Source organism: Streptomyces hundungensis (assembly GCF_003627815.1).
Classification (GTDB): domain Bacteria; phylum Actinomycetota; class Actinomycetes; order Streptomycetales; family Streptomycetaceae; genus Streptomyces; species Streptomyces hundungensis_A.
Genome location: NZ_CP032698.1, coordinates 4,744,812 through 4,802,482, shown reverse-complemented (window position 1 = coordinate 4,802,482; position 57,671 = coordinate 4,744,812). Strand labels below are relative to the sequence as shown.

Genomic DNA, 57,671 nt, shown 5'->3' with positions numbered 1-57,671 from the left:
CGGCCGAGAACAGCACGCCCTGGGCGTTGGCGAGGATGCCGACGGGGTAGCCGTGCAGTTCGGCCCACCCCGTCACCAGGCTCGTCCCGTACAACGGCTTGAACTCGTCGAACTCCGAACCGTCGACGACGCGGGCGATGACCTCGCGGGGGTCGAAGGGCGTCTTGAGGTCCTCCGGCACGATGCCGAGCAGCTCCTCCTCGTCGTACTTGGGCGGCTCGACGGGCCGTACCGGATCGGGGTGCGCCTTGCGGTGGTTGAGGCGGGCCACGATGCGCCGGGCCTGACGGATCGCGTCCTGCTCGTCGACGGCGAAGTGGTCGGCGAGCCCGGAGGTTCGGGCGTGCATCTCCGCACCGCCGAGCGACTCGTCGTCGCTCTCCTCGCCGGTCGCCATCTTGACCAGCGGCGGCCCCCCGAGGAACACCTTCGAACGCTCCTTGATCATCACGGTGTGGTCCGACATGCCCGGGACGTACGCCCCGCCGGCCGTGGAGTTGCCGAAGACCACGGCGATGGTGGGGATGCCGGCGGCGGACAGCCGGGTGATGTCCCGGAAGATCGCGCCACCCGGAATGAAGATCTCCTTCTGGGAGGGCAGATCGGCGCCGCCCGACTCGACGAGGCTGATGCACGGGAGGCGGTTGGTGTACGCGATCTCGTTGGCGCGCAGGGCCTTCTTGAGCGTCCAGGGGTTGGAGGCGCCGCCGCGCACGGTGGGGTCGTTGGCGGTGACCAGGCACTCGACGCCCTCCACGGTGCCGATGCCGGTGACCATCGAGGCGCCCACGGGGTAGTCGCTGCCCCAGGCCGCCAGCGGGGACAGCTCCAGGAAGGGGGTGTCCGGGTCGAGCAGCAGCTCGATGCGCTCGCGGGGGAGCAGTTTGCCTCGTCGCCGGTGGCGGGCGGTGTACTTCTCCCCGCCCCCGGCGAGAGCCTTGGCGTGCTCGGCCTCCAGATCGGCGAGTTTGCTGCGCATGGCGGTGGAGGCGGTGCGGTGTTCGGGGGTGGTGGGGTCGAGGGTGGTGCGGAGGGTGGGCATGGGGCTCCTGTTTCTGCCTGGGGGTGGGTGGGCGGGGGCGCCTGCGGCGGGCGGCTTCCCCACCCCGCCCCTTCCCGAGACCCTCCGGGGGTGTGAGTGGGCTGAGGTGACGTCCTCCTGGGGCTCCGCCCCAGACCCCGTTCGCGCCTAAAGGGCGCTCGTCCCTCGCGAGAAGCGACCACGACCCGCAGGATCGAGAGGGTTTAGGGGCGCGGGGAACTGCGCGCCCAGCCACCCACGGCCCGCAGCCGAAAGCGGGTTTCTTGGGGGCGCGGGGAACTGCGCAGGGCCGGGTGCGTGGGCTGGGGGGTGGCGATCCCCCGGAGGGTCTCGGGAAGGGGCGGGGTGGGGAAAACTCACCCCAACAAATCCACCGGCACCGCCACCACCCGACTCCGCAACCACTCCCCCACCCCCTTCCCCTGAGGATCGAACCGCGCCCGCGAAGCCACCCCCTCCCCCAACAACCCCTCCACCACGAAATTCAGCGCCCAAAGGTTGGGCAGAACATGCCGGACAACAACCAACCCCCCCACCTCCGGCAGCAGTTGACGAAAACAGTCGACGGTCACCGCATGCACCAGCCACGCCCACACCCCCTCCGACCGCGCCCAAACCCCCACATTCACATCCCCCCCTTTGTCCCCACTCCGCGCCCCCACCACGGCCCCCAACGGCACCTGCCGCGTCGGCCCCGAGGCAACAACGGGGGGCAGCGGGGGCAGCGAGGCCGCAGAAGACACAGAAGCCACAGAAGACAGATCGGGTTCCGAAAGGGGCCCGACACCCTTCCGGACCCCCCCGCGCGGCGCCGCCGGGATCGACTGCCGCGCGCCGGACGGAAGCACCGCCACCTGCTCAACCGCCCCCGCATCGACATACGCCGCCGAGAACACCCCGTACGGCGCCCCCTTCGACGGCGGCGCCGTCACATGGAAACCGGGGTAGCTGGAGAGGGCGAGCTCGACGGCCGCGCCACTCACCACCCGCCCCACCGCCTCGGGATCCGCATCCCGTACGACCAGCCGCAGCAGCGCACTCGCGCACTCCTCGGTCGACGCGTCGGCCCGGTCGGTGCGGGACAGTTCCCAACTGACGTGCGCCGGGCGGCACTTGGCGCGTGCGAAGGCGTCCGCGACCTGCTCCCGCACCAGCTCCGCCTTCTCCTCCACATCGAGCCCGGTCAGCACGAACACGACCTCGTTGCGCCACCCCCCGATGCGGCTGATCCCCACCTTGAGCGTCGGCGGCGGCGCCTCGCCCCGCACCCCGCTGATGCGCACCCGGTCCGGCCCGTCCGGGTCGAGCCGTACCGTGTCGAGCCGCGCGGTGACGTCGGGCCCGGCGTACCGCGCCCCGGACGTCTCGTACAGGAGCTGCGCGGTGACCGTCCCGGTGTCGACCACCCCGCCGGTGCCGGGATGCTTGGTGATGACGCTGGTGCCGTCGGCGTGGATCTCGGCGAGGGGGAAGCCGGGCCGGACGAGGTCGCGGCGCGCGAACTCGGTGAAGAAGGAGTAGTTCCCGCCGGTGGCCTGGGCGCCGCACTCCAGCACGTGCCCCGCGACCACCGCGCCCGCGAGCGCGTCGTACTCCTCGGGCCCCCAGTCGAACCACCACGCCGCGGGCCCGGTGACCAGGGCGGCGTCCGTGACCCGCCCCGTGACGACGATGTCCGCGCCGGCGCGCAGACAGGCCGCGATCCCGGCGCCGCCGAGGTAGGCGTTGGCGGTGAGCGCGCCCTCGGGCAGGGGCAGGGCGTCCCCCTCCACATGGGCGACCCGTACGGGAACGTCCAGCCGTGCGCTCAACTCCCTTACAGCGTCCGCCAGTCCGGCCGGGTTGAGGCCGCCGGCGTTGGCGACGATCCGCACCCCGCGCTCCCGGGCAAGCCCGAGGCACTCCTCCAATTGCCGCAGGAACGTCTTGGCGTACCCGAGCCGCGGGTCGCGCAGCCGGTCGCGGCCGAGGATGAGCAGGGTGAGTTCGGCGAGGTAGTCGCCGGTGAGGACGTCGAGGGGGCCGCCGGTGAGCATCTCCCGCATGGCGTCGAACCGGTCACCGTAGAACCCGGAGGCGTTCCCGATCCGCAGAGGACGTACGACCCGCGCCTCCCTCTCCCTCCCCCGCTCCCCCTCGTCACCTATGCGCCCGCCCCGGTCCATCAGGCGTCGCCGCCGTCGGATACGGGGTTCGAGGACGAGCGGGGCGGGCGACCGGGGCCCGCGGGGCCGGCGAAGGCCTGGGCGATGTCGAGCCAGCGGTCGGCGTCGGCGCCCTCGGCCGTCACGGCCGTGTCGTCGCGGTGCAGCCGCTGGGTGACCAACAGACAGAAGTCCAACGCGGGCCCGGTAACGCGCTGTTGCGCATCAGCGGGCCCAAAAGCCCAGGTCCCGGGGCCACCCTCACCATCCTCGCCCTCACCGCCGGGCGCGGTCAACTCCACCCGGAACTCCTCGGCTGGCGGCTCCAACCCCCGTACCGCGAAAGCGTAGTTACGGGCTCGGATGCCGATGCGGGCGACATGGCGGAGCCGGTCGGTCGGCTTGCGGGTACGGCCCAGCGCGTCGAAGACGTCCTGGCCGTGCGCCCAGGTCTCCATCAGGCGCCCGGTGGCCATGGACGCGGCGGACATGGGCGGCCCGTACCAGGGAAACCGCGCCCCGGCGGGCGCGGCCCGCAGCGCCTCTTGGAGTTGTACGCGGCTGTCCCGCCACCACGAGAGCAGCTCGGCGGGCGGGAGCAGGGCCCCCGCCTCGGCGCCGTCGTCCACGAAGGTGTCCGGCGACGCGGCGGCCTTGTCGACCTCCGCCGCGAAGGCGTCGGGGTCGGTGACGGAGAGCAGGGCCGCGGTGTCGGTCCACGCGAGGTGGGCGACCTGGTGGGCGATGGTCCAGCCGGGCGCGGCGGTCGGCGTGGCCCACTGGGCCGGGCTCAACTCACCGATGAGGACGTCCAGTTCGCCGCCTTCGGCGAGCAGATCATCAAGGACAACGAGAACGGCGTCGGTAGGACCGGCCGGTTCAGACACGGTGCGCTCCCCTCCGGGACAGCGGGCGTGCCCCGGAGCATGGCAGCCCGCCCCGAAACAAGCAAGCGTGCTTGCATTTATTGTCGCGGGTTACCTATGCAACAGCCTTGGTTTGGACGGAGGTTGGCCGGAACGGTGCCCGGGCCGGGGCGCCCTTGCCGGGTCCGAGGGGGCGAGGGGCGCAGCCCCCAGGGGGGTCCGAGGGGCGCAGCCCCCCAGCGGGTCTGGGGCGCAGCCCCAGGGGGGTCCGAGGGGCGCAGCCCCTCAGCGGGTCTGGGGCGCAGCCCCAGAGGGGTCCGAGGGGCGCAGCCCCTCAGCGGGTCTGGGCGCAGCCCCAGGGAGCCGAGCCCTCCAACCCCCCGCACGGGCGGGCGGTTGGGCAAGCGCCCTCGGGGTCTGGGGCGCAGCCCCAGGGAGCCGAGCCCTCCAACCCCCCGCACGGGCGGGCGGTTGGGCAAGCGCCCTCGGGGTCTGGGGCGCAGCCCCAGGGGCCGGGCCTTCCAACCCCTTTTACGGGCGGGCGGGTGGGCAAGCGCCCTCGGGGTCTGGGGCGGAGCCCCAGGGGTCGAGCCCTCCAACCCCTTTTACGGGCGGGCGGGTGGGCAAGCACGCTGGGGGTCTGGGGCGCAGCCCCAGGGAGCCGAACCCTCCCACCCCCGCACGGGATGGCGGGTGGGCAAACACCCTCCGCCCAGGGAGCCACCCCGCCCCACCCCCACGACCTACCCGATCCCCCCCACCTGAGTCCGCACCGCCCCCATACTCGCCCCGATCACCAACCCGATCGCCACCGCCTGGAACCAGGACAGCGCCTGGCCCAGGACGAGGAACCCGGCCGTCGCCGCGATCGCCGGCTCCAGGCTCATCAGGATCGCGAAGGTGGACGCGGGCAGGCGGCGCAGGGCCAGGAGCTCCAGGGTGTAGGGCAGGACGGAGGACAGCAGCGCCACGGCCGCGCCCAGCGCCATCGTGGAGGGGACCACCAGCGTGGCGCCCGCCTGCGCGATGCCGATCGGCAGGAACAGCACCGCCGCCACCGCCATCGCGAGGGCCAGCCCGTCGGCCTGGGGGAACCTGCGCCCCGTACGCGCGCTGAACAGGATGTACACCGCCCAGCACGCCCCCGCCCCCAGCGCATACGCCACCCCGACCAGGTCGATGCCGCCGAACCCGCCCCCGCCGAGGAGGGCGACTCCCGCGAGGGCGAGCGTGGCCCACAACGCGTTGACCAGGCGCCGGGACGCGAGCACGGAGAGCGCCAGCGGGCCGAGCACCTCAAGGGTGACGGCGACGCCGAGCGGGATGCGGTCGACGGCCTGGTAGAACAGCCCGTTCATGCCGGCCATGGCCACGCCGAACGCGACCACCGTTCCCCAGTCCGCCCGCGAGTGCCCGCGCAGTTTCGGCCGGCAGATCAGCAGGAGCACGAGCGCCGCCGCGACGAGCCGCAGCGTGACGACCCCGGCCGCCCCCGCCCTCGGCATCAGCGTCACCGCCACGGCGGCCCCGAACTGCACCGACATGCCGGCCGTCACCACCAGCGCCACCGGACCGAACGCCGCCCGACGCCCGCCGCGGCCCGGGCCGCCGCCCAGCGCGCCGACGGCCTCCGGTACGGCGACGGCGGCCGCCGCGACCGGCTCCGCCGCGCCCGCGCCCTTGACCGAATTCACCGGCGTTCACCTCAATCAGCCCGTCGGACCAGTGGCCCCGACAGCCCTCGCAACGTTCAATAGATTGGACTTACACATCCAGCATTGTGCACCAAACCCCACTCCGCAAGGCATTTCCCAGGAAGCGGCGACAGACAGCGCGCCAGGCCGCGCCAGGCGGGCCATGGACGCCGACCAGCCGCCACAAGCGGAAGGGCGCACTCCGAACACTCCCTCCAATGTAAGCGGCCACGACCCCCCTTACTCCTCACCGCTTACTCCTCACCGCCCAGGCCCTCCGCCAGCACCTCCGCCAGATGCCTGGCCCGGCGGCCCGCCAGCTGCGCCAGCTGCGTACGACAGGAGTAGCCGTCGGCCAGGACTTCCGTGCCGGGTGCGGCGGCCCGTACCGCAGGGAGCAGCTGGTCCTCCGCGCAGGCCAGCGACACCTCCCAGTGGCCGCGCTCGAAGCCGAAGTTCCCGGCGAGACCGCAGCACCCGCCGCTGAGCTCACCCGTCAGACCGGCCTTCTCGCGCAGCCGGCGCTCGGCGGCGTCACCGAGCACCGCATGCTGGTGGCAGTGGGTCTGTCCGACCACGGGACGGTCCAGGCGCGGCGGGGTCCAGTCCGGGGCGCACTCCTCCAGCGCCTCGGCGAAGGTACGGACCGACGCGGCGAGGCGCGCCGCGCGCGGGTCGTCCGGGAGCAGCTCCGGCAGATCCGTGCGCAGGGTGGCCGCGCAGCTCGGTTCGAGTACGACCACGGGACGGTCCGCCTCGGCCAGACAGGGCTCCATCACCTCCAGGGTGTGGCGCAGCACCACCTTCGCGCGGTCCAACTGTCCGGTGGACACATAGGTGAGAGCGCAGCAGACCCGGCCCGCCGGAAGCCCGACCTCGATCCCGGCGTCCGCCAGCACCTTCAGCGCGTCCCAACCCACCTGCGGGGAAAGGTGGTTGGTGAAGGTGTCCGGCCAGAGGATCACCGCCGCCCCGTCCAGCTCCCCCCGCCCGCGCCCCCCTCCAAGCCCGCGCACCCCTCCCGGCCCGCGCACCCCCTCCAGCCCTCCCCGCCCGCGCACCGCGCGCACCCCGCGCAGAAACGTCGTCGGCGCCAGCGGCGGAATCGTGCGTTCCGGGGCGATGCCCGCGAGCCGCTTCGCGAGGGCCGCTAGGAGGCGCAGCCGGGTCGCCGCGTTCAGCGGGCGGGCCAGCGGCGCGGTCGCCCGCAGCCACTCGGGGAGCCGGCCCAGGGCGTAGTGGGAGGCGGGACGGCGGCGTCCCCGGTAGTGGTGGTGCAGGAACTCCGCCTTGTACGTGGCCATGTCCACGCCGACCGGGCAGTCACTGCGACAGCCCTTGCAGGACAGACACAGATCGAGCGCGTCCCGCACCTCGCGCGAGCGCCACCCGTCCGTGACCACCTCGCCCGCCAGCATCTCGTGCAACAGCCGCGCCCGTCCCCGCGTGGAGTGCTCCTCCTCTCCGGTGACCCGGAAGGACGGACACATGACAGATGACGAACTTCCTTCTGCCGTACGGCATTTGGCGACGCCCACGCATCGGCGTACCGCCGCCGAGAAGTCGCCGCCGTCCTGCGGGTAGCCGAACTCCACGTCCACCGGCCGCTTCGGCAGCACCTCGAAGCGCAGGTTCTCGTCGAGCCGGGCCGGCCGGGCCAGGATGGCGGGGTTGAGCAGACCGTCCGGGTCCCACACGTCCTTGAACTCCCCGAAGAGCGCCACCAGTTCGGGCCCGTACATCTTCGGGAGCAGTTCCGCGCGGGCCTGCCCGTCGCCGTGTTCACCGCTGAGCGAGCCGCCGTGGGCGACCACCAGCTCGGCGAGCTCCTCGGAGAACGAGCGGAAACGTCCCACCCCGGCGGGGGTGAGCAGGTCGAAGTCGATGCGGACATGGATGCACCCGTCGCCGAAGTGTCCGTACGGGGTGCCGCGCAGGCCGTGCGAGGTGAGGAGCGAGCGGAACTCCCGCAGGTACGCGCCGAGCCGGACGGGCGGCACGGCGCAGTCCTCCCAGCCGGGCCACGCCTCGGTGCCGTCGGGAATCCGGGTCGCGGTGCCCGCCGCGTCCTCGCGGATCCGCCACAGCGCGCGCATCGCGCCCGGCTCGGTCACCACGCGGGTGTCGAGCGCGCCGCCCGCCCGCGCCAACTCGCCCGCCCGCGACCGGGCTTCGCCCTCCGTCGCCCCGCCGGCCTCGACGAACAGCCAGGCCCCGCCGCGCGGCAACCCGGCCGCTCCCGCTCCTCGTACCCTTACGAGATCGGCGGCCATGCCCTCGACGGTCAGCGGGCGGTACGGGAGCAGGCCCGCCGCCGCCTCGGCCGCCTCGCTCTCGTCGACATAGCCGAGGACGGCCAGGGCGCGTGCCGCCGGCGACTCCACCAGGCGTACGGTCGCCTCGGTGACCACCCCCAGCGTGCCCTCGCTGCCGCAGAACGCCCGTGCCAGATCGGCGCCGCGCTCGGGGAGCAGGGCGTCCATCGCATAGCCGGAGATGCGGCGCGGAAGGTCCTGGGGGTAACCGGTGCGCAGCGCTGACAGATGACGGATGACGAAATCGCGTAGACCAACAGGCGATGTCGAGTTCTGCCATCCCTGTGACAGACGGTGACGTTCGCCCCGCGCGCTGACGACCGTCAGATCACGGATGTTGTCCGCCGTCGTCCCCCAGGCCACCGAATGCGCCCCGCACGCGTTGTTGCCGATCATCCCGCCGAGCGTGCAACGACTGTGGGTCGAGGGGTCCGGGCCGAAGGTCAGCCTATGCGGGGCGACCGCCTCCCGCAGGACATCGAGGACAACTCCCGGCTGCACCACGGCGGTTCGGGCCTCCGCGTCCACCGACACGAGGGAGCGCATGAAGCGGGTCAAGTCGAGCACGATCCCGGTGCCGGTGGCCTGGCCCGCGATCGAGGTGCCTCCGCCGCGCGGCACCACCGGCACCCCGTACGTCCGGCAGACGGCGAGGACCGCCGCCACGTCGTCGGCGTCGCGCGGGGCGACCACCCCCAGCGGCACCCGGCGGTAGTTGGAGGCGTCCATCGTCGTCAGGGCGCGTGCGGTGACCCCGAGATCCACCCGCCCCCGCACCACTCGCGTCAGAGCGTGCGCCAGCTCCGGCACCAACTCCCGTACGGGCTCGCCCTTCCGGTCGCTCTCCCGCTCTCGTCCCGCTCCCGAGCCCCGCGCGCCATCTGCCATGGGCTCAGGATGCCCTGGTCCCGGCGGCCCGTGGGCTCGATGGGGCACCCTTCGGCGCGTGTCCTGAAACAGCGGGGATGACCTGAATGTGATGCGTCAACGGTCCCAATGTGCAGGAATGTTCACCAAGAACTATCCAAATCGATCACCAACTCTCCTATAGTTGCCCCTCGTTCCCCGCGAACAGGAACACGACCTTCCACCCCCGCGCACGACCCTCCCTTCGCCCGCCATAAGCGCTGTAAGGCATTGATCATGACGGCGTCGCCCTCCCCTATCCGCCCCTCCGCTCTGGCCCTGTTGATCACCGCGGTGGTCACCGGCGCGTTCTGCACGGTGGCGGTGGTCTCGGCCGCGCCCGGCTCCCGTGCCGTACTCGGCTGGAGCCTCGGCATCGCGGCGGTGCTGCTCAGCGCCGGCGCGTACGCCATGACCCACACCGTGCTGCGCAATCGCGTCCTGCGCGCCCGGCTCACCGCCCTCACCGCGCAGATCGACGCCCAGGAGGCCAACGCCGCCCGGCGCAGCGCCGACGCGGTACGCCTCGACGCGGCCCACGCCGCCGAGCGCAAGGCGCTGATCGCCGCCCACGCCGCCGAACTGCGCCGCGCCGAGTCGGCCCGTGCGGCGGCGCTCGCGGCCACCGCCAACGCGGCCGGCCGGATGCAGGCGCTCGCCACCGGCATGCTCGCCGACCTGCGCGAGATGGAGCACCGGCACGCCGACGAGGACGTGCTCGGCGATCTGCTCCACCTCGACCACCGCACCGCGCAGGCGGGCCGCCTCGCGGACTCCATCGCCGTGCTGACCGGGGCGCGTTCGGGCCGCCGCTGGGCCAGGCCCATCGTCATGGAGTCCATCCTGCGCGGCGCCATGGGACGCATCGGCGGCTACCAGCGGGTGCGGCTCCACTCCACCAGTGACGCGGCCGTCGCCGGGCACGCCGCCGAGGGCGTCATGCACGCCCTGGCCGAACTCCTCGACAACGCGGCGAACTTCTCGCCGCCGACCGCCGAGGTCCATGTGTACGTGGAGGAAGTCCCCGCCGGGGTCATCATCACGGTCGAGGACAGCGGGCTGGTCATGAGCGAGGTGCAGCAGCGCCGCGCCGAGCAGGCCGTGTCCGGACGCTCCTCGGACCTCGCCGGGCTCTCCGGTACCCGGCTCGGCCTCGCGGTCGTCGGCCGGCTGGCCCGCAAGCACGGTCTGATGGTGTCGTTCCGGCCCTCCGCGCGCGGCGGCACCGGCGCGCTGATGCTGCTCCCGCACGAGCTCATCACCCACGTCACCCCGACGAACACCGTGGACCCGGTCACGCCCGCCGCCCTCGATCTGCCGCAGGACCTGGCACAGGACTTGGCGCAGGACTTGGCGCAGAACCCGAAGGCCGCCCCCGAACCGGAGGCCGCCCCCAAACCAGTGGCCGCCCCCGAACCGGAGGCCGTCCCCAAACCGAAGGCCGTCCCCGAACCGGAGGCCGCCCACGCGACGGCCGCCGAGCCCGCCAGTGAAACCAGTGGCGAGTTCCCGCAGTTCGGCGAGAGCGGGCTGCCCAAGCGCAAGCGCGGCCGGGCCCTTGCCGCCGCCCATCCCGAGGGTCCCGACGCCCCGGCGGCCCCGGCCCGCGCCTCGACCGCGGCATCGGACGCGGCCGCCCGCTTCAGCAGCTTCCGCCAGGCCGTACGCGCGAACTCCCCCACCCCGGAAGGCAACTCCGAATGACCGGCACCACCACCGACGAGAAGCTCAACTGGCTCCTGGAGAACCTGCTCCAGCGCACCCCGGGGGCCCGCCACGCCCTCGTGCTGTCCCGCGACGGCCTCAAGCTGTGCCGTACGCCGGAGCTCTCCGTCGACCAGGCCGACCAGCTGGCCGCGATCGCCGCGGGCATCCAGAGCCTGTCGCACGGGGCGTCCATGGAGTTCGGCGACGGAAGCGGCGGGGTGCGCTCCGCGATGGCCGAGTTCTACGGCGGCATCCTGTTCATCGTGGAGGCCGGTGAGGGCGCCCACCTCGCGGTGGTCGCCGCCGAGGACGCGGACGCGGGTCTGGTGGGCCACAACATGTCCGAGCTGGTGGAGCAGCTCGGCGAATACCTCAGCGCCGAGCCGCGGGCATGAGCAGGCCGGGCCGGGACGACTCGCCGGACCGGCTCTACACCCTCACCGGCGGCCGCAGCCGCTCCGGTTCGGACGCCTTCGACCTGGTCACCCTGGTGGTCACGGAGTCGGACCCGACGCCCGGCATGCAGTCCGAGCACGTCGCGATCCTGCGCATGTGCCGCTTCCCGACCGCGGTCGTGGAGATCGCCGCCGAGCTGGCGCTGCCCGTCACGGTGGTCCGCATCCTCCTCGCCGACCTGCACGACACCGGCCGCATCAGCGCCCGCCACCCGCGCTCCGCCCACCGCCTTCCCGACCCCGACATCCTGGAGCAGGTGCTCGTTGGCCTCCGAAATCTCTGAACGGCCCGCCCTCGCGGGGACCGCGGACAACGGCCTGAAAATCGTCGTCGTCGGTGGTTTCGGCGTCGGAAAGACGACCATGGTGCGCTCGGTCAGCGAGATACGTCCGCTGAACACCGAGGAGACCATGACCAAGGCGGGCGAGGCGGTGGACGACCTCGACGGCGTCCGCACGAAGACGGCCACCACGGTCGCCTTCGACTTCGGCCGCATCACCCTGGACGCGCGCAACGTCCTGTACCTGTTCGGGGCGCCCGGCCAGGAGCGGTTCTGGTTCCTGTGGGACCGGTTGTTCGCGGGCACGCTGGGCGCGGTCGTCCTGGTCGACACCCGGCGGCTCGCGGACTCCTGGTACGCCATCGACCGCCTGGAGCACCACGGCACGCCCTTCGTCGTGGCCTGCAACGACTTCGGCGGGCCCCCGCACACCGAGGCGCAGGTCCGCGAGGCGCTCGACCTGCCGCCCGAGGTGCCGCTGCTGCGCTGCGACGCCCGCTCCCGTGAGTCCAGCAAGTCCGTCCTGATCGCCCTCGTGGAACATCTCGCACGCCTTCAGAAGGCCCCGGAGCTCATACCGTGACGTGCCCCATCCCAGCCCCCGTCCCGCTGAGCGGCCCCCGGTTCCAGACCGAGCCGAACGAGCTGTACCGCGACATGCGGCGCGACCACGGTGCCGTGGCGCCCGTCGTCCTGGACGGCGACGTACCGGCCTGGCTGGTGCTCGGCTACCGCGAACTGCACCAGGTCACCAGTGATCCGGCGCTGTTCTCGCGCGATTCCGACCTGTGGAACCAGTGGGACCGCATCCCCGCCGACTGGCCGCTGCTGCCGATGATCGGCCGCAAGCAGCCGTCGATCCTGTACACGGTCGGCGAGCGCCACCGCGAGCGGGCCGCGATGGTCTCGGACGCCCTGGAGGCGGTCGACCCCTTCGAACTGCGCCGCCACGCCGAGCGGTTCGCGGACGAGCTGATCGACGCGGTGTGCGGCGCGGGCAGCGCCGACATCGTCGGCCAGTACGCGATGCTCCTGCCGGTACGCGTCCTGGCCCGGCTCTACGGGTTCGCCGACGAGCAGGGTCCCGGCCTGGTCACCGCCATGAACGACATGATCAACGGCCGTGAGGGCGCCCTGGAGGGGCAGCGTCATCTCGCCGAGTCGATGTACGCGCTGCTCACCGCCAAGCAGGTCGAGCCCGGTGAGGACGTGGCGTCCCGGATGCTCGCCAACCCGTACGGCTTCACCGTCGAGGAGGTCGGCCAGGACCTGATGGTGATGATGGCCGCCGGCCACCAGCCCACCGCGGACTGGATCGGCAACTCGCTGCGCCTGATGCTGACCGACGACCGGTTCGCGGCCTCGCTCGCGGGCGGCCGGCACAGCGTCGGCGAGGCCATGAACGAGGTGCTGTGGGAGGACACCCCCACCCAGAACGTGGCGGGCCGCTGGGCCTCCCGCGACACCCACCTCGGCGGCCGGCACATCCGCTCCGGCGACCTGCTCCTGCTCGGCCTGGCCGCGGCCAACGCCGACCCCCAGATACGTACCGACGTGGGCGCGTTGACCGGCGGCAACAGTGCCTTCTTCTCGTTCGGGCACGGCGAGCACCGCTGCCCTTTCCCCGCCCAGGAAGTCGCCGAGGTCATCGCGCGCACCGGGATCGAGGTGCTGCTCGACCGGCTGCCCGACGTCGATCTCGCGGCGTCCGCCGGGCAGTTGACGCGCCGCCCCTCGCCGTGGCTGCGCGGTCTGTCCGAGCTTCCCGTGACCTTCACTCCCACTCCCGCCCTTGGAGCAGCCAGATGAGCAGCCGGCCGAGCAACCCGACGCACCCGACGAGCAGACCGTCGCAGTGCCCCGTGGACCACAGCGGTGCCATCACCCTCGACCCGTTCGTGTCCGACCTCGACGCCGAGAGCGCGGCGCTGCGCGCGGCCGGACCGCTGGCGCGCGTCGTGCTGCCCGGCGGGGTGGCGTGCTACGCGGTGACGCACCACGCGGAGGCCCGTCAGCTCCTGACCGACCCGCGTCTGGTCAAGGACATCGACGTGTGGGGCGCCTGGCGGCGCGGTGAGATCCCGCTGGACTGGCCGCTGATCGGGCTCGCCAACCCGGGGCGCTCGATGCTGACCGTCGACGGCGAGGAGCACCGCCGCCTTCGCACCCTGGTCGCGCAGGCGCTCACCGTGCGCCGGGTGGAGCGGCTGCGGGCGGGCATCGAGGCGCTGACGGAGTCGATGCTTGACCGGCTCGCCGCGCTCCCCGCGGGTGAAGTGGTGGACCTGAAGGCCGAGTTCGCCTACCCGCTGCCCATGAACGTGGTCAGCGAGCTGATGGGTGTGGACGCGGCCGACCACCCGCGTCTGAAGGCCCTGTTCGAGAAGTTCTTCTCCACCCAGACGCCGCCGGAGGAGGTGCCGCGGATGATGGCGGACCTGGGCGAGCTGTTCGGGCGGATCGTCGAGTCCAAGCGGCGCGAGCCGGGCGACGACCTGACGAGCGCGCTGCTGGCCGCGTCCGAGGACGGCGACCACCTCACCACGGAGGAGATCACCAACACCCTCCAGCTGATGATCGCGGCGGGCCACGAGACCACGATCAGCCTCATCGTGAACGCGGTGGTGGCCCTGGAGACCCATCCCGAGCAGCGCGAGCTGGTGCTGGAGGGGGCGGTGCCGTGGGAGAACGTGATCGAGGAGACCCTGCGCTGGTCGACGCCCACCTCGCACGTCCTGTTCCGGTTCGCGACGGAAGACGTGCCGGTGGGCGACCGCGTCCTTCCGGCGGGCGAGGCGCTCATCGTGTCCTTCGGCGCGATCGGCCGCGATGCGGGGCAGCACGGGGACACGGCGGGTGCCTTCGACGTCACCCGCGCGCCGAACCGGCACATCTCCTTCGGGCACGGGCCGCACGTCTGCCCCGGGGCGGCGCTGTCCCGCCTGGAGGCGGGGGTGGCGCTTCCCGCGCTGTACGCCCGGTTCCCCTCCCTGACCCTGGCCGTCCCGGCGGACGCCCTCCACAACAAGCCGATCGTCACCCAGAACGACCTCTTCGACCTCCCGGTCCACCTGACCTAACCCCCGCCCGGGCCGCGGGGAACCACCCACGCAGTTCCCCGCGCCCCCGAAAACCCGCTTTCGCCTGCGGGCCGTGCGTGGCTGGTCGCGCAGTTCCCCGCGCCCCTAAACCCTCTCGACCCTGCGGACCGTGCCCGCTTCTCGCGCAGTTCCCCGCGCCCCTGAAAACCCGCTTTCGCCTGCGGGCCGTGCGTGGCTGGTCGCGCAGTTCCCCGCGCCCCTAAACCCTCTCGACCCTGCGGACCGTGCCCGCTTCTCGCGCAGTTCCCCGCGCCCCTTAAATGCTCGGCGCTGGCCAGCACCTCAGCCCGTCCGGCGATTGAGGACGAGCGCCCTTAAGGCGCGAACGGGGTCTGGGGCAGAGCCCCAGGAAGGCCCGGGCCAACCAACCCCCTGCACGGGCGGGCGGGTGGGCAAGAGGCCTCGGGGTCTGGGGCGGAGCCCCAGGAAGGCCCGGGCCATCCAACCCGCTGCACGGGCGGGTGGGTGGGCAAAGGGGCTCGGGGGCTGGGGCGGAGCCCCGGGGGGTAGCTGGGGGCCGGGGCGTCTCACCCGGCGGACCCGGGAGCCCGGGTGGGCCAGGACCGGATACGCTCGCGCCGTGGCTGAAATCCAGATTCCCGCTGACATGAAGCCCGCCGACGGCCGTTTCGGCGCGGGCCCCTCCAAGGTGCGTACGGAGGCGCTGGACGCCCTGGCGGCCACCGGCACCTCCCTCCTCGGTACCTCCCACCGCCAGGCCCCGGTCAAGAACCTGGTCGGCGAGGTGCGCCAGGGCGTGGCCGACCTCTTCTCGCTGCCCGAGGGCTACGAGGTGATCCTGGGCAACGGTGGCTCCACCGCGTTCTGGGACGTCGCGACGCACGGCCTGATCGAGAACAAGTCGCAGCACCTGAACTTCGGCGAGTTCTCGTCGAAGTTCGCGAAGGCCGCGAAGCTCGCCCCCTGGCTGGCCGAGCCGACCGTCATCAGCAGCGACCCGGGCACCCACCCGGACCCGCGCGCCGAGGCGGGCGTGGACGTGTACGCGTTCACGCACAACGAGACCTCCACGGGTGTCGCCGCCCCGATCAAGCGGGTGGCCGGCGCCGACGAGGGCTCCCTCGTCCTGGTGGACGCGACCTCCGGCGCCGGCGGTCTGCCCGTCGACATCACCGAGAGCGACGTCTACTACTTCGCCCCGCAGAAGTCGTTCGCCTCGGACGGCGGCCTGTGGATCGCCGCGTTCTCGCCCGCCGCCCTGGAGCGCGCCCAGCGCGTCCACGCGAGCGGCCGCCATGTGCCCGAGTTCTTCTCGCTGCCGACGGCGATCGACAACTCGCTGAAGAACCAGACGTACAACACCCCGGCCCTGTCCACCCTGTTCCTGCTCAACGAGCAGCTGAAGTGGATCAACGGTCAGGGCGGTCTGGCCTGGTCGACGGCGCGTACGGCGGCCTCCTCGAAGGCCCTGTACGGCTGGGCCGAGGACTCCAAGCACGCCTCCCCGTTCGTCACCGACCCGGCCAAGCGCTCGCAGGTCATCGGCACGATCGACTTCGCGGACGACATCGACGCCGCCGCGGTCGCCAAGGTGCTGCGCGCCAACGGCATCGTCGACACCGAGCCGTACCGCAAGCTGGGCCGCAACCAGCTGCGCATCGCCATGTTCCCGGCGATCGACCCGGCGGACGTCCAGGCCCTGACGGTCTGCGTCGACTACGTCATCGAGCAGCTCTGAGCGAGTAGTTCGGGCGCCCCGCGAACCGGAGCGTTCAGGCGTTCCGCAAACCGGGGCGTTCGGCGCCCCGCGAACCGGAGCGTTCAGGCGTTCCGCGAACGCGGTCGAGGGCCCGGCACCCCGGTGGTGCCGGGCCCTCGCGCGTCCCCGGGCGATCGGCGGCCCCGGCGCGGCCGATAACCGCCCTATCTCGTGCGGGCCCTGGTCCCTACCATCCAAAGCGATCCGGCGCGCTCCGCACCACGGCCGGACCGGCCCGCAGGTTTGACATGTTCATGTCTCAACTAGACATGGGCGCTCGGCTGGACTCCCCACATCCACGCAAGGCCACCGACAACCGATCGGAGCATCATGCCCGGTGCATTTCTCGCAGGCGGCGCGACCGCGGCGTTAGTCGTCTCCTCGCTCCTCACCCAGGCGGCCCCGGCCGCGCCCTCCGGCATCGTCGCGCCGCCCGACAAGATCGTGATCGAGGTCGCGACCGTCAACGGCTCCGGCTGTCCCCTCGGCACCGCGGCGGTCGCCGTCGCGCCGGACAACACCGCCTTCACCGTCACGTACAGCCAGTACATGGCGCAGGTGGGGGCCGGCTCCAAGCCCACCGACTTCCGCAAGAACTGCCAGCTCAACCTGATCGTGCACGTCCCCTCGGGCTTCACCTACGCCGTCGCCAGCGCCGACTACCGCGGCTACGCCCACCTGGAGCGCGGCTCGAACGCCACCCAGAAGGCCTCGTACTACTTCCAGGGCTCACCCGACACGGCGAGCAGAACGCACCCGTTCAACGGCCCCTACGACGACGACTGGCAGGCCACCGACTCCACCGACTGGGGTCAACTGGTGTGGGCCCCCTGCGGGGTGAAGCGCAACTTCAACATCAACACCGAGCTCCGCGTGAACGCCGGCACCTCGGATCCGAAGACCAACAGCTTCATGGCGATGGACTCCACCGACGGGGACATCCAGACCATCTACCACCTGGCCTGGAAGGAGTGCCCGCAGCAGCGCTGACCCGCACCCCGCCCCACCCGTCCGCACCCGGCGCGGGCCCGCACCCGGCGGTCCCGCGCCGAGGTCAGGCGCGCCGCCCGCGTCCCAGCATCCGCTTCGCGCCCACGCCGAGCGCGGCGGCGCCCGCCACAACCATCGCGCCGAGCACGAAGTTCCCGTTGCCGCCGGCGTCACCCGAACCGGTGGAACTCCCGCCCCCGTGGGGCGACTTGGCCCCGCCCTCCGTAAGAGGGACGCGGGCCACCTCGCTGTCCGCGCCCTCGGAGCCGACCATCAGGGCGGTGCCGTCCGTGGTGTACGTCACCGATTCGGACTGGCCCTGCACGGGCGTGCCCGGTACCGCGTGCCAGTCGCCCAGCGGTTCGGCCCCGCCCTTCCAGGCGTATTCGGCCAGCGCGAAATAGCCCCGCAGCGCCAGTTTCGTACCGTCGGGCGAGAAGGCGCCGTCGGTCACCCACGGCACCTCGCCGACCCGCCGGAAGACGTTCGGGCCGGCGGTGGACAGCGTCGCCGGTCCCTCGTAGAGGCCGCCGCCGCTCTCCCGTTTGGAGGCGATGTAGACCCGGCCGGTCTTGGGATGGACCATCAGCGCCTCGGCGTTGCGCGGCCCGTCGGCGTACCGCACGTCGTACTGCGTCGCCTTGACGGTCTGGTCCTCGAGCCGGGCCGGTTCGGGGAAGCGGTAGATCCAGACGTGGCTCCAGGAGCCGTCCAGGTTGTCGCCGATGTCGCCGACGTAGAGGTCGCCGTCGGGTCCGAGCGAGATCGCCTCCACATCGCGCGGCCGCCCCACTCCCGTCAGCGTGATCCGCGCGAGGGTGCGCCCCGTCTTCCCGTCGACGGCGTAGACGTAGGCGCCGTCGCCGCTGTCGTTGTGCGTCCAGTAGACGCCCGGGTGGGCACGGCTGGCGGCGAGGCCGCTGGACTCCTTGATCCGGGGATCCTTGATGGTGAACCCGCCGTCATCGGCGGCGGCCGGCCCCGCCGCACACACCAGGACGAGCCCGGCGGCCCCGCACACCCTCAGAAGCGAACGCATGCCCCCAGTGTCCACGGCCCGGTTCGCGACGCCGGGGTGTCCACCGTCACGTCGCCGTCGGCCTACCGATCGGTAATGATGGCCTCCATGCGTTTTCTCTTCGTCGGCGACTCGATGACCATCGGATGCCCCGGCGACTTCACCTGGCGCTACCGCATGTGGCGCCACCTCGAAGCCTCCTTCGACGGCCCGTACGAAATCGTCGGCCCGCGCACCGCGCTGTACGACCCGGCGGCCGGGGCGCCCGTGTCGCACGCGTACGCGTCCCCCGACTTCCCGCCCGCCGCCCGCCGCCACCTCGCGGGCTGGGGCGAGGGCTGGCTGCACATGGCGCCGCTGATCGGCCCCGCGGTCGCCGAGAGCCGGGCGGACGTGCTGCTCGTCTCGCTCGGCCTGATAGACCTCGGCTTCTACACGGACGCCGCCCAGACCGCCGCGAACGTGCGCGCGTTCGTCGAGGCCGCCCGCGAGGCCAACCCGCGCGTCCACATCGTGGCGCTGCCCGTCATCCCGAACATACGGGCCGAGCAGGACGCTCCGTTCGCCGCCGAGGTGGACCGCTTCAACGTGCTGCTCGCCAAGGCGTTCGCCGATCTCGACACGGCCCTCTCGCCGCTGCTGCTCGCCTCGGTCCCGGAGTCCTACGACATCCATCAGGACACCTACGACGGTACGCACCCGGGCCCGAGCGGCGAGCACAAGCTGGCGGCCGCCTTCGCCGACGCGCTGCACGGCGCCTGGGAGCTGGGCGCCCGCTACGCGCTGTAGGAGGCCCAGTCCCGGACCGCGAACCGGCTTCCCTCGCGCCGCACTTCGAAGGCGCCGGGGCCGCCGAAGTGGGCGGGCACGACGAGTTCGCGTTCGTCGGCGGCGCGCTCCAGGACGCGGCGTCGGGTGGCCGCGGCCTGCTCCTCGTCCTCGCAGAAGCAGCTGTTGCAGGACGGCTCGACGATCTGTACGGGGCTGTGCAGCAGATCGCCGACGAACACCGCCCGCTCGCCGCCGGAGGAGAGCCGCAGCACGGAGGAGCCCGGCGTGTGCCCGGGCGCGGCCTCCAGGACGAGGTTCTCGTCGATGCGGTACGCGCCCTCCCACAGCACGGCCTGCCCGGCTTCGACGACCGGCGCGACGCTGTCCTCGAAGAGGGCGATGTCGTCCACGCGCAGATCGCGCCCGTTCGCCGGGTCGAAGTGGGCGTGGTCGGCGGCCGGCATCAGATAGGTGGCCCGGGGGAACGCGGGCTCCCATGCGCCGGGGCCCCGGCCCACCGTGTTCCAGCCGACGTGGTCCGCGTGCAGATGTGTGTTGACGACGACGTCGACGTCCTGCGGCCGGACCCCCGCAGCCGCCAACCGGGCCAGGAAATCGGTGTTCCGGTGGTGGAACATCGGCATGCTGGGCCGCTCGCGGCCGTTGCCGACGCCGGTGTCCACGAGCACGGTCCGCCCGGCGCTGCGCAGCACCCATGTCTGGAGCGCCCCGATCCACCGGTCGGCGTCCGGCTCCCAGAAGTGGGGGGTGAGCAGTTCCTCGTTCGCCTTCCACGTCTCGATCCCGGCGTCCGGCACGATGGCGCGCGCCGGCCCGAACGCGCCCTCCCACTCCATGATCCGGGTGATCTCGACCTCGCCCAGGGTGATGCTCCGCATGGCCCCGCCGCCTCTCGCTCGTTCGCCGTCGCCACGACTCTAGGCAGCCGGGAATGAGCCGCTCAATGCGTCTTCTTCTCATCCGGATACGCGAGCGTCTCACCAAGGTGTGGGACAGGCGTGGGGCTTCCTTAGGCTGGGCCCATGGATCTGCTGAGCGACGCGATCGTGGCGGTGCGGGTGGGCCGCCCGTCCTCCACCAGGCTGCGGGTGGGCGGCCGTTGGTGTGCGCGGCTCGACCCGTACGAGGGCGCGGGCTTCCACGTCGTCCTGGAGGGAAGCTGCTGGATGCTGACCGAGGGAGGCGCGGCCATCGCCCTGAACACGGGCGACGCCGTGCTGCTCCCGCACGGCAGCGGGCACGTCATCGCCGACCGTCCCGCAGACGGACCCACCATCGAGCGCGCCGTCGACTTCGCGCACTTCTCGCGCACGGCATCCTTCGACTCCGGCGCCGATACGGAGCTGCTGTGCGGCAAGTACCGGCTCGACCGGCGCCACACCCACCCGCTCATGGCCGACCTTCCGGACGTCGTCCACATCCCCCGCCAGGCGGGCCGCCATGACGAACTCCGGGCCGCCATCGCCCTGTTGGGGCACGAGGCCGCCTCCTCGCGGCCGGGTGGCGCCATCGCCCTGCCGAGCCTGCTGGACCTGCTGCTCGTCCATCTCGTACGGGCCTGGATGGCGGACAGCACCACCGCGCGCTGGCCGGCCGCGCTGCACGATCCGGTGGTCGCCGCGGCCCTGCACGCCCTGCACGAGGACCCCGCCCGCGGCTGGAGCAACGAGCGCCTCGCCGCCCATGTGGGGGTGTCCCGGGCCACGTTGGCCCGCCGGTTCACGGCGCTGGTCGGGCGCGCCCCGATGGGATATCTGACGTGGTGGCGGCTGACCCGGGCCGCCGCCCTGCTCCGCGCGACCCCGGACGGCCTGGACGCCATCGCCCGGCACGTCGGCTACAGCACCCCGTACGCCCTGTCGCACGCCTTCAGCCGGCAGTACGGCACGACGCCGGGGCGCTACCGCGCAGGCCTCACGGCTGGATGACGAGCTTGCCCCGGGTGTGGCCGCCCTCGCTCAGCTCCAGGGCCTTGACCGCGTCGGCGAGCGGGAACGTCTCCGCGTGGCGGATCCGCAGCCGGCCCTCGACGGCCAGCCGGGCGTGGGCCTCGTAGTACGGCTTGGGGTCGGGGGTGCCGTCACCGCTGAAGACGACCCCGAGCTCGGCGGCGCCCGTGTCGGCGATGGTGACGATGCGGGAGGTGGTGCCGCCGCGCAGCGTGATCGAGTCGGGCAGCGCACCCTTGCCGGCCGCGTCGTACACCGCGTCGATGCCCTGCGGGGCGACCTCGCGCACCCGCTCGACCAGGCCTTCTCCGTACGCGAGCGGGATGGCGCCCAGCTCGCGCAGGAAGGCGTGGTTCTCGGGGGAGGCGGTGCCGATGACCGTGGCGCCCCGGGCCACGGCGAGCTGCACGCCGACCGAGCCGACCACGCCGGCGGCGCCGTGGATCAACAGGGTTTCCCCCTCGGCCAGTTCGAGCTGGTTCAGGACCCGCTCGGAGGTCTCGCCGGCCACGGGCAGCGCCACGACCTGCTCCCAGGAGAGCCCGGCGGGCTTGGCGACGATCTGGGTGGCCAGGGCGTACTCGGCGTAGGCGCCGGTGTCGGCGTGCCCGAACACCTCGTCGCCCACCGCGAACCCGGTGACGCCCTCGCCGAGTTCGTCGACGGTGCCGGCGACCTCAAGGCCCGGGATCGCGGGGAAGGTCACCGGGAACTGGTGGCGCATCCAGCCGTTGCGGATCCGGTAGTCGACCGGGTTCACGCCCGCCGCGGCCACCTTCACCCGCACCTGGCCGGGGCCCGGTCGCGGCTTGTCGGCCTCGCCCAGGGCCAGCACCTCGGGTCCGCCGAACCGCTCGTACAGAATCGCTTCCATCACCACTCCTCGTCTCGCTCACCACGCCGTCCTCGGCGCCGTGGACCAAGCCTCCGCCGCCACCGGCCCCAATCCGGCCCGCCTTACGGCCAGTTCGACCTGGCCGCACGGCGGGGCGGCGGACAGCGGGGCCGACCGTACGCTGGAGCGATGGAGCCCCGCACGAGCCGCATCGCCCCCCGCGCCGGTACCGCGACGACGCCCGCCGTCTTCGCCCTCGCCCGCGCCGCGGAGCTGGTGCGCGGACCGATGAACGAGATCCTGCCGACCCTGTCCGAGGCGCTCGCCCCGCTCGTCGCGCACACGGTCGCCGCCGAACTGTCGGGGCAGTGCGCGCACTCGCCGTTCAAGGTGCACGGCGAGGACGGGACCGCCCGGCGGGTCACCGTCGCCGACCTCCAGGAACTCGGGCCGCGCGTCACGCCCGGCCACCCCTGGCAGGGCACGGCCGTGGTCGGTGGCGAGGAGCGGGCCGTGGTGGCGGTCGCCAGCGAGGCCGCCCCGATGGCCGCGCGGCCACCCCTGCTCGTTCTCCTGCGCACCTCGCCCTCGGGCGTGCTGACACCGTCCGAGGCGGAGATCGTCCAGCATCTGTGGGACCTGGTGACCGGGCACCGCCACCGCCTCACCCTCGAGGCGGTGCCGGGCGCGGTCGCCCAGTCGCGTTCCACCGCCGCCGAACGGGCCCGGGTGATCGCCGAGTTGGGCGAGGCCCACGAGGCCGCGCTCACCGCCCTGCTCGGGGTGTTGCGCAGCAAGGCCCTGGAGGACCGGGCGGCCCGCTCGCGCGCCGTCGACCTCGCGGTGTCGGCGCTGGTCGCGCTGCGCGCCGAGGCCGACCGGAACCAGGAGCTCACGGAGGAGCCGGCCGCGGAGGCCTTCGCCCGGCTCGCCGACTCCCTGAAGCCGCTCCTTCGCCACAGCGAGGTGTCCCTGGAGTTCGCGCCGCCGGAGGCGGAGACCGCCGAGACGTCGGTCGCGGCGGACGTCGCCCACCTCGCCCGCGCCGCCGTCCGCGCGCTCGTCCTCGCCATGGCCGGCCAGCGAGGGGTGCGCCGCATCCACGTCCGCTGGCAGCTGTCCGGCTGCCAACTGGTCGCGTCCGTACGGGACGACGGGCCGGGCGAGCTGTCGCGTTCCGCGCTCGACACCCACCGGGTGGCCCAGCGCCTGGCCGCCCTGGGCGGCACCCTCGCCGTGGACGCGCTGCCCGGCTGGGGCACCACGGTCACCGCGACCCTGCCGCTGGGCACCGCGCCGAGCCCGCGCGCCGACCCGCTGGCCGGGCTGCATCCGCGGGAGGCGGAGGTGCTGGGCCATCTCGCCCAGGGGCACCGCAACCGGACGATCGCCGAGGAACTGCACATCAGCGAGTCGACGGTGAAGTTCCACGTGGCGAACATCCTGGCCAAGCTGGGGGTGAGCTCGCGCGGCGAGGCGGCGGCGATGCTGCACTCGGTGGCGTGAGCGCCTGACACCCGAGGAGTGGCGTGACCCCTTGACGCCCTGACGCCCTGACGCCCGAAGAAGGGTGCCGTCCCCGCCGGTCGTGGTTCGGGGCCGTTGTCAGTGGCGGGTGCCAGACTCGATCGCGTGAACGAACGGTGGGCGATCGAGGCGACCGAGGGCGGCGGGGCACGGCTCGCCCCCCTCGGCGACGACGGGCTGCCCGCCGGCCCGGTCCGCGAGGAGGCCGACCTGGCAGCGGCCGTCCGCAGCCGCCCCGACGTGGGCCGCTGGGTGTGGCGCTCCACCACCGCGATCTACCCCAGGCTGCTCGCCGCCGGCGCCCGGGTCGAGCGGTGTTACGACATCGAGGACGCGGAGCTGCTGCTCCTCGGCCACGAGGGCCGGCACGGCGAACCCCGCTCGGCGGCCGCCGCCTGGGCCCGGCTGCACGACAGACCCGTACCGGCCGATCCCGCGCCCAGGGCGGCCGAGCCGGGCTCGCAGTCCTCCCTCTTCGAGCCCCGGGAGGCCGCGGGGCTGCCCCTTGAGGCGCTGCTCGAGGTGTACGCGGATCAGCAGCGCCGGCACGACCTCGCCGAACACCCGGGGCGGATGCGGCTGCTCACCGCGTCCCAGTCGGCGGGGATGCTGGTCGCCGCCGAGATGAACCGGGCGGGGCTGCCCTGGCGCGCCGATGTGCACCGCGCCGTGCTGCACGGTCTGCTCGGCGAGCGCTATGCGAGCGGTTCGCCCCGCACCGGTGGCGGGGGCGAGCCGCGCCGACTGGCCGAGCTGGCCGACCAGGTGTCGGCGGCGTTCGGGCGTCGGGTCCGACCGGACCTGCCGGCCGATGTGGTCAAGGCGTTCGGCGAGGCCGGCTTCCGGATCAAGTCGACCCGGCGCTGGGAGCTGGCCGCGCTCGACCACCCGGCGGTGGAGCCCCTGATCGAGTACAAGAAGCTGTACCGGATCTGGACCGCGCACGGCTGGAGCTGGTTGCAGGACTGGGTGCGCGAGGGCCGCTTCCGCGCCGAGTACACCCCGGGCGGCACGGTCAGTGGCCGCTGGACGACCAACGGCGGCGGCGCGCTCCAGATCCCCAAGGTGATACGGCAGGCCGTCGTCGCCGACGCGGGCTGGCGCCTGGTGGTCGCCGACGCCGACCAGATGGAGCCCCGGGTGCTCGCGGCGATCTCCCGCGACCCGGGTCTGATGGAGGTCGCGGGCCATGACGGCGACCTCTACACCTCGCTGTCCGACCGGGCCTTCTCCGGCGACCGTAACCACGCCAAACTGGCGCTGCTCGGCGCGATCTACGGCCAGACCTCGGGCGACGGCCTGAAGAACCTGGCCGCACTGCGCAGACGCTTCCCGCTGGCGGTGGCGTACGTGGACGACGCGGCGAAGGCGGGCGAGGAGGGCCGGCTCGTGCGCACCTGGCTGGGCCGTACCAGCCCGCCGGCCGCCGGCGCGGGCGAGGCCGACGAGGCGGGCATCCCGCAGGACCAGGATGCCCAACTGCCGGGATCCGGCGGGGAGTTCACTTCCGGTTACGCGTCCAGCGACGCCCGGGCGCGCGGCCGGTTCACCCGGAACTTCGTGGTGCAGGGCAGCGCCGCGGACTGGGCGCTGCTGCTGCTCGCCGCGCTGCGCCAGGCGCTGACCTCGGGCGGGCTCCGGGCCGAGCTGGTCTTCTTCCAGCACGACGAGGTGATCGTGCACTGCCCGGCGGAGGAGGCGGACGTCGTGGCGAAGGCGATCCGCGAGGCGGGCGAGCTGGCGGGACGCGTCGCCTTCGGGGAGACCCCGGTGCGGTTTCCGTTCACGACGGCGGTGGTGGAGCGCTACTCAGACGCGAAGTAGCCGTGCGGCGCGGTCAGGCTGAGGTGGCCGATGCGGGCCGGCACCGGTACCGCCAGGGGCGCAAGGAACTGCGCGCCCAGCCCGCCACGGTCCGCAGCCAAGGCCCCTGGGGCTCCGCCCCAGACCCCGTTCGCGCCTAAAGGGCGCTCGTCCTCAATCGCCGGACAGGCTGAGGCGCCGGCCAGCACCGAGCAGTTAGGGGCGCGAGGAACTGCGCGAGAAGCGACCACGGCCCGCAGCCAAAAGCCCCTGGGGCTCCGCCCCAGACCCCGATCGCGCCTGAACGGCGCTCGTCCTCAATCGCCGGACAGGCTGAGGCGCCGGCCAGCACCGAGCAGTTAGGGGCGCGAGGAACTGCGCGAGAAGCGAGCACGGTCCGCAGGTTCGAGAGGGTTTCAGGGGCGCGGGGAACTGCGCAAAAAGCGACCACGGCCCGCACATGACCGGGGGTTTCAGGGGCGCGGGGAACTGCGCGAAGAGCGAGGCGGGCCGTACGGTTGAGGCCCGCGCACAAGCGCCCCGCGCCGCCCCGCGCCCCCGGCTCACTCCCCCCCACCCCACCCCGCATCAAGCGCAATCCCCCTCAACTCGTCCAGGCTGACCGCCGGCTCCGCCCGAGTCGCCGCCTTGTTCTCGTTCCCGGTGTTGCTCGCGAAGACCACCACCCGGAACCCGTCGGGACGTACGGTGTCCGCCGTCCACGTGACGACCCCCGCACCCCCCTTCTCACCCGGCGCCTTCTCCAGGCCGACAATCGTGCCGTCCGGCAGCGTCGAGGTCTCGCCCCTCGGGGAGACGTCGGACATCCCGCGCTGCACATTGATCTGCACGAGGCTCTTGCCCCGGCCATCGTCGACCACGGCGAAGGCATACCCGTCCTGGTTGCCCTTCTCGACGACCTTGAGGTGCTTGCTCGCGGGGAGCAGGGCCAGGAACCGCTTCTGGATCACGTCGCCGGAGAGCGAGCCCGCGCTCGTCCTGCCCGTCTTCACGGGTACGTCCAGCGCGTCCGCCACCGACAGCCACCGGTCCGAGGTGACCAGCGCCTTCATCTGTTCGGCCGTGAGCGGCGGGGTGTCCCGGGTGGTCGCACCCCCCTTCTCGGCGGCGGCGTTCCATTCGCTCGCATCGATCAGAGCGCCCTTGGGGGTGAGCAGGACGGCCCGCCACAGCTTGGTCGGCTCGTGCCGGTCGGGGTACTCGTAGCCCCGCAGCAGCATGTACCGGGAGCCGTCGGCCAGCTTCTCGGCCGTGCAGGAGTCGTAGTCCACGAACGCCTTGGCGGGGCAGCTCACCTGCTCCCCGCTGGACGGGTCGGCCGGATCGACCCTGCTCACGCCCAGTGCGATGCGTCCGGCGCCCTTGCCGTCGTCGAAGACCGCGGACACCGAGGCCATGGACGCGGCGCCCGGCTTGCCGACGCCACTCGGGTCCCCGGGACCGCTCCCCCGCTCCTTGGACACCGTGCCCGGCGGCAGCAACGACTTGAAAAGCGTGACCAGTTGCTCGCCCCGGACGTCCGCGCCCGCGAGCCGCGTCGGCTCGGCCGGCTCCGTCGGCTTCGACGAGGCGGCCACGGCGGCTCCCCCGCCGCCGTCGCCGAACGCCCCCACGGCATACCCGCCGCCGAGCCCCACCGTGGCGAGCGCGAGCACGCTGCCGGTGACGGCGGCCGTGCGGCGCCGGGCCAGCCGTCGCCGGCCCCGGACCAGGCCGACCTCCACGATCTCGCGACGGTCACCGAGTTCGAAGCTGTCCCCGGTGTGGCGCATGGCCTCGCCGAGCCGATCCTCAAAGGGCATGGGGAACCACACCTTCCTGTTCTGGTAGCTGGACACACGGCGTGCGATGTGCGGCAGGTGGAGCGAGCTGTTCGGCGTCGCGGCCGCCAAGTGCCGCCCCCCGCGCGGCACTTGGCGTACACCGTCAGGGCGAGGCGTACTCGGGGAGTGATCCGCCGAGCCGCTCGCGCAGCTTGGCGAGGGCGCGCACCGAGCGGGTGCGGACCGCGGCCGAGCTGACGTTCATGGCGTCGGCCGTCTCCTCGATGCTGCGGTCCTCCCAGTAGCGCAGCACGATGACCGCCCGGTCCTTGGGCGAGAGCTGTCCGAGCGCGTCGAGCAGGGCGACCCGCAGGGCCGGGTCCGCGCCGGTGGCGGTCGCGTGGTCGGGGAGGTCACCGAGCGGCCGTTCGGTGGCCGAGCGGCGTCGCCGGTGGGTGAGGAAGGTCCGTACGAGCACGGTCTGCGCATAGGCCGCGGGGTTGTCGATGGTGGCGACGCGCCCCCACAGCGTGTACATCCGCCCCAGCGTCTCCTGCACCAGATCCTCGGCGAGATGGGTGTCCCCGCTGGTCAGCAGGCATGCGGAACGGAAGAGCTGTCCCGCGCGCCCGGACGCGAACTCGATGAACTCCTCCGCGCGGGGCGACCGGCCCACCCCTTCCGGTCCCCCCTGCACCCCCCGCCACGGCTGTCTCACGAACCGCCCCGCCCCCGCCCGCTCATTCGCTCTCCCCCCTACACCCCTATGACGCGTCGGGCCCTCCATGATGTTTCACCCGACTTCGCCGAGTCGACCGCGGGGGCCAAACATGAAACTTGTTCACTTTCCATTGACAGGAGCCGCCCCCGAGCCCAAAAGTTCCCCCATGACGCCGCTGCCGCCGCTGCCCGCCTTCCCGCCCGGTTTCCTGTGGGGCGTGTCCGCCTCCGCGTTCCAGATCGAGGGCGCGGTGCACGCCGGGGGCCGGGGGCCCACCACCTGGGACGCGTTCACCCGGGAGCCGGGCCGGATCAAGGACGGCTCCGACGCGGACGTGGCCACCGACCACTACCACCGCTACCGCGAAGACGTCGCGCTCATGGCCCAACTGGGCGTCGGCGCCTACCGGTTCTCCATCGCCTGGTCCCGCGTCCAGCCGACCGGCGAGGGCCCGGCCAACCGCCAGGGCCTGGACTTCTACGACCGTCTCGTCGACGAGTTGTGCGCCGCCGGGATCGCCCCCGTCCCCACCCTGTTCCACTGGGACACCCCGCTCGCGCTCGAGGAGCGCGGCGGCTGGCTCGACCGGGACACCGCGCACCGGTTCGCCGCGTACGCCGCGCTGGTGGCGGAGCGGCTCGGGGACCGGGTGCCGCGCTGGATCACCCTCAACGAGCCCGCCGAGATCACCCTCCTCGGCTACGGGCTCGGCGAGCACGCCCCCGGAAAGCGCCTGATCTTCGACGCGTTGCCGGCCGCCCACCACCAGCTGCTCGCCCACGGTCTGGGGGTCGAGGCGCTGCGGGCGGCCGGGGCGCGCGAGATCGGCATCGCCGCCTCGCACAGCCCGGTGTGGACGGCCGGGGACAGCGAGGAGGACCGCGCGGCGGCCGAGCTGTACGACACGCTGATGAACCGCCTGTTCGCCGACCCGATCCTCACCGGCGCCTATCCCGAGGGCTGGGCCGAGCTGATGCCCGGCCCGGTCGCCGAGGACCTGTCGGTCATCTCGGCCCCGCTCGACTGGTACGGGATCAACTACTACAACCCGGCGCTGGTGGGCGCGCCCGAGCCGGACGCCGTGACCAGCCTCGCCGGGATCGCGCTGCCGCCGGACCTGCCGTTCGGTCTGCACGAGATCGAGGGTCACGACCGCACCGACTTCGGCTGGCCGGTGGTCCCGGACGGCCTGCGGGAACTCCTGGTCACCTTCCGCGCGCGCTACGGCGACGCACTGCCGCCCGTCCTCATCACCGAGAACGGCTGCTCGTACGGGGACGGCCCCGACCCGGCTTCGGGGGGCCGGGTGGCCGACACCCGGCGGATCGCGTACCACGACGGCCATTTGCGCGCCCTGCACCGGGCGATGGCGGAGAGCGTCGACGTGCGCGGCTACTTCATCTGGTCGATCCTGGACAACTTCGAGTGGGCGGAGGGGTATCGGCAGCGCTTCGGCCTGGTCCACGTCGACTACGAGACGCTGACGCGCACGCCGAAGGACTCGTACGCCTGGTACCGGGACGTCGTGCGGGCAGCGGGCAAGGGGCCCGGCCGGGCCGACGCGGGCGAGGAGGTCGGCGAGGGCCCGGCCGGGGAAGCCCGGTGACGGCGGAGCCCGGGGCCAGAGCCTCGGGCGCCACGGAAGAAGAGGCCGGGCGGGCGCCCGGGGGTCGCTGGGTGGGGGCTCTTTCGCTGGCCAACCTGGGGGTGTGGGTGGGCTGGTTCGGCCCGCTGCAACTGCTCCTGGCCCGCCAGGCGGAACACTTCACGCCCGCCCACAAGGCCTCGACGCTCGCGCTGGTGACGGGAGTCGGGGCCGCGGTGTCGATGGTGGCCAACCCGGTGTTCGGCGCGCTGTCCGACCGTACGACGGCGAAGGTGGGGCGCCGGATTCCGTGGGTCGTGGCGGGTGGGGCGGGCGGGGTGGCGGGCCTGCTGGTGCTGGCGTGGGCGCCGAACGTGGCGGTGATGACGGCGGGCTGGTGCCTGGTGCAGCTGGCCTTGAACGCCTCGTTCGCCGCCCTGACGGCCGCCGTGCCCGATCAAGTGCCTCATCAATGGCGCGGGTTGGTCGGCGGCTGGCTCGGCGTGTCCCAGGTGGGGGGCATCCTGGTGGGCACGGCCCTGGCGACGGCGGCCGGCGGCCTCACGGCCGGTTATCTGGCCTGCGCGGCCTTCTCCCTCCTGGCGACGCTCCCCTACATAGCGATGCGCCGAGACTCGCCCCTGCTGCCCGCTGAGCAACCTCCCTTCGTCTGGCGGGAGTTCCTGGCCCGGTTCTGGATAGACCCGCGCCGCCACCCCGACTTCGGGTGGGCCTGGCTGACCCGGTTCCTGATGAACCTCTCGTACTCGATCAGCACCATGTACCTGCTCTACTACCTGACCGACGCGGTCCACTACGCGGGCGACGCGGACACCGGGGTGCTCATCCTCACCGCCCTGGACGCGGTCACGCTGCTCGGCACGGTGGTGATCGGCGGCATCTGGTCGGACCGTACGGGCCGGCGCAAGGTCTTCGTCGTCTGGTCCGGGCTCCTCATCTCGGCGGCGACCCTGCTGCTCGCGGTGTGGCAGACCTGGACCGGCGCGGTGGTCGCCTCCCTCGTGCTGGGCGTCGGCTACGGGGTGTACACCTCCGTCGACTTCGCCCTGCTCACCGATGTCCTGCCCAGCGCCGCCGACCACGGCCGCGACCTGGGCGTCATCAACATCGCCAACGCCCTCCCGCAGGTCCTGGCCCCCGCGGTGGCCGCCCCCATCGTGACCCACCTGGGCGGCTACGGAACCCTGTACGCCCTGGCGGGGGTGATCGGTCTCGCCGGGTCCGGGTTGGTGGGACGCATACGGTCGGTGCGGTAGGCGGCACGGCCGTCGGCGCGGAGGTCCACCGAGCCGTCCTTCCGGGCCCCGGGCGCCGAAGGGTTGGCCGAAAGCCGCGCCGGTTGACCGTCCGCGCCGGTGGCTGTCCGCACGCGGTGGCGAGAGCTGCGGCCGGCTCCAACAGCCACAACGGCCGGTCACCCAACTGACGGCGCGTCACCAACAATTGGAGTTAGTAGCCACTGGCAACCATGAGCGTCCGACCGCGGTCAATTGGAAATCGCTTACATGGATCTTTGATCGACTCCCTGCGGGCCCGCTACGGGGACGTGTGACGAACCGCCATACCCAGGAAGAGCGGGAACATGTACACTCGCCCGAAGATTGAACCTAGTGGATTCCACCGCACGGGTCTTGACGGAAAGTCAGGGCCGTGACGAGATCCACTTGACCAATTCATATCCACTTCGTGGTGTGGTCATGGTTCGTAGTGGTTCAGGAGCTGGTCGGGGGGCTGGTGTAATGGCGGCTACTGCATGCGACGTCGTCGAATCGATCGGCATTGCCGGATCGATCGACCCAGACCGCTTTGAATGCCATGTCGTGCAGGGTGGAGAGGTTCCCAGGCAGGCGTACAGAGCGGGCCTGCCAACGCTCTCCCTCGCACGGGCCATCCGGGACATGCTGCCGCTACGCAGCAGACCAGCGCATCTGTTGACGGACCGCCAGGTGGCTGCACCTCGCGTCCGGGGCCGACATCCTGGCGATGTCGAATACCTCATCCTCCACGGCAGTGCGGCTGCACGCCCGCGCGCCGATTCCGGCAGATCCTGACCGATCACGAGAACTGGCTGACCATCACCGCAAAACGGAACTCGCCGGATATCTGGTGATGAGAAATGCCGTCGCCGACACCCAAGTCCTTTGACGAGCACGTTCATTGACTAGGTTGTGTCCTATGCTACCCGAGGAAAACTGGTGCCGCAAACCTTGCCTGCCCCTAGACGGCCAGTGGGCGATTCTGAGCCAACGGTCCCCACTCTCGATGAATTGGACCACTGCATTATTCACGCCCTGCGTATCGACGGCAGGGCGCCGTTCAGTCGAATCGCCGAAGTTCTGGGCGTCTCCACACAAACAGTCGCCCGTCGTTATGGGCGGCTGAGCAGCGAGCTGTCGCTCCGCGTCGTCGGGGTGGTGAATCCGCGGCAACCGTCGGCCGGGAAGTGGATTCTGCGGCTCACCGCCAGCCCGAACACCGCGCAGAATGTGGCGCAGAGTCTGGCCCGCCGGGACGACACCGCCTGGGTGCGGCTCATGTCCGGGGGAACCGAAATCTGCTTCGTCATGAACTCCGCGGCGCACCATACGCTGCTGTTCCGCGAAATCCCCCGGGTGGCCAGCATCGCCGAGGTGTCGGCGCACCGCCTGCTGCACACCTATCTCGGCGGACCCACCGCATGGCAGGGGCACACCGCCGCCCTCACCGACGGGCAGCAGGAACAACTGCGCCGCACCTGCGACGCGGTGGACACCCCCGACGAGCCCAAGTTCCGCGCGTCCCTGCCGCAGGCGGACTGGCATCTGCTGGCCGCGTTGCAGCGTAACGGCCGCATCAGCTACACGGACCTCGCCGCCGAGACCGGACAGTCCTCCTCGACCATCACGCGCCGACTCGCCGCATTACAGGCCGGCGGCATGCTCACCTTCGACGTCGAGATCAGCGCCGAGGTGTACGGCGTCACCACGCAGGCCCTGCTGTGGATGTCGGTCGCCCCCTCGCACCTGAACCAGGTGGCGAACACCCTGATCCAACACAAGGAACTGGCCTTTTTGGCCTCAACCACCGGGCCCACCAACCTGGTTGCCCTCGTCCTGTGCAGGACGCCCAGTGAACTGCACGAGTACCTGGCCCATCGCCTCAGCGCGCTGGACTCCATCCGGATGCTGGAAACGAGTCCTGTCCAAAGGACCCTGAAAACCTGTAGCCCGTTCCTCCAGAGTGCACAGCACCCTCAGGTGTAGCAGTTCGCCCTGATGCGGGTTCGGAGCCTCATCAGCCGATGAGTCCAAAGTCTCCGCATGGTGCGAAATGTCGCCATCGGATGCGGCGCCCGCCGCGGCCCAAGCCGGACTTCCCCCGGCTGAACTCCGGCAAGTTCAGCCAGGGAAACGGCGGTGAAGTCTCACCTATTCGTGAAGGAATTGAGGAGTTCACGAATAAGAAAAGTGAGCGGCCGACCTCTCGACAGCCCGTGGTTATCCGTGGTTGTAGACAAGGTCGGCGATGCGCTCGGCGAGCATGATCGTCGTCAGGTTGGTGACGCTTGAGGGCAGGTACGGAATGATCGAGGCGTCCACGACACGCAGGGCGGTGAGTCCGTGCACGGCGCCACGGGAGTCCACGACGGCCCGGGGCGAGTCGGCGGCGCCCATGGGGGCGGTGGAGGTGGGGTGACCGTAGATGGAGAGACTGGATTCGATCACCCGGGTCAATTCCGCATCGCCGTCGGGCAGTTCGCTCGGCATCAAAAGCCCGCCGAGTGACGGGGCGAGCGCCGGGTCGCGGGCCAGATCACGGGCGATGCGTACGCCTTCGAGCATGCGTCGGCGGTCGCGCTCGGTTCCGAGGTAGTTGTGGTCGATCACGGGCTGGGCGAGCGGATCGCGGCCCGAGAGGCGCACCGTGCCCTGCGCCTCGGGAAGTGCGAGGGCCGTGGCCAGGGCTATGACGCCGCCCGGGGGCATGAACGGCGCCCCGTTGGGATGCACGGCGACGACGTGCAGGTCGAGTTCGCCGTCCGCGGCCTCGCTGGAGGCGGTCCACAGGAGTGCGCCGAGGGCCGGCGTCATCTCTCCTCGCCCCGGGGCGAGCGCATGGACCGCGGGGCAGAACGGATGGTCTTGCAGGTGTCGTCCGACGGGCAGGTCGGCGAGGGTCTCGATGCCGAGCGACGCCAGTTCGCCGGCGGGGCCGATGCCGGAGCGCAGCAGGATCGCCGGGCTCGCGTAGGTCCCGGCGGAGAGGATCACTTCGTGGGCGTGGTGCGCGGTCCCGTCGGCGGTGACCACTCCGGTCGCACGGTCACCGCGGAACAGGACCCGGTCGACGGTGACGCCACCGTGCACCGTGAGGTTCGGGCGGGCGCGCACCTCGGCGGTGAGGTAGACCAGCGCGGTGTTCTGCCGGACCCCGTCGAGCACATTGACCGCGAAGGCTCCGACGCCGTCCTGCTCGGCACCGTTGAAGTCGTTGATCCGCTTGTGGCCGCGGGCGACCGCGGCCTCGATGAAGCCGCGATGTGCGGGGGTCAGCTCGGCGTCGGTCAGCTGGCGCACGGGCATCGGCCCGCTCCGCCCGTGGAACTCGTCCTCGCCGGTGGGGGTGTTCTCCAAGGCGCGGAAGTACGGCAGGACGTCGGCGAAGCTCCAGTCGTCGAGCCCGTCCTCGGCCCAGCGGGCGAAGTCGCGGGCGCGGGCACGGAGCGCGGCGCCGGCGTTGACGGCGGAACTCCCGCCCATCACCTTGCCGCGCAGGGCGACCATGGAGGGGCTCAGCCGCCCGCCCCGCGAGGCGTATCCCCAGTCGTGATCGAGGTCGGCGATGCGGTTGGCGTCGAGCAGCGCGTCGGGGTACCGGGTGGGGCCGTAGTCCGGCCCGGCCTCCAGCAGCACGACGCGCCGGTCGGGGTTCTCGCTCAGGCGGGCCGCGAGCACCGCGCCGGCCGACCCACCGCCGACGATCAGGACGTCGGCCGGTTCGACGGAGTGGGACAAGGTAGGACCCTTTCGATCGCGCGGGAGGGGGTGGGAGCGTCCCGGTGGTTGTGCCGCAGCGGGCGCCAGCGGAGCGCACTGCGGCACAGCTGTGAGTGTTGAGGTGAGCGTGGCCGGAATGACCCGTCAGTCGCGGCCGTTGGCGACCGGGATGTCGTTGCGGATGACGCCCTTGTTGCGCATGAGGAAGTCGGCGAGGTAGCCGTCGTGCGGTACCGAGGGATCCATCCAGTAGGTGGGCCGGTCTCCCAGGTACAGGTTGCTGATGGTCGGCTCGTCGAGCAGCCGGTCGATCAGCCGGGTGTCGTGGGTCATCGCGTTGAGCACGAGCGTGTTCTTCAGCGGGTCGATGCCGGCCTCGGGCGTCCACGGCGCGATCCACACGCAGGGGAACGGCAGTTCCACGCCCGCCTGGGGCGACGCCGGATCGTCGAGTTGGTGGACGGCGGGCAGCAGCGCGGCGCTGCCGTCCCCGAGGTCGCCCACGATGCCGTCGCCGCCGAGCCAGGCCCGGGTGCCCGCCGCCTTCTTGAGCAGGTACGTTTCGATCGCCCTGGCGGCCGCGATCGGCTGTACCGGGAGTACGGCCTTGTCGTCCTCGGGCGGCAGACAGGGCATCGTGGTGGACAACCGTGCCGCGACGGCCTCGGCGAGCGGGGCCGGGTCGCCCTCCACGAAGACGGCTGTCGTGTTCACGCATCCGGTCCCGCCGTGGCCGCTGATGGAGGCGACGATCACGTCCAGGTGCTCGCGCCAGTCCACATCGGCCGTGATGAGGATCTTCGACCGGCCCGGCCCCTGCGGCAGCACGGTGGCGGCCTCGCCGTACTTGCGAGTCACCTCCTCGCCGCCGTAGACCATCCCCAGGTCGGCGCCGCGCAGAATGGCGTCGGCGCCGGCGTGGTCGGTGGGCAGGAGCACCACCTGGTCGTCGGCGAATCCCGCGCTCCGCAGTGCGCCGACGAGTCGGTGCGGGGTGAAGGGATCGCGGCTGGACGGGCGGACCGCGACGCGGTAGCCCAGCGCCAGTGCCTCGGGCCAGATGCTGTGGGTGCCGGGGTGGTTGCCCGCGGCGTGCACGGCGAACACGTCCGCGCGCCTCGTCCACACCGCGTGCCCGGTCCGGGTCAGCGGATCGCGCCAGGTGTCGGCCGCGCCGCGCGGCCGCGCGCACTGGACGCTCGCATGCGCCTTCGCGACCCGCTCGGCGACCGTCGTGGTCGCCGTGACGACGGAGGAGATCGGGACTCCGCCGACGCGGCTGACGGCGTACTGGTACTCCTCGACGGTCAGGCCGTCGATGGTCGCGGTCGCGAAGAGCGCGGCCGCACGGATCATCGCGTCGGCCCGTTCGTCGGCCGACATGCGGCTGCCCCGGCGCAGCGCCGCCATGGTGCGGTTGACGTAGAGCGGCGGTACGAGGCTCAGTTCGGCGAGGGCGGTGCCCGCCACGTCGGTGATCGTCTGTCTGTTCCTGGTGCGGAAGGCGCCCGTTGCACCGAGCGCGGGCAGGTCGATCATTTTAGTAGACCCCCTCGATGACGGCCTCGTCGTCGAAGACCGCGACGGTGGCGATGTCGGCGACCGAGTCCCCGACCAGGCCGTTCACCTGGGGGATTCGCGTGGCAAGGTCGCGTTCCAGGTTGCTGGGCAGCAGGAAGGACTTGCTGACGTGGTTGACCAGCACCCGGCCCCGCTCTCCGTAGGCCACCGGCTCAAGGCTCTTCGGATCGACGACCGTGAAGGTGACGTAGGGGGAGAACGAGTCGAAGACACAGGGATCGTCGACGGAGATCCCGGCCCGCTCGCCAGCGACCCCGATGATCATCGTGCTTCCGTACTCGCCGCACAGCGCGACCTCGGGGAAGACTTCGGTCTTGAACAGGTGCCGGGAGTCGGCGTCCATCTGGGTGCCGCCCCATCTGATGCACTTGACCCGCTCGTTCACCAGGGAGACCAACTTCTCGTCCCTGGACAGCCGTTCAAGGAGCGGCGGGGTGATGGTGAGCAGACCGATGTCCTGGGTCCGCAGGACGTCGGCGGCCTGGTCGATGAGGTGCTGGGCGTACGCGTCGACCTGCCCGAACTGGCCCTCGGCTATGAGCCGCTTCACCCAGCGGGGATCGAGGTCGATCGTGAAGCCGTGGCGACCGTGGGTCACGGCGTGCTGCCGGAACAGGGTGCCCACGACGTGCGGCCCGGTCGGGATGATGCCGAGCCAGTTCCCGCCGCGCGGCACGCCGTGGCGGTCCAGGTTCGCGTTGCTCCAGCTCACCATGCGGTCGAGCCAGTCCCGCATCAGAACGACCCGCTTCGGGGCGCCGGTGGTGCCGCCGCTTTCGAAGAACCCGACCACGTCGGGCCTGGTGCCGTAGCCCCTGGGGACCAGGTCCTCGCCACGGACGTCGCGAAGCTCCGCCGCCAGGTTGGGGAAGAGCCGGAGGTCCTCGTACGTCTTGACGTCGGCCCGCGGATCGAAGCCGAGCGTGGCGGCCCGGTCCAGCCAGAACGCACAGCCGGTCTCGGGATTGAAGTGCCACTCCATGGCGGCGCGGAGGTAGTCGTCCGGATCGGGCTGGACGTCGAACGGAAGATCCAGGATCTGTTCTGCGCTGAGAGGCATGGTCTCTTCCTCAGGAAAAGGGTCGGGTGGGTCCGGGCACTACGGCCCAACCGCCGGGGCGGTCAACCGGGTTGCGCACCACGGGAGTTGGCCGTAGGTGCGGCGGCTACGGTTGCAGTCGGCTCGTACGCCACTGGAGCGGGCCGCGGTCATAGCGCAGCCTGCGGTGCAGCCGATCCGAGCTCGCGGACCAGAATTCGACGACGGCGGGCTCCAGCCGGTAGCCGACGAAGAACTCCGGCCGGGGCTGGGGCGCTCCGGTCCGTTCCAGGCGGCGTGCCCGCACGCGCAGGGCCTCGACGTCCTCCAGCGGCTCGCTCTGCTCGGTGACCGTCGACATGGCGTGCAGCGGAGTGGGCCGGGCGGACCACAGGGCGTCCGACTCGGCGTCGGGCAGGAGCACCACGGGACCGGAGATGATGATCTGCTGGCCGGTCTCCCGCCAGTACAGCAAGCCCGACGCCCACCCGGTGGCGGCGAGTTCGCGTCCCTTCTGGCTACAGCTGTGGCTGGTGAACACCAGGCCGGCGTCGGTGACTTCGGTGATGGCGATCGTCCGGTTGGAGGCGCGCCCTCGGGAGTCGGCGGTGGCCAGCGCGAGTGCGGCCGGCTCGCGGACTCCGCTCTCCCGTGCCCGGTCGAGCCAGCTCCGCACCAGCGGGAGAGGTTCCGAAGGCGGCTGGTCGTACTCGGGGAAGGGCAGGTCGACCTTCCCGCTGAGCGACTCGAATTCACTGGCGGAGACGAGGAGTTCGCGCTCAGACATGGAGCCTCCCCTCAGCGACCACGGCGGCGTGCCCGCCGACGTGGACCGAGTGGATCGACTCGCCGGTCCCCTCGGCGGTCGCCCTCATGACCGAGGAGCGTCCCATCTCCACGCCCTGGGTGATCTGGATCTCCTGCCCGTACTCGGCGAACCCGTGGCGGGCCAGGTGGATCGCGAGGGGCCCGGCGGCGGAGCCGGTCGCCGCGTCCTCGACCACGCCGTAGGCGGGGGAGAACATCCGCATCTGCCAGCCGTCGCCCGCCCTGGCGAAGCAGTTGGCGGCCATGTCGGGGAAGCGCGAGAGGGCGCGGTGGTCCGGGTGGAGCGCGGACAGCGCCCCCACGTCGCTCAATCCCACGAACACGTGGCGCGGCCCGTTGTGGTAGATCTCGACCGGGGCCGTCGACGTCTCGACCCCGAGTGCGGCCAGCAGGTCGGCGCCGAGGTCGTAGGGCTTCGAGCTGGGAACGGGCTGCCGCATCCGGACCCATGCGGCGCCGTCGCGGGTACTGAGCTCGAACGGGATGACGCCCATCGCGGTCTCCAGCCGCAGCCTGTCGCGTTTCCAGGTCCGGCCGAGCGCGTGGGCCGTGCCGAGCATCGGGTGCCCGGCGAAGGGCAGTTCGTTCACCGGGGTGAAGATCCTGATCCGTGCGTCGCCGCCCTGTTCGGCCGGCAGCACGAAGGTGACCTCGGAGAGGTTCATCTCCTGCGCGATGCGCTGCATCGTCTCGCCGGTCAGGTCCTCGCTGTCGAAGAAGACGGCGACCGGGTTGCCCCGCAGCGGTTCGCGGGCGAAAGCGTCTACGACCATGTACTGGTGCATTATCGGAGCTCCGTGACGTGTGCCGAGGTTGTTGAGGGTTCGGCGGAGAAGGCGAGGCCGAGCGCGTCGATTCCCTCGGCGACCGCGGCGACGTCGAAGGCGCTGCGGTGGTCGGGGGCGTACCCGATGAGCTCGGCCGCCCGGTTGGGGGGCAGCGGCTGATCGGCCGGGACGTCGGAGTCCCACCACATGACCGCGCCCCAGCGGCCGCGTTCACGGTCGGCGATCCACAGCTTCAGGCGCAGTCCCCTGACCTCGTGCCAGGGCTCGACGGAGTCCCGCAGATCCCTCTCCAGGGATTCGATGGTCTGGTGGGACCTGGCCAGGTCCCACCAGACGACATCCACTCTCATCGGCCGAGTACCCCCTGTATCGCCTCGCGGATGATGCGCGGGCCGTCGACGGTGAGCACCGACTCGGCGTGGAACTGAACCGATGCGAAGCCCGGCCCGCGCAGCGCGTTCACCTCGCCGCTCTGCTCGTCCCGGCTCACCTCGACCACACCGATCCCTTCGACGGTTCGTCTGCCGACCGCGCTGTGCGCGGCGAACGTGTTGTAGAAGCCCACGCGTTCACGCAGTCCGAACAGGTCGATCTCGCGCTGGACGCCCTGGTTGGGTACCTCGCGGCGGTGCAGGTCGAAGCCGAGCTTCATGCTGAGTACCTGGTGGCTCAGGCACACGGCCAGCATCGGCCGGTGACGGGCCAGCGCGGTGTCGACCGACTGCCGCAGCTTGGCGATCTTGGGGTGGGAGGCCATCCGCGGATCTCCCGGGCCGGGGCCGAAGACCGTGAGGTCGTAGGCGGCCACGTCGTACGGCTCGTCGAAGCGGCGGACCTCCACGCACAGCCCCAATGACCGCAACTGCTGGTCGAGCATGGCGGTGAAGGTGTCCTCCGCGTCCACGACCAGGGCCGTCGCGCCGTCCAGCGGAGTCCCGGCCGGCCGGCGCTCGCACCTGTCCCGGAGCCAGAACCCCGCGATCCTGTCGTTGCGGCGGTCCAGTGCGGCACGGACCTCCGGGTCGGCCGCGTAGCCGGAACACGGGTCGGACTTGAGCGCGTTGAGCAGGGTCGCCAGCTTGGCCCGGGTCTCGGCGGCCTCGGTCATCGGGTCGGAGTGGCGCACCAGGGTGGCCCCCACGGAAATGTTCATCCGGCCGCCGGGATCGATGTCGGCCGTCCGGATCAAGATCGCCGAGTCGAGGGTCTGCCGTCCCGCCGCGTCCCGTCCGATCAGCGCGGCGACCCCGCTGTAGTAGCCGCGTCCGTTCGGCTCGTGGCGCCAGATGACCTTGGCGGCGCTCTCCAGCGGGCTCCCGGTGACCGTGGGGGCGAACATCGTCTCGTGCAGAACCTCACGCACATCGCGGTTGGTCTTGCCCTCGATCAGGTACTCGGTGTGCGCGAGGCGCGCCATTTCCTTCAGGTACGGCCCGTGGACGCGCCCCCCGTCGTCGCACAGCCGGGCCATCATCTTCAGTTCCTCGTCGAGCACCATGTAGAGCTCGTCGGTCTCCTTGGTGTCGGCGAGGAACTCCATGACGCCCTGCAAGGTGGGGCCGCCGGACGGATACCGGTAGGTGCCGCTGATCGGGTTCATCACGGCCGCGCCCTCGGCGAGCGAGATGTGGCGCTCCGGTGTCGCCCCGACGAGGGTGTTGCGGCCGGTGTGGATGATGAAGGTCCAGTAGGCCTTCTCCTCGCGCTCCAACAGCCGCCGGAAGAACGACAGGGCGCTGGTCAGGGAGTAGTCGCCGATGTCCGCGACGAACGAGCGCTTCATCACGAAGTTGGCGCCCTCGCCGGTGCCGATCTCGTCGGTGACGATCTGGCGCACCATCTGCGCGTACGCGGCGTCGTCCACGTCGAAGTGCCCGTCGGCCAGCTCCGTAGGGGCCTGTGGGAAGCGGGCCAGCGCTTCGGCGACCGGCACGGTGTCGCGAGCGGTGAGGCTCATCGCCAGCAGGGGCGTGGCGTCGTCCCGCGCCGCGAAGCCGCGGTCGGCCAGCTGCCGGTAGGGGACGAGCACCAGCGTGTCGAGTGCGGGGCCCGGCACGGAGTCGTCGGCCAACGGGATGTCGTCCAGCGACTTGTACTCGGTCACCGGGCCCGTCAGGACGTCGAGCGTGCCGGCGCAGCCGCTCTCGGGGCGGTGGATGATCGCGAAGGCGGGCACTTCCAGCGCCAGGACGTGCTCCAGCAGCGCGCTCATGCGAGCACGTCCTCGGACCTGACCACCATGGCGCAGGACCGTGCCGCGTAGGCGAGGGTCAGCCTGTGGTGGGCCGCGGAGAAGTCACCGAGCGCGTCGGCGACCAGGAAGGGCTGGACGTCGTTGGAGAACGCGTCCAGAGCCGTCGACAGCACACCGATGTGTGCGTAGACGCCGCAAACGATCAGCTGGTCACGCTGGAGAGCGCGCATGCGCTGGAGCAGCTCCGACTTGAAGAACGCGCTGTAGCGCCACTTCGTGCTCAGCCAGTCCTCCGGGTCGGGTTCGAGTTCGGGCACGATCGCGCGTTCGGCCTCGTCGGTGCGCATGCCGGGGCCCCAGAAGTCCTTGAGGAGCCCGCGTTCCTCGTCCGTCATGCTGCCGGGCTGAGCGGTGTAGGCCACCGGCACTCCCAGCGCCGCGCAGCGCTTCTTGAGGTCGGCGACGGTGTGCACCAAGGTGCTGCGCATGCCGTCCTCAAAGGGATTGAGGAAGTAGCTCTGCATGTCGTGGATGAGGAGCACCGCCCGATCCGGGTGGACGGTCCAGCGCACGGAGTTCTCCGGCAGCGCATGACTCGGCGGCAGACTGTAGGGCGCGATCGGTGGTATTCCCGTCATCAAAAGGCTCCCTCTCTAGGAATCTCAGTACCCGGACCACGCCGAGACCACTTCGATGGCCTGGCCGGTGTTGAGTCGCGGGTCACACAGGCTGGTGACGGGGCCCGACCCCAGCTCGGCCGTGTCAAGCACGCACTCGGTCACGTCGTCGGGGGTCGCCTCCAGATGGAGCCCCCGGCCGGAACCCCGGCCAGGTCGAGGACCCGCCGGAAGCCGCGGACTTCCCGGGCGACGTTGCCCACGAGCCGGTATTTGGTGCCGTCGGCGGCGCTCTCGGTGTTGCCGTGCATCGGGTCGGTGAGCCAGACCACCGGGTGCCCGGCCGACTTCACGGCCTCCACGAGCCGGGGCAGCCGGTCGGCGACGAGGTCGGCGCCCATGCGCACGATGAGCGACAGCCGGCCCGGCTCCCGCTCCGGGTCCAACCGGTCGCACAGCTCGGCGATCTCGCCGGGGGTCATGGACGGGCCGACCTTGCAGGCCACCGGGTTGATCACCTGGGCGAGCAGGGCGACGTGCGGCCCGTCGAGTTGCCGGGTCCGCTCGCCGATCCACGGCCAGTGGGTGGAGCTCAGCAGGCGCCGACCCCCGTCGAGCTCGCGGAGCATCGATATCTCGTAGTCCAGGAGCAGCGCTTCATGGCTGGTCCAGACGGCGGACCCGTCGGTGCGAGGCACGGACCCGACCCAGCCGAGCTGCGTCATGATCTCCCTGGCGGCCATATAGCCCGTGAGCATGCGCAGGGGGTCGGGACGGCGGCTCTCGTGGGTGGGCTCCGGCCCGTTGATCATGTGCCCGAAGAAGGACGGCAGTTCGGCATCGCCGAGCTTTTCGAACCGGCTGGAGCGGGGCTTGGAGAACTGCCCCGCGATGCGCCCGACCCGCAGCGTCCGCTTGCCGGTGGCGGTCTCCAGGTTCTGGGCGAGCAGGCCGATGAGCTCGGTCTTGCTCCGAATGTGGCCGGCGGTGCACTCGGCCGGGTCCTCCGCGCAATCCCCGGCCTTCAGCACCTGCATCTCGCCGGTGGCGACGCGGGCGAGGTGGGAGCGGAGGTCCTCCACCTGCGCGGCGGTCACCAGCGGTGTGACGGACGACAGGATCGCTCGTACGAGTTCGACCTGTGCCGGATTGTTCCATTCGGGCTGGTGACGCGCTTTGGCCCTGTCGATGTCGACGAGGATGTTTCCCATCACGACCTTCCCCATTGATTGATCAGAAGACGCCCGGCGAACGGCGTTCAGGTCGGTATGTCGGCCCGCTTGACCTGCGGGACGGTAATGCCCAGAGCCCTGAACTGTTCGCAGGGGTTCATGAACTCGCGCTGGCGCTTGATCTTCCCGTTCTCGAACAGGAAGGAATGCAGGAAGTGGTTGCGGTAGTGGCCGTCGGGGTAGTCGGGGAAACGGATCGTCCCCTCCCCGTCGCATTCGACCCAGAAATGGTTGGGGTCCTGCGTCTCGAAGACCTCGATGTTCGTCCAGACCCAGTCGGGGAAGCACTTGAGCGACCATTGACCGTGGTCACCCAGTCGGTCCCGGCCGGTGATGACGATCGGCTGCCCGGTCTCGGTCGTCCAGAGACCACCGGTGCCGTCTTCGGTGAACAGAAGGTGCCGGCGCAGGCGATCCTGCCCCCGGGTATTCATGTACTGCTCCACGATCGCACGGTTGCTCGCTCGCAGTTCCGATTCGCCGCGTGACTCCGCGAACGTAGCAGCGGATTCAGCGGATTGAGCGGTTTCAGCGATGCCGGTGATGTCGGCCATTGGATCTCCTGTAGTGCCGAAGTAATGCGGGACAACCGCGTGCACAAGGGCAGACTCGACCATCACGACGATGCCAAAGAAGCGTCGTCATGCGGTGGTTCATGAGATTCCTGTTGAACTCGCCTCGATGCCCGGCGGGTTGTGCGAGGACTTTGCTCACGCTTCGGCCGGTTCAGGAGCCCGATCACCACTGTCTGGCCGAAAAGTTCCAGCGGGTATCACCGCCTGAGGGATCTACTCCATGGTCTGGAGGATCTGCTCCATGGCGGACGCGGCTCTGCCGGGGTCCCGACCCCCCGATCGGGGCCCTGGACAGCGGAGGGCGGGCCCCGTCTACCGGCCGGGCCTGCACTCCTCTCTCTTGTGCCGCTCCTGGGCGAGGGACGCCCTCAACTCCCGTCGGCAGCGCGCCCCTTCGGGCCGCCGCCTGCCCGGTCACGTGCCGCAGGCCCGCCACCCGTGCGGGCGGACCCACGCATCCCCCGTGAATTTCGGCCACTCCAGCCGCGCTCGATGGAACGAACCAGCCAATACCGCGGCACGTTCCGTGGCCGAACCCGTCGAGCACCTACCTTCGCGATGCGCACCGAACACCTCCCCGGCCCGGACCTCGATGAGTCCGTATCGAAGAATTCGGGAAACCATCGCCGGAGCATCGGCCGCGATCACCCACATATTGCTGACACACCCCACACAAGGCGCTTGCCAACACACACATGACGCTTGCCCGACCAGAAGGAATTCCTGTGAAGCGTATTGGTGAACATGCGGTGGTGCTGGGCGCGAGCATTTCGGGTCTGCTTGCCGCTCGGGTGCTCTCCGAGGCATTCGACCGGGTAACGGTGGTAGAGCGCGACCAGCTGCCGGACGGGCAGCGGACGCAGCGGCGAGGTGTGCCGCAGGGCCGCCACGCCCACGGCCTGCTTTCCAAGGGCGCGAAGATCTTCGAGGAGCTGTTCCCCGGGATCCTCGACGACTTCGTCGCCGGTGGCGCGCCCGTCATCGACGGACCCGCCGAACTGCGGATGCGCTTGGGCGGCCACCTGTTGTGCATGGACGGCGAGTACGCCGACCTGTCCCGCACCTACCAGCCGAGCCGGCCGCATCTGGAGAGCCGGCTCCGCGCCCGGATCGGGGCGCTCTCGCGGATCAAGGTGATCGACCAGTGCCAGGTCACCGGCCTGAGGACCACCTCGGACAACGGCACGGTCACCGGCGTGGGCGTCAGGTACGAGGGCAGCGGCTCGGAGGACGTGATCCCCGCCGATCTGGTGGTGGACGCGACCGGCCGGTCCGGACGGACCACCAAGTGGCTGGTCGAGATGGGGTACGAGCCGCCGGCCGAGGAGCGCATCGACGTCGACATCATGTACACCAGCCGGTACCTGCGGCCGGCCCCCGGCTCGATGGGCCGCGAGAAGGTCGTGATCATCGGGCACGCGCCGGGCAGCCCCAAGGGCGCGGAGTTCCTGGAGGAAGAGGACGGCCGCTGGGTCCTGACGCTGATCGGCTACCGCGATCACCACCCGCCGACCGACCCGGCCGGGTGGATAGAGTTCGCCAGGCCCCTGGTCCCCGACCACGTCTTCGCGGCGATCCGCGACGCCGAGCCGCTCAGCGAGATCTCCGCGCACCGGTTCCCGGCGAGCGTGCGCCGCCGCTACGAGAAGCTGACCCGGTTCCCGCGCAGGCTGGTGGTGGTGGGCGATGCGATATCCAGCTTCAACCCCATCTACGCCCAGGGGATGACGGTGGCCTCGCTCCAGGCCATGGCGCTGCGTGACTCGCTCAGCGGTGACCTGGATCAGGTCGCGCAACGTTTCTTCCGCAAGGCCGCCAAACCCATCGGCGTCGCCTGGCGGATGGCGACCGGCAGTGACCTGGCCCTGCCTCAGATCGAAGGCCCGAGACCCCTTCCCGTGCGGCTCATCAACTCCTACATGGACAAGGTGCTCGCCGCGGCGGAAACGGACATGGTCGTGGCCGAGAAGTTCCTGAAAGTCCAGTACTTGCTGGAACCGCCGACGACCCTGTGCACCCCGAGCACCATGCGGCGCGTCCTGGCGGCACATCGCCGGCGTCGCTCGTCGGCCCCGGCACCCACCCATTAACGGAGGTCACGCCCATGCCCATCTCCATCGCCGACAAAGTCCTTCGGCTCTCCATGACCACGTTCCCGTTCATCGACGCGTCGCAGTTCTTTCCGGCGCTCTCGACGTACAAGGTCGACAGGATCTTCGATCTCACCGAGTTCGAGGAGGCCATGAAGCACTTCTTCCGGGGGAACCCGCTTTTCTCCAAGTGTCACCTGGTGGAGCTGACCTTCGACAGTCCTGAGGATTTCCCCCTCGCGTCGTTCCAGGCGCTCCTTGCGGAAAAGTACGAAAGCTACTACGACAGCTTCCTGGTCGCTTCCGTCACCTATCGCTCCGACCCGCACCTCCAGGGCATCTTCACTTGCGTGCCGTTTCCGCTGCAAGACGGATACAAGTGCTTCCACCTTCACCAGGCGCTGATGAAGACCCTGAAGACCAAGCAGGACGGATTCCAGATCGCCCAGGGCCTCGCGGAGCTGGGGATCCGCTCCGATGAGCTGGCGGACTTCGTGCCGCCCGTGGAGGCGGCGCCCTCCGGCGCGAGCAAGGAACTCCCCGTCTCGTTCACCGAAAACTCCGGCTCGCCCGTCAAGATCGGCTCCTTTCTGGAGCGGATGCGGGGGGACCTCGTCGAGCGTGACAGCGAAAACATGCTCATCCTCAAGAACAGCCTCTACTCGCCCAAACTGCCCCTCGGCAACTCGCTCCAGTTCCTGACGGTGCCGCGCGGCGTGGTCACGCAGAGCACGGGAATCCAGATCCGTGACTACTACCGCGCCGAGGAGCAGCGGCACATGGACGTGCTGTCACGCATCGAGCTGCGGGACGAGTTCATCGAAGCCGGCCGGGCCAGGATCGGGAATCTGATCGCCACGCCCAATGTCTTCTGCGTCAACAACTACGGCAACGTATCGGCGCACGACGGCACGGACGTCCAGGCGGACCACGGCACGCTCATGAGGTACGAGTGGCACATGCCGACCATCGTGCTGGGCATCACGGCGGGCGAGAGGTCCGGCCTTTCGTGGACGATCACCGTTCGCGACAAGGCCTTCAACTTCGCGACGGTGGCGCGGACTTCCCCGCACGGCGACATCGTCGGGGCGGCCGCCCGAACCAACCCGGCGGCGTCCGTGGCGTGATCCGCCGCTCTGCGCACGCCGGTTGAGGAGGTCGGGGCGCGGCCGTGACGGAGCCCCCTTTTAGGGGGCTTTTAGGGGGCCACCGCGGGCGCCGGTCGGGCGGGTCCGGTGGGCGCCGGGCGGTTGCGGAGGCCTGTACGTAGCGGCGTACGAAGTGGTGCGGGCGCCGCGCAGACGTCGGCGCCGGACTTCGCAACGGGCCCGGGGTCGAAGGCTCACCTCACGGCACCCGGGCTGTCAAGTCCCGCTCGCCTGCCACGAGTTGGCTGGGTTGAGGTGCGCGTGCCCGGCCGCCCGGCCGTACCCTGCCACCACCGCCGCACCCATCGAAACTTACCCCTGGACGCGCGCCGGGCGATCCGCAACGACGCCGCGAACAGACCCGAGAGGCTTCTGATGACCAGCCCCCTACAGACGTTGACCCTCGCCGACGACCTGCGCATCAGCCGCATGGGATATGGCGCGATGCAGCTGACCGGTCCCGGTGTCTACGGACCGCCCAAGGACCGCGCCGAGGCGATCGGCGTGCTGCGCGCGGCGGTCGAGCTCGGCGTCACCCACATCGACACCAGCGACTTCTACGGACCGGTCGTCGTCAACGAGCTGATCAGGGAGGCCCTGCACCCCTACCCGGCCGACCTGCACATCGTCACCAAGGTCGGTGTCCGCCGCAGCGCCGGCGGCGGCTGGATCACCTCCCTGGACCCCGCCGACCTCAAGGCCCAGGTCCACGAGAACCTCCAGCACCTCGGCCTGGAAACCCTGGACGTGGTCAACCTGCGTACGGCCTCCTTCGGCGGTGACGCATCCTCTGTCGCCGAGCCGTTCGGCGCCTTGGCCGACCTGCGGGAGCAGGGCCTGATCCGTCACCTCGGCCTCAGCGGGATCACCGAATCCCAACTCACCCAGGCCCAGGCCATCGCCCCCGTGGTCACCGTGCAGAACCAGTACAACCTGGCCGACCGCGCCGACGACGACCTCGTCGACCGCTGCGCCGAGGAAGGCATCGCCTACGCCGCGTTCTTCCCCCTCGGCGGCGGATTCAGCCCGCTGCGGTCACGGATCCTGCGCGACGTCGCCCACCGCCTGGGCGCCACCGAACAGCAGGTGGCGCTCGCCTGGCTGCTCCAGCGCTCACCGTCGATGGTGCTGATCCCGGGCACCTCCAGCGTGGCCCATCTGCGGGAGAACATCGCCGCGGCCGAGCTGCGCCTGCCCGACGAGGCGGTCGTCGAACTCGACACCATCGGGCAGATCGCCGAGCGCTGAGGCAGTGACCTCGGAGGCAACTCCGGGGCAGAGCGTGGGGGTTGAGCGTGAATATCCCCCACGCGGACGGCCTCCGATGGAACGAGTCCGTCAATATCGCGTGACAAACACCGCTCGGTCCAACCACCGCTTTTACTAAGACGAGCAGCCGCTCGTTCCGGAAGCGACCACCCTTCAAAGGGCTCGAGAAGAGCGCATGACCGCGGCCACGGCGGACCTGCTCGCCACCATGGACAGCCAGGGACGCACACGGGTTCGCGTCCTACACGAGAGATGGAAAAGCCAGTGACCACCAATCGCACCCTCGTCATTGTCGCCCACCCGAACCTCACGGAATCCCGTGCCAACGCCAACCGGCTGGCCGAGATCAAGGACTTGGACAACGTCACCGTCCACGACCTCTACGCGACGTACCCCGACGGCAAGATCGACGTCGAACGCGAGCACCAGCTGCTGCGCGAGCACGACACCATCGTCCTCCAGTTCCCGGTCTACTGGTACAACGTGACCTCGATGCTCAAGACGTGGTTCGACGCGGTACTGATTCACGGGTTCGCCTTCACCTTCGACGGTTCCCCCTCCGCGCTGAGCGGCAAGAAGGCCTGGCTCGCCGTGACGGTCGGCAGCACCCTGGAGACCTACGCCACGGACGGCGCCGCCCGTCGGCCCCTCGACGAGTACCTCGCCCCGGTCACTCAGACGCTGGCGTTCTGCCAGCTCGACTACCAGGGTTTCCACGCCGTCTACGGCATGATCTTCGAGACGTCGGACGAGACCCTCGCCCTGGACGCCAAGGAATACCGCAGGCTCCTCGCGAACAGCGAGACGCCGGTCGGCTGACCCTCGACCACTCGTGAATACGTCGAGTCTTCACGACTGCCTTCGATCCTCGATCCCCATCACGGCCCGTCATCTTGTCGGCGGGCCGTTTTGGCTGTCCGGACCACCAGAACCACCAGGCCCACCAGGCCCACCCGACCCCAGAGAAGGCGGCACCCCATGAAAATCCGAGACCTCCACGACGAATTCACCGCGGACCGCGCCGCCGCCGAGCGCGCCTACTACGGGAAGTACCTCACCCTTGAAGGAGTCTCCATCCGCACGGGCGAAAGCCAGTACGGTACGCCGGTGGTGGACGTGTCAGACGTCCCCGGAGGCCCCCACCTCGCCATCTTCGTGCTGCCGTTCGACCACCGGATCAAGGAGTCGTTCCGCATCGTGCGCAGCGTCCCCCTGGGCGTCCCCGTCACCGTCAAGGGAGAGTGCCGGGTCTTCAGCGAGGACGGAACGGTCCTGGTCATCAAGGAGTGCGAAATCCTGACCCCCTGAGCCCCACCCTCGACGCCCCCAGCCCGCTGGCCAAGACCACGGCCCGCAGACGGCAGGGGGCGCACCGCGCAGCCCGCACCTCCAGCAAACGCACAAGCAAAAGCCCCAGGTCACGGCGAGTGAGTCCTGGGGCTTCCACAGAGCCGCCTTCGGGATTCGAACCCGAGACCTACGCATTACGAGGGCCTGCAAGATCGTGACGGATGGTGCCGCGGTGGCACACCGGATCCTGTCTTGCCTGGTCAAAGGACTCGTCGGGCTGCGACCTGTGACGTCGCGTCCAGCGTGTGCCGCCGTGTCCGCTCACGCACGGAGTCGGCGCCGGAGCAGATGAACGCAGCTGGTCAGCCCACCAATCTGCTGATCACTCATCGTAGTGGTCTGTTCTTCGACGCAGAACCTTGAGTCAGCGCCTGGAGTTCCCGATCTCGGCACACACTCCACCGAAAAGGGAGCCGCTCATGGCCATGCGCTTCACAGCCCGAACCATCGCAACTCTTCTTACGATGGCGGCACTTGCCCTCTTACCTCCATCAGCCGCACATGCCACCGCCATCGGCACCACTCCCGTTGCCACCTTCGACTACCAAGTCGGAGGTGTCACCATGAAGATCCCGACAGGCTGCGCGTTCACCCACATCATCCGCGGCGACGGCAAGAGCATCACCTATCAGAACGCCGGCGTGGACTGCGGCTTCGTCGGCGCTCTGAACAGCGGCTTCTGCAACTGGCGCATCGACTTCACCTACGCGGACACCAACAACAGGACGTACCGCACCTCCAGGGGCAGGACCCACACCGAGTGCAAGATCGACCCGATGCGCAACAACGCCCCGCAGAAACTCCCCCACTACGGCAAGGCATGCGCTCACCTCTATGTCAACGGTGTGCGGCGAGTCAGCCAGTGCCACCACATCACCAAGTGAGCCGCACATGACCCCCGAGACCTCGTCCCAGGACCCCGTCCAGGAAGCGAAGCACCGCCGCGCCGGCATCATCGCCTTCGCCATCGGCGCCGCCGCCTCGCTCGCGTTCTTCGCCTTCTTCCCTGGCCTCCCCCACGTCATCGACTGGGGTGCCATCCTCGTCTCCCTCGTCGTCGGTGCCCTCACCCGCTGGGCCTGGCTGGCCCGGACCCGGAGGAAGCGCACCAGCGTTAGGTAGACCGTCCCGGCCGTTTCCACCACCGACGCTGTTAAGCGTGCGGGCGCTTACCGAGCCAATGCGCATCAAGCCAGACCCGATGTTCAGGTCGCAGCTGCACCGCCACAGGCTGGCCGTGCAGCTGCGCGTAGCACGGATAGCCATGAAGGCTCGGGATCACGTCGAGGGTCCCGGAGGCCAAGTCCACCGCGATGTGGCCGAGGTCGAAGAGCCTGTGGATGTCACGGCGCAGGAGCAGTCCGCCGTACTCGTGGTGCTCGCCACTCTCGGCGTAGCTGTAGAGATGAGCCGCTTCCAGGGCGTCAGCCGGCGTGGGCCCCGTGAAGGCGCAGACTTCGCCCTGCTCTCGCAGCAACCGCGCTCGGAAAGCCTCTTGACCAACGCGCGTCCGCACGACCGACTCCCTGTGACCCCCTGCTACGGCCAGGCGAGCGGCTGCGGCTATGTCCTTGACGGTGCTGGCCTGACCAGTGGCGTCGAGAAGTGCCTGCCGTAGCCGCTCCCATCGCGCAGGGCGCATACTCAGCTGCGACTTCGGAGAATCGCAGAGGGCCCGAAGCTCGGAGCCCGAGAGGAGACCGCGCCCGTTCATCCATCTCCTGCCATGCACAGACCGGTAGGTAGTCACCGACTTGATCTTCTGGCGCGGGGTGGGGAAAAGATGTCCGCACTTACCACAGCGGTAGGCCGGCTTCTCCCGCTGACGCCGCTTGATGTCGGCCCTGCCGCACTGGGGACAGGAGTACAGCGTCTTCTCGGCAGAAGCGATGTCGATGGCCTCTATCACCGAGACGCCGATGAGCTCCTTCCTGTCCCACAGGGCTATGACGTCTCCCACCGAGACGCGGGCATGATTCTGAACGGTGTCGTCCCAGCTGTAGTGCTGAGATGCACTGTCGTCATAGCCGTCGTTCCCGGCGTGCTCCCGGCCCTTCCCCAGCGCCAGCATCAGCCACGCGGTGACCACCTCGTCAGTGTCCAAGTCAGTGCGCAGATCGCCCAGTTCGTCACGGCCGACCTCTGTCTCGACCTCGGGAATCATGCGCTAATCATGCCGGAAGGGCTGGCGCGTAGGCACCGCCGCAGAGGACCCCGTCTGATTTCGCTGCCCGACTTCGCGGCCACGTTCGGCAGAGCCACAACCGGTGAACGTCAGATCAAGGCACCAACAGACTGGATCCAGACAAATTCGATCAACTCTAGGTATCTGCTTGCGACTTCGCCGAGATGCGTTCGATGCTGCTGTGACTCGAAGCAGCAGAAGGTGTCCGGCTATGGCGTCGTGCCATAGCGGCTTCTGACTCGCGAGCCTGGAGATCCCGTGGACATCTATGTCCTGCGGGCCAGTTCGGCATGTCTGCCTCAACTGGCACGCCTTTGTGAGCCGCCTCGGCTCTCATCTCTCCCCTCATGTGCGGGGACACGCCCCCTTTCCCTGGTCTTGGCAGAGCCTGCCGGATCCGACGGGGAGGCGCCGTGACCAACCCTCCGTTCGAGCCGAGCGTCACCCAGCAGACTGCCCTCGTGGACCACTTGGTCAACGCGGTGGTCAGCGATGCGACTGGCGAGGCCCAAGGGGACGTCTGCCTGGGTGAGCCTCCAAGTGCTCGGTACTTCATGGAGAGCCTCGGCCCGCACACCGTCGAACCTGGCGGAGCCGCCCCGCGGTACGGCCGCACAACCCCGGACAGTCTCGGGTTCGAGTTCGAGGCTGGGAATGCCAGCTCAATCAGCGTCAAAGCACGGGCATCGTTCTACTACGCGGCGCTTCCGACCCGATCACAACAACTGGAGTGGGCTGGCGAGCGCGAGGAACCGTACAGGCTGGCCCCTCTGTTCAAGCGACTGACTGTGACCGTCGGTCCCGTGGACATCGTTCTGGGGCAGGAGGCGGGCCTGCGTCAGACCTTGGAAGCCGAGTTCCGGCGCGCCTTCCAGGACGCCGTGAAGGTGGCACTCCAAGACCCTCGGATCGACCGGCGTGTCGGGAACGACCGCCGTGAGCGGCTGGTTCCTCCTGTCGCGATGGCAGACGATGTGGCCTTCGAACAGTGGCTGGCCCGGGAGGTGGGCGGCGGCGACCCCGTGGTGCCGTCCCCCGCCGCGCACGTCGTCATCACGTCGAGGCTCGTAGCGTCCGGGCGACTCCGCGTGACCGCCACTCTGCAGAACCTCGCCACCGACCCCGTCGTGACCGTCCAGGGACGGGGCAGCAACGCCGGCCGTACCCGTCGCGACGAGGCCAGGGACAACGCCCTGTTTCGCGCAGAGCTGGAGATCCAGGGCGACCATCTCCTCCCCATCGTGATGGACCTCGGTGCCGACGCCTACCGCTACTCCGGAGAGCTCGGGGCGTACGCGAACAACTGCGGTGTCGAGCCCCGGTGGCACGAAGGCAAGCTCGTGGCCGTACGCAGTGTGCCCGTTCCTCAGCACGACACCCATCGGGCCGTGGCCAGAACCGATGAGCGCTGGAGTTACGCAACACTCTCGGCCGACCCGCTTCCCGTTCTCGACGAGCTCGCTGACGAGATGGAGGCGTACCTGGGGGCCCCTGCCTGGAGCACCGAGGACCTCCAGGACAGGCCCGAGCTGGCCCAGCGTAAGGAGGCAGACCGAAGGGCCGCGGCCCTCGAGGTCGCCCGCTTCCGTGACGGTGTCGCTTGGCTTCGCAAAGACCGGCGTCTCCTGACGGCGTTCCGGCTGGCCAACGAGTCCATGGTGGAGCTCAACAAGCGACGAAAGCGGCCCAGCCGGGGGTGGCGGCTCTTCCAACTGGTCGCCATCGTCAGCCAGCTCAGTTCCCTGGCCTGGCGGGAGCACCCCGAGGACCTCTTCACACCTGGCCTCTGGGGCGACGAACACGACGTGGATCCGACCGAGGCGGCGACTGTCGTCTGGTACCCCACCGGCGGCGGCAAGACCGAGGCGTATCTCGGCCTGGTGTTGGTCTGCATGTTCTACGACCGTGCGAGGGGTAAGTCAGTAGGGGTCTCGGCCTGGTGCCGCTTCCCGCTGCGGCTGCTGACCTTGCAGCAGACGCAACGCCAGCTCGACGTGGTCGCCGCCGCAGAGACGGTCCGCAGCGAGAACGCTGACCTGCTCAGGGAGGTTGGTGGCGCCCCCGGCTGGCCGTTCTTCATCGGCTTCTACGCTGGTGGCGGCAACACCCCCAACTCGCTGATCGCAGACCGCATGATCGACCGCCTTCGTTCAAGCGAGGAGGAACGGCATGCGTACCGCCTCGTCCATGACTGTCCTTACTGCGGTGAGCGGTCAGTACGCATCCCGGCGCCTGATCCACAGCGGCTCAGGCTCCAACACGTCTGCATCAACGAGGCGTGCGGGAAGGTCCTGCCGATCCTCGTCGTCGACACGGAGATCTACCGGTACCTGCCGACGGTCGTAGTCGGAACCCTGGACAAGCTCGCGAACATCGGGCTGTCGGACAAGTTCGGCGCCCTCTTCGGAGACGTGGACTGCTGGTGCACTCCCCACGGTTTCGGCCGGGGTGGTAAGTGCCACGAACGTCATGCGCCCGGTCACCCGAAGACCCCACTCGAACCCTTGGGAGAGCCCCTCTACGACCCCTCCCCGTCGCTGGAGATCATCGACGAGCTCCACATGGTCAACGAGGAGCTCGGAGCCTTCTCCGGCCACTACGAGGGCCTCTTGGCCGAGGTGCAGCGCACTCTGTCGTCCCGGCAACGTCCTGACGGTCGGGGGGTTCGGATGAAGGTCGTCGCCACAACCGCCACCATCCGGGGCGAGGACCGACAGAGCGAGCACCTCTTCGGTCTCCGGTCAGTGGTGGTGCCCCTGCCGGGGCCCAACCTCGACGAGAGCTTCTACTGGCGCCTCGACCGGAGTCTCCCGCTTCGTCGCTTCGTCGGAGTCATGCCGACACGCGGCACAGCGGAGATGACGCTGGTCAGGATCCTGACGTCCGCCCACCGGGCACTGTGGAAACTCGACCGGCGAGAGGATCTGCCCCCCGCCCTCGCTAGTTGGCCGGAGGACGAGCTCCGCACAGTCGTCGACCTTTACCGGACGAGCCTCACGTACGCCACCACTCTGGTCGACTTCGGCCGTATCCGTCGCTCGCTGGACACCCAGGTCAACGAGGCCCTGCGCAGGGAGGGCTTTCCGGATCTCAGGGTGGCCGAGCTCAAGGGCGAAACGCGCCTGGACCAGGTACGCGGCGTCCTCGACGACCTGGGAAGCACCAACGGCAACACGGGCATGGTCGTCGCCACCAGCATGGTCAGCCACGGAGTCGACGTGGACCGGTTGAACCTGATGCTGTTCAACGGCATGCCCCGCTCCATGGCGGAGTACATCCAGGCGTCGTCGAGGGTGGGCCGCGCCTACCACGGCCTCGTCTTCATGCTCTTCAACCCCGTGAGGGAGAGGGACAGATCGCACTACCGCTATCACGGCAAATTCCACGAGTACCTGGACCGCATGGTCGAACCGGTGGCCATCAATCGCTGGAGCAGGTTCGCGGTTCGCAAGACCCTGCCAGGGATACTGATGGGGCAACTCCTCCAGATCGCGAACCGCGACTGGTGGCGGGCAGGTAACGCACCGGGCCACCTGCACGACCTCTCGAAGATGCAGGCCGCCCTCCGTACCCCCTCGGGCGGGGGTCTGGAAGGAGTCCAGCTCACCGAGCTGCTGGAGGTGCTGCACTCCGTCTTCCAGTCGGAACGGCCGGAGGGGCAGGAACTCCGCGCTGACCTCGAGGACATGGTGGAGCACGCCTTGGCGAGCCTCCGCTCCGCCGGCGCCTCCGCCGGTCTCACGGGTGGGAACAACCGGGGGTACCGCGCGACTGGCGACTACCTGGGTCTCGAGTACCGGCCCATGACAAGCCTTCGCGACGTCTCCGAGGGCATCCCATTCCACGTCGTGTCCGACAGCAGGAGGCCGTGATGGCGTTCAATCCCAGGAACGACGACATGGCCCGGGACCGGGGTCAAGTTCTCTACCGGTACCGCCCCGGCCAGACCTTCGATCACCGCGGCGGCTACACGGCCCAAGTGGTGCAGTTCGGGCGTGACGAAGAGTTCGACGGTCCCTCGCTCGACCGCGAGCACCTGGTACAGGAGGCGATGCGGTTCGTGCGCAGGTGGCGGGCCGCCGGGCGTGCGCTCGCTGCCGGAACTGACCGGGCGCCGGAGTTCCCCGGGGACGAGGATCGGCTTGCCGATCGCCACTACGAGGTCGTGGTCCCAGGCAAGGTCTTCTGCCGCATCTGGCCTCGGGTGGTGCGCTGCTCGAGCGGCGGGTGCGGACATGTCTGGACGGCCAGTGACCCACGGCCCGGAACGGACGACTGGCCGCCGGCCTGCCCGAACTGTGGCAACGCAGTCGGGAATCGACAGCTTCAGTTCGTCTTCGCGCACAAGTGCGGCGAGATGTCACCCATGTATCCGCCGAGCAAGTGCCCCAGGGGACACACCCGGTTCAGGTTGGACGATCGCGCGAGCCGGTTCCGTGACTTCCGGTGGGAGTGCATGACCTGTGGCTTTCCGCTGTCCGTGCAGTGGAGTTGCAGCAACTCCTCGTGCAGCTACCCGGACAAGTTCATGCACCCCCTGCTCCACACCGCGGGCACGGCGCACGTCGGGCAGGGGCTGACGCTCGTGAACGTGACCACCGCAGAAGAGGCCACCCGGCAAAGCAACCCCCTGTACACGGCTGCCGTGCTCGGCTGGTGGCTTGGTGAGATCACCGAGGACGAGTTCCGGCGGCTCACGGACGGGCACACGGTGGACGTACCCGACGAGGTCGTCGAGAGCATCCGTGTCATGGAGGAGGCCGGTCTGAGCGATCAGGCACGCGCACTCCGGGCACGCTTCATGCCGGTCGAGGTGGACCATCTGCGGGACAGCGTGACCAAAGCCCTCGGGTTGGACACCGACAGCGACGACGCGCGCGGTCTGGCGGCCGAACTGCACACCTATCGCCGAGTCCTGAACCTGGAGCGCCTGGGTGTCCCCCGCCTGCAGCGGGAAGCTCGCAACCCCGAGCGCCGCGCCCTGTACGAGCGGTACCCCGGCGTGCTGGGGGCTGCCGGACTCGGTCAGGAGACCTGCCTGATCAGTGATCTCCCGATCACTTACCTCGCGATCGGATACAGCCGGACGGGGTTCAGCCCCGAGGAGGCCGACCTGGTGCCCTATCGGGGACGTGCCGTACGAGGTGCACCCGAGAAGACCCTCCTCTACGCCCACCCCACAGAAGCGGAGGCTCTACTCTTCCCCGTGGACCGCGAGCGGGTGAGCCGGTGGCTGGTCCGCAACGAGCTCGTGAGCCGTAGCACCCTGGAGGATGCGGGGGGCGTCACGAAGTGGCTGGTGCACCAGCTTGGCCCCAGCGACGGCCAAGCCCTCTCCCACGAGACCCGGCCGGAACCCGGGCACCCCGATCTCCCTGTTCACGAGCTGTTCGGTCTGCTTCACTCCCTGTCCCACCAGTTGCTCCGGGCTCTGGCTGTCGACAGCGGCTACAGCGAGACGAGCCTGTCCGAGTACCTCTTCCCGTACGACCTGGCATTCGCCATCTACCCCAACGGGGGGAGTGACTTCAGCCTCGGTGCCATGCGGACGGTACTCGAACAGAATCTGGACGCGGTCGTCAGCCGTGCAGTCGACAACGACGCGTGTCTGTACGACCCGAACTGCATGATCACCAACGAGGGCGCGGACCACGGCTGTCTCCAACTGCCCGAGACCGCCTGCCAGTCCTGGAACCGGAACCTCTCCCGTTGGCATCTGTTCGGATCTCCCGACGGTTCCAGGGTCGGGTACTGGGATCCGACCCTGTGAATCACCGGTGGTGGGGGCGGGAACTGAACCAACACCCTCCCCCCATCACTTTCCGAGCGTGCGCGAATTCCCCAACCAACCGTCGGTCATGGACGATTCGGAGTCTCCGTGAAGCCCGAGCTGGATCTCTTGGACGTCATCTCCGACGCGCGTGCCCGTGTAGGTGCGCACCCGGCTTGGCAGTCCGGGCCGGAAAGGATCTACGACCTGCTCCGCACGGCGACCAAGTTGCGAGCCATGGAGATCGCTTCAGGAGTCGAGTCCGATCTGCCGTGGGAAAGTGTCCTCGCCCAACTCGTCGCATGGCACCACGACTTCCCGCTAGGCACAGGTCCGTGCTCTGAGTCCGCTGCTGGCGAGATCACGGCGTTGGCTGCCGCAGCCCAGCACTGGGACCGATTGGAGACCGGTGTCCGAACTGGCGCCTACCAGGTGCGCCTGACTGGAGGGGGCTTCCGTGTGCGTCACAGCTGGAACCCCGCCGTCGAAGTCGCCGACGCGTTCCTCGAAGCAGCGTCGGTTCCGACGCAGTTGCCGAGACTGTCCGAGACGGAACGCCGGTGGATCTCCACGAGGAGCGCCAGCTCTAGGAAGGGGCCGCCAGGGGACGTCTTGGAGGCTGCGGTCAACCGCGCCACCGTGACCATCGAGGCTTATCGGAAGGCAGTGCCCGAGGGCCAGGTTCCAGACACCTTCCCCCTCGGCGAGGGGATGACCGCCGGAGACATGGCCCGCGTCCTGGCGGTGATCATGGGGCTCGCCTCGCTGTGCGA

At 70.4% G+C, this 57,671-nt stretch carries 45 protein-coding genes and 1 pseudogene (2 of these 46 cut by a window edge); 25 read left to right on the top strand and 21 right to left on the bottom strand.

All coding sequences use genetic code 11. The annotated features are described in order from the left end of the window. The 5 genes from DWB77_RS21375 to DWB77_RS21355 form a co-directional block, all read right to left on the bottom strand. Positions 1 to 1,042, bottom strand: partial view of an acyl-CoA carboxylase subunit beta gene (locus tag DWB77_RS21375; RefSeq protein ID WP_120722774.1) — the 5' portion only. The gene continues 560 nt to the left of window position 1, outside the view; 1,042 of the gene's 1,602 nt are visible here — the first part of the coding sequence; it begins with the start codon at positions 1,040 to 1,042; its stop codon lies off the left edge, out of view. A gap of 356 nt (positions 1,043 to 1,398) precedes the next feature. Next, positions 1,399 to 3,087 carry an acyclic terpene utilization AtuA family protein gene (locus DWB77_RS21370; RefSeq protein ID WP_246033596.1) on the bottom strand — a complete coding sequence of 563 codons (1,689 nt, stop codon included), beginning with the start codon at positions 3,085 to 3,087 and terminating at the stop codon, positions 1,399 to 1,401. 119 nt (positions 3,088 to 3,206) lie between these two features. Next, on the bottom strand, positions 3,207 to 4,073 hold the full coding sequence (locus DWB77_RS21365; RefSeq protein ID WP_120722772.1) for a TIGR03084 family metal-binding protein: 867 nt from the start codon (positions 4,071 to 4,073) through the stop codon (positions 3,207 to 3,209). Between the two features lie 722 nt (positions 4,074 to 4,795). Next, a complete protein-coding gene (locus DWB77_RS21360; protein WP_120722771.1) occupies positions 4,796 to 5,746 on the bottom strand; it encodes an EamA family transporter in 951 nt (316 codons plus the stop codon). A gap of 254 nt (positions 5,747 to 6,000) precedes the next feature. Further along, the gene (locus tag DWB77_RS21355) at positions 6,001 to 8,949 is read right to left on the bottom strand and encodes an FAD-binding and (Fe-S)-binding domain-containing protein (protein ID WP_120722770.1); all 2,949 of its coding nucleotides are present in this window, start codon (positions 8,947 to 8,949) and stop codon (positions 6,001 to 6,003) included. A gap of 255 nt (positions 8,950 to 9,204) precedes the next feature. On the opposite strand from DWB77_RS21355, the gene DWB77_RS21350 reads away from it, so the two are divergent. From DWB77_RS21350 to DWB77_RS21315, 8 genes are all read left to right on the top strand, one after another. Continuing rightward, on the top strand, positions 9,205 to 10,671 hold the full coding sequence (locus DWB77_RS21350; protein ID WP_120722769.1) for an ATP-binding protein: 1,467 nt from the start codon (positions 9,205 to 9,207) through the stop codon (positions 10,669 to 10,671). Continuing rightward, positions 10,668 to 11,069: a roadblock/LC7 domain-containing protein gene (locus DWB77_RS21345; protein ID WP_100573913.1), complete on the top strand. Its 402-nt coding sequence runs from the start codon at positions 10,668 to 10,670 to the stop codon at positions 11,067 to 11,069. Before DWB77_RS21350 ends, DWB77_RS21345 begins: the two co-directional genes overlap by 4 nt. After that, complete coding sequence (locus DWB77_RS21340) at positions 11,066 to 11,413, top strand: DUF742 domain-containing protein (RefSeq protein WP_120722768.1); 348 nt, start codon at positions 11,066 to 11,068, stop codon at positions 11,411 to 11,413. The genes DWB77_RS21345 and DWB77_RS21340 overlap by 4 nt, the downstream gene beginning before the upstream one ends. Beyond that, on the top strand, positions 11,394 to 11,993 hold the full coding sequence (locus tag DWB77_RS21335; protein WP_120722767.1) for a GTP-binding protein: 600 nt from the start codon (positions 11,394 to 11,396) through the stop codon (positions 11,991 to 11,993). Before DWB77_RS21340 ends, DWB77_RS21335 begins: the two co-directional genes overlap by 20 nt. Beyond that, on the top strand, positions 11,990 to 13,219 hold the full coding sequence (locus DWB77_RS21330) for a cytochrome P450 (RefSeq protein ID WP_120722766.1): 1,230 nt from the start codon (positions 11,990 to 11,992) through the stop codon (positions 13,217 to 13,219). Before DWB77_RS21335 ends, DWB77_RS21330 begins: the two co-directional genes overlap by 4 nt. Then, complete coding sequence (locus DWB77_RS21325) at positions 13,216 to 14,490, top strand: cytochrome P450 family protein (protein ID WP_120722765.1); 1,275 nt, start codon at positions 13,216 to 13,218, stop codon at positions 14,488 to 14,490. Before DWB77_RS21330 ends, DWB77_RS21325 begins: the two co-directional genes overlap by 4 nt. Positions 14,491 to 15,091: 601 nt before the next feature. Continuing rightward, complete coding sequence (serC, locus tag DWB77_RS21320; protein ID WP_120722764.1) at positions 15,092 to 16,210, top strand: phosphoserine transaminase; 1,119 nt, start codon at positions 15,092 to 15,094, stop codon at positions 16,208 to 16,210. Between the two features lie 351 nt (positions 16,211 to 16,561). After that, on the top strand, positions 16,562 to 17,221 hold the full coding sequence (locus tag DWB77_RS21315) for a DUF4360 domain-containing protein (protein WP_120722763.1): 660 nt from the start codon (positions 16,562 to 16,564) through the stop codon (positions 17,219 to 17,221). Positions 17,222 to 17,285: 64 nt separating this feature from the next. Here DWB77_RS21315 and DWB77_RS21310 read toward each other — a convergent pair whose 3' ends face one another. Beyond that, positions 17,286 to 18,260, bottom strand: a complete 975-nt coding sequence (locus DWB77_RS21310; RefSeq protein WP_120722762.1) for a WD40 repeat domain-containing protein — start codon at positions 18,258 to 18,260, stop codon at positions 17,286 to 17,288. 87 nt (positions 18,261 to 18,347) lie between these two features. Here DWB77_RS21310 and DWB77_RS21305 point away from each other — a divergent pair, with 87 nt between their 5' ends. Next, positions 18,348 to 19,028, top strand: a complete 681-nt coding sequence (locus tag DWB77_RS21305; protein WP_120722761.1) for a GDSL-type esterase/lipase family protein — start codon at positions 18,348 to 18,350, stop codon at positions 19,026 to 19,028. Here the strand turns inward: DWB77_RS21305 and DWB77_RS21300 are convergent. Next, positions 19,016 to 19,909: an MBL fold metallo-hydrolase gene (locus DWB77_RS21300; protein ID WP_120722760.1), complete on the bottom strand. Its 894-nt coding sequence runs from the start codon at positions 19,907 to 19,909 to the stop codon at positions 19,016 to 19,018. The genes DWB77_RS21305 and DWB77_RS21300 overlap by 13 nt on opposite strands. Positions 19,910 to 20,053: 144 nt before the next feature. Here DWB77_RS21300 and DWB77_RS21295 point away from each other — a divergent pair, with 144 nt between their 5' ends. After that, entirely contained in the window at positions 20,054 to 20,959 is a 906-nt protein-coding gene (locus DWB77_RS21295) for an AraC family transcriptional regulator (RefSeq protein WP_120722759.1), read from the top strand. On the opposite strand, the gene DWB77_RS21290 is transcribed toward DWB77_RS21295, so the two are convergent. Next, positions 20,946 to 21,854 carry an NADP-dependent oxidoreductase gene (locus tag DWB77_RS21290; RefSeq protein ID WP_120722758.1) on the bottom strand — a complete coding sequence of 303 codons (909 nt, stop codon included), beginning with the start codon at positions 21,852 to 21,854 and terminating at the stop codon, positions 20,946 to 20,948. The two genes, DWB77_RS21295 and DWB77_RS21290, sit on opposite strands and share 14 nt — an antisense overlap. A gap of 150 nt (positions 21,855 to 22,004) precedes the next feature. On the opposite strand from DWB77_RS21290, the gene DWB77_RS21285 reads away from it, so the two are divergent. Both DWB77_RS21285 and DWB77_RS21280 read left to right on the top strand, forming a co-directional pair. Beyond that, positions 22,005 to 23,321, top strand: coding sequence for a LuxR C-terminal-related transcriptional regulator (locus tag DWB77_RS21285; RefSeq protein WP_120722757.1), 1,317 nt, complete (start codon positions 22,005 to 22,007; stop codon positions 23,319 to 23,321). A 126-nt stretch (positions 23,322 to 23,447) separates the two neighbouring features. Further along, positions 23,448 to 25,166, top strand: a complete 1,719-nt coding sequence (locus DWB77_RS21280; RefSeq protein ID WP_120722756.1) for a bifunctional 3'-5' exonuclease/DNA polymerase — start codon at positions 23,448 to 23,450, stop codon at positions 25,164 to 25,166. A 542-nt stretch (positions 25,167 to 25,708) separates the two neighbouring features. Here DWB77_RS21280 and DWB77_RS21275 read toward each other — a convergent pair. After that, the gene (locus DWB77_RS21275; RefSeq protein WP_120728066.1) at positions 25,709 to 26,968 is read right to left on the bottom strand and encodes a hypothetical protein; all 1,260 of its coding nucleotides are present in this window, start codon (positions 26,966 to 26,968) and stop codon (positions 25,709 to 25,711) included. A gap of 124 nt (positions 26,969 to 27,092) precedes the next feature. Beyond that, on the bottom strand, positions 27,093 to 27,605 hold the full coding sequence (locus DWB77_RS21270) for a SigE family RNA polymerase sigma factor (protein ID WP_246033595.1): 513 nt from the start codon (positions 27,603 to 27,605) through the stop codon (positions 27,093 to 27,095). A gap of 211 nt (positions 27,606 to 27,816) precedes the next feature. Here DWB77_RS21270 and DWB77_RS21265 point away from each other — a divergent pair, with 211 nt between their 5' ends. From DWB77_RS21265 to DWB77_RS21255, 3 genes are all read left to right on the top strand, one after another. Further along, positions 27,817 to 29,256: a GH1 family beta-glucosidase gene (locus DWB77_RS21265; protein WP_120722754.1), complete on the top strand. Its 1,440-nt coding sequence runs from the start codon at positions 27,817 to 27,819 to the stop codon at positions 29,254 to 29,256. Then, positions 29,253 to 30,512 carry an MFS transporter gene (locus tag DWB77_RS21260; protein WP_120722753.1) on the top strand — a complete coding sequence of 420 codons (1,260 nt, stop codon included), beginning with the start codon at positions 29,253 to 29,255 and terminating at the stop codon, positions 30,510 to 30,512. Before DWB77_RS21265 ends, DWB77_RS21260 begins: the two co-directional genes overlap by 4 nt. Before the next feature lie 1,011 nt (positions 30,513 to 31,523). Then, positions 31,524 to 32,498, top strand: a complete 975-nt coding sequence (locus DWB77_RS21255; protein WP_246033593.1) for an Lrp/AsnC family transcriptional regulator — start codon at positions 31,524 to 31,526, stop codon at positions 32,496 to 32,498. A 234-nt stretch (positions 32,499 to 32,732) separates the two neighbouring features. Here the strand turns inward: DWB77_RS21255 and DWB77_RS21250 are convergent, their stop codons facing one another. From DWB77_RS21250 to DWB77_RS21205, 10 genes and pseudogenes are all read right to left on the bottom strand, one after another. After that, positions 32,733 to 34,250: a GMC family oxidoreductase gene (locus tag DWB77_RS21250; protein ID WP_120722751.1), complete on the bottom strand. Its 1,518-nt coding sequence runs from the start codon at positions 34,248 to 34,250 to the stop codon at positions 32,733 to 32,735. 126 nt (positions 34,251 to 34,376) lie between these two features. Beyond that, entirely contained in the window at positions 34,377 to 35,771 is a 1,395-nt protein-coding gene (locus tag DWB77_RS21245) for an aldehyde dehydrogenase family protein (protein WP_120722750.1), read from the bottom strand. A gap of 1 nt (position 35,772) precedes the next feature. Next, on the bottom strand, positions 35,773 to 36,873 hold the full coding sequence (locus DWB77_RS21240) for a phenazine antibiotic biosynthesis protein (protein WP_120722749.1): 1,101 nt from the start codon (positions 36,871 to 36,873) through the stop codon (positions 35,773 to 35,775). 106 nt (positions 36,874 to 36,979) lie between these two features. Further along, positions 36,980 to 37,639, bottom strand: coding sequence for a phenazine biosynthesis FMN-dependent oxidase PhzG (phzG, locus tag DWB77_RS21235; protein ID WP_120722748.1), 660 nt, complete (start codon positions 37,637 to 37,639; stop codon positions 36,980 to 36,982). Then, a complete protein-coding gene (locus DWB77_RS21230) occupies positions 37,632 to 38,453 on the bottom strand; it encodes a PhzF family phenazine biosynthesis protein (protein WP_281280016.1) in 822 nt (273 codons plus the stop codon). Before DWB77_RS21230 ends, phzG begins: the two co-directional genes overlap by 8 nt. 11 nt (positions 38,454 to 38,464) lie before the next feature. Beyond that, positions 38,465 to 38,818 (bottom strand): hypothetical protein, encoded by a 354-nt coding sequence (locus tag DWB77_RS21225; RefSeq protein WP_120722746.1) that lies wholly within the window; start codon positions 38,816 to 38,818, stop codon positions 38,465 to 38,467. After that, positions 38,815 to 40,680, bottom strand: a complete 1,866-nt coding sequence (locus tag DWB77_RS21220) for an anthranilate synthase family protein (protein ID WP_120722745.1) — start codon at positions 40,678 to 40,680, stop codon at positions 38,815 to 38,817. Before DWB77_RS21220 ends, DWB77_RS21225 begins: the two co-directional genes overlap by 4 nt. Next, on the bottom strand, positions 40,677 to 41,300 hold the full coding sequence (locus DWB77_RS21215; protein ID WP_120722744.1) for an isochorismatase family protein: 624 nt from the start codon (positions 41,298 to 41,300) through the stop codon (positions 40,677 to 40,679). Before DWB77_RS21215 ends, DWB77_RS21220 begins: the two co-directional genes overlap by 4 nt. 24 nt (positions 41,301 to 41,324) lie before the next feature. Beyond that, positions 41,325 to 42,490: pseudogene (locus DWB77_RS21210) on the bottom strand (3-deoxy-7-phosphoheptulonate synthase). 47 nt (positions 42,491 to 42,537) lie between these two features. Continuing rightward, a complete protein-coding gene (locus DWB77_RS21205; protein WP_174248595.1) occupies positions 42,538 to 43,065 on the bottom strand; it encodes a PhzA/PhzB family protein in 528 nt (175 codons plus the stop codon). 746 nt (positions 43,066 to 43,811) lie between these two features. On the opposite strand from DWB77_RS21205, the gene DWB77_RS21200 reads away from it, so the two are divergent. The 7 genes from DWB77_RS21200 to DWB77_RS21170 all read left to right on the top strand — a co-directional run bounded on the left by DWB77_RS21200 (position 43,812) and on the right by DWB77_RS21170 (position 50,065). Next, positions 43,812 to 45,176: an FAD-dependent oxidoreductase gene (locus tag DWB77_RS21200; RefSeq protein WP_162952585.1), complete on the top strand. Its 1,365-nt coding sequence runs from the start codon at positions 43,812 to 43,814 to the stop codon at positions 45,174 to 45,176. A 14-nt stretch (positions 45,177 to 45,190) separates the two neighbouring features. After that, on the top strand, positions 45,191 to 46,303 hold the full coding sequence (locus DWB77_RS21195; protein WP_120722742.1) for a hypothetical protein: 1,113 nt from the start codon (positions 45,191 to 45,193) through the stop codon (positions 46,301 to 46,303). Positions 46,304 to 46,699: 396 nt separating this feature from the next. Next, entirely contained in the window at positions 46,700 to 47,572 is an 873-nt protein-coding gene (locus tag DWB77_RS21190; RefSeq protein WP_120722741.1) for an oxidoreductase, read from the top strand. A gap of 285 nt (positions 47,573 to 47,857) precedes the next feature. Continuing rightward, the gene (locus tag DWB77_RS21185; protein WP_162952584.1) at positions 47,858 to 48,412 is read left to right on the top strand and encodes an NAD(P)H-dependent oxidoreductase; all 555 of its coding nucleotides are present in this window, start codon (positions 47,858 to 47,860) and stop codon (positions 48,410 to 48,412) included. A gap of 159 nt (positions 48,413 to 48,571) precedes the next feature. Next, positions 48,572 to 48,901, top strand: a complete 330-nt coding sequence (locus DWB77_RS21180; RefSeq protein ID WP_162952583.1) for an OB-fold protein — start codon at positions 48,572 to 48,574, stop codon at positions 48,899 to 48,901. A 605-nt stretch (positions 48,902 to 49,506) separates the two neighbouring features. After that, positions 49,507 to 49,827, top strand: a complete 321-nt coding sequence (locus tag DWB77_RS21175; RefSeq protein ID WP_120722738.1) for a hypothetical protein — start codon at positions 49,507 to 49,509, stop codon at positions 49,825 to 49,827. 7 nt (positions 49,828 to 49,834) lie between these two features. Further along, positions 49,835 to 50,065 carry a hypothetical protein gene (locus DWB77_RS21170; RefSeq protein WP_120722737.1) on the top strand — a complete coding sequence of 77 codons (231 nt, stop codon included), beginning with the start codon at positions 49,835 to 49,837 and terminating at the stop codon, positions 50,063 to 50,065. 31 nt (positions 50,066 to 50,096) lie between these two features. Here DWB77_RS21170 and DWB77_RS21165 read toward each other — a convergent pair whose 3' ends face one another. Further along, positions 50,097 to 51,107 carry an HNH endonuclease gene (locus DWB77_RS21165; protein WP_246033592.1) on the bottom strand — a complete coding sequence of 337 codons (1,011 nt, stop codon included), beginning with the start codon at positions 51,105 to 51,107 and terminating at the stop codon, positions 50,097 to 50,099. A 434-nt stretch (positions 51,108 to 51,541) separates the two neighbouring features. Between DWB77_RS21165 and DWB77_RS21160 the strand changes: the two genes are divergently transcribed. The 3 genes from DWB77_RS21160 to DWB77_RS21150 all read left to right on the top strand — a co-directional run. Further along, complete coding sequence (locus DWB77_RS21160) at positions 51,542 to 55,000, top strand: helicase-related protein (RefSeq protein WP_162952582.1); 3,459 nt, start codon at positions 51,542 to 51,544, stop codon at positions 54,998 to 55,000. A gap of 584 nt (positions 55,001 to 55,584) precedes the next feature. Further along, complete coding sequence (locus DWB77_RS21155) at positions 55,585 to 56,898, top strand: hypothetical protein (RefSeq protein ID WP_162952581.1); 1,314 nt, start codon at positions 55,585 to 55,587, stop codon at positions 56,896 to 56,898. 108 nt (positions 56,899 to 57,006) lie between these two features. Further along, on the top strand, positions 57,007 to 57,671 hold the 5' portion of the coding sequence (locus DWB77_RS21150; protein WP_120722734.1) for a hypothetical protein. The gene runs 880 nt beyond the window's last position; the window shows 665 of its 1,545 coding nt (coding positions 1-665); it begins with the start codon at positions 57,007 to 57,009; its stop codon lies off the right edge, out of view.

Coding starts and splice junctions, on each gene's coding strand:
- DWB77_RS21370 (WP_246033596.1), bottom strand. CDS start 3,087: ATGCGGGAGATGCTCACCGGCGGCCCCCTCGACGTCCTCACCGGCGAC.
- DWB77_RS21355 (WP_120722770.1), bottom strand. CDS start 8,949: ATGGCAGATGGCGCGCGGGGCTCGGGAGCGGGACGAGAGCGGGAGAGC.
- DWB77_RS21350 (WP_120722769.1), top strand. CDS start 9,205: ATGACGGCGTCGCCCTCCCCTATCCGCCCCTCCGCTCTGGCCCTGTTG.
- DWB77_RS21345 (WP_100573913.1), top strand. CDS start 10,668: ATGACCGGCACCACCACCGACGAGAAGCTCAACTGGCTCCTGGAGAAC.
- DWB77_RS21340 (WP_120722768.1), top strand. CDS start 11,066: ATGAGCAGGCCGGGCCGGGACGACTCGCCGGACCGGCTCTACACCCTC.
- DWB77_RS21325 (WP_120722765.1), top strand. CDS start 13,216: ATGAGCAGCCGGCCGAGCAACCCGACGCACCCGACGAGCAGACCGTCG.
- DWB77_RS21315 (WP_120722763.1), top strand. CDS start 16,562: ATGCCCGGTGCATTTCTCGCAGGCGGCGCGACCGCGGCGTTAGTCGTC.
- DWB77_RS21310 (WP_120722762.1), bottom strand. CDS start 18,260: ATGCGTTCGCTTCTGAGGGTGTGCGGGGCCGCCGGGCTCGTCCTGGTG.
- DWB77_RS21305 (WP_120722761.1), top strand. CDS start 18,348: ATGCGTTTTCTCTTCGTCGGCGACTCGATGACCATCGGATGCCCCGGC.
- DWB77_RS21300 (WP_120722760.1), bottom strand. CDS start 19,909: ATGCGGAGCATCACCCTGGGCGAGGTCGAGATCACCCGGATCATGGAG.
- DWB77_RS21295 (WP_120722759.1), top strand. CDS start 20,054: ATGGATCTGCTGAGCGACGCGATCGTGGCGGTGCGGGTGGGCCGCCCG.
- DWB77_RS21290 (WP_120722758.1), bottom strand. CDS start 21,854: ATGGAAGCGATTCTGTACGAGCGGTTCGGCGGACCCGAGGTGCTGGCC.
- DWB77_RS21285 (WP_120722757.1), top strand. CDS start 22,005: ATGGAGCCCCGCACGAGCCGCATCGCCCCCCGCGCCGGTACCGCGACG.
- DWB77_RS21275 (WP_120728066.1), bottom strand. CDS start 26,968: ATGCCCTTTGAGGATCGGCTCGGCGAGGCCATGCGCCACACCGGGGAC.
- DWB77_RS21265 (WP_120722754.1), top strand. CDS start 27,817: ATGACGCCGCTGCCGCCGCTGCCCGCCTTCCCGCCCGGTTTCCTGTGG.
- DWB77_RS21245 (WP_120722750.1), bottom strand. CDS start 35,771: ATGATCGACCTGCCCGCGCTCGGTGCAACGGGCGCCTTCCGCACCAGG.
- DWB77_RS21240 (WP_120722749.1), bottom strand. CDS start 36,873: ATGCCTCTCAGCGCAGAACAGATCCTGGATCTTCCGTTCGACGTCCAG.
- phzG (WP_120722748.1), bottom strand. CDS start 37,639: ATGTCTGAGCGCGAACTCCTCGTCTCCGCCAGTGAATTCGAGTCGCTC.
- DWB77_RS21230 (WP_281280016.1), bottom strand. CDS start 38,453: ATGGTCGTAGACGCTTTCGCCCGCGAACCGCTGCGGGGCAACCCGGTC.
- DWB77_RS21225 (WP_120722746.1), bottom strand. CDS start 38,818: ATGAGAGTGGATGTCGTCTGGTGGGACCTGGCCAGGTCCCACCAGACC.
- DWB77_RS21220 (WP_120722745.1), bottom strand. CDS start 40,680: ATGAGCGCGCTGCTGGAGCACGTCCTGGCGCTGGAAGTGCCCGCCTTC.
- DWB77_RS21215 (WP_120722744.1), bottom strand. CDS start 41,300: ATGACGGGAATACCACCGATCGCGCCCTACAGTCTGCCGCCGAGTCAT.
- DWB77_RS21205 (WP_174248595.1), bottom strand. CDS start 43,065: ATGGCCGACATCACCGGCATCGCTGAAACCGCTCAATCCGCTGAATCC.
- DWB77_RS21195 (WP_120722742.1), top strand. CDS start 45,191: ATGCCCATCTCCATCGCCGACAAAGTCCTTCGGCTCTCCATGACCACG.
- DWB77_RS21190 (WP_120722741.1), top strand. CDS start 46,700: ATGACCAGCCCCCTACAGACGTTGACCCTCGCCGACGACCTGCGCATC.
- DWB77_RS21180 (WP_162952583.1), top strand. CDS start 48,572: ATGAAAATCCGAGACCTCCACGACGAATTCACCGCGGACCGCGCCGCC.
- DWB77_RS21175 (WP_120722738.1), top strand. CDS start 49,507: ATGAAGATCCCGACAGGCTGCGCGTTCACCCACATCATCCGCGGCGAC.
- DWB77_RS21170 (WP_120722737.1), top strand. CDS start 49,835: ATGACCCCCGAGACCTCGTCCCAGGACCCCGTCCAGGAAGCGAAGCAC.
- DWB77_RS21165 (WP_246033592.1), bottom strand. CDS start 51,107: ATGATTCCCGAGGTCGAGACAGAGGTCGGCCGTGACGAACTGGGCGAT.
- DWB77_RS21155 (WP_162952581.1), top strand. CDS start 55,585: ATGACCTGTGGCTTTCCGCTGTCCGTGCAGTGGAGTTGCAGCAACTCC.